Source organism: Pseudomonas syringae group sp. J254-4, from assembly GCF_032586855.1.
Taxonomy (GTDB): domain Bacteria; phylum Pseudomonadota; class Gammaproteobacteria; order Pseudomonadales; family Pseudomonadaceae; genus Aquipseudomonas; species Aquipseudomonas amygdali.
This window is the reverse complement of record NZ_JAWHOO010000031.1, coordinates 1-48427: the sequence shown is the minus strand read 5'-3', so window position 1 is coordinate 48427 and position 48427 is coordinate 1. Positions and strand designations below refer to the sequence as shown.

The 48427-nt window shown below is 59.0% G+C and carries 43 protein-coding genes and 2 pseudogenes; 20 read left to right on the top strand and 25 right to left on the bottom strand.

The window, feature by feature from the left end; all coding sequences use genetic code 11:
• Positions 1 to 225: 225 nt before the first annotated feature.
• The 7 genes from RYB09_RS25265 to RYB09_RS25235 form a co-directional block, all read right to left on the bottom strand.
• A complete protein-coding gene (locus tag RYB09_RS25265; RefSeq protein ID WP_316890711.1) occupies positions 226 to 3072 on the bottom strand; it encodes a class I adenylate cyclase in 2847 nt (948 codons plus the stop codon).
• Positions 3073 to 3255: 183 nt separating this feature from the next.
• A complete protein-coding gene (locus RYB09_RS25260) occupies positions 3256 to 3504 on the bottom strand; it encodes a TIGR02647 family protein (protein ID WP_003367562.1) in 249 nt (82 codons plus the stop codon).
• A 216-nt stretch (positions 3505 to 3720) separates the two neighbouring features.
• On the bottom strand, positions 3721 to 3996 hold the full coding sequence (locus RYB09_RS25255) for a hypothetical protein (protein WP_080394867.1): 276 nt from the start codon (positions 3994 to 3996) through the stop codon (positions 3721 to 3723).
• 91 nt (positions 3997 to 4087) lie between these two features.
• Positions 4088 to 5419 carry a glutamate/aspartate:proton symporter GltP gene (gltP, locus tag RYB09_RS25250; protein WP_002555824.1) on the bottom strand — a complete coding sequence of 444 codons (1332 nt, stop codon included), beginning with the start codon at positions 5417 to 5419 and terminating at the stop codon, positions 4088 to 4090.
• 456 nt (positions 5420 to 5875) lie between these two features.
• Positions 5876 to 6781, bottom strand: a complete 906-nt coding sequence (gene rimK / locus RYB09_RS25245) for a 30S ribosomal protein S6--L-glutamate ligase (protein WP_003318100.1) — start codon at positions 6779 to 6781, stop codon at positions 5876 to 5878.
• On the bottom strand, positions 6778 to 7221 hold the full coding sequence (locus RYB09_RS25240; protein ID WP_170947379.1) for an ATP-dependent zinc protease: 444 nt from the start codon (positions 7219 to 7221) through the stop codon (positions 6778 to 6780). Before RYB09_RS25240 ends, rimK begins: the two co-directional genes overlap by 4 nt.
• Before the next feature lie 49 nt (positions 7222 to 7270).
• The gene (locus RYB09_RS25235; RefSeq protein WP_316890708.1) at positions 7271 to 8053 is read right to left on the bottom strand and encodes an EAL domain-containing protein; all 783 of its coding nucleotides are present in this window, start codon (positions 8051 to 8053) and stop codon (positions 7271 to 7273) included.
• Between the two features lie 171 nt (positions 8054 to 8224).
• On the opposite strand from RYB09_RS25235, the gene RYB09_RS25230 reads away from it, so the two are divergent.
• The 3 genes from RYB09_RS25230 (at position 8225) to RYB09_RS25220 (ending at position 11431) form a co-directional block, all read left to right on the top strand.
• On the top strand, positions 8225 to 8632 hold the full coding sequence (locus RYB09_RS25230) for an RNA-binding S4 domain-containing protein (protein WP_103735996.1): 408 nt from the start codon (positions 8225 to 8227) through the stop codon (positions 8630 to 8632).
• A gap of 172 nt (positions 8633 to 8804) precedes the next feature.
• A complete protein-coding gene (gene hslO, locus RYB09_RS25225) occupies positions 8805 to 9707 on the top strand; it encodes an Hsp33 family molecular chaperone HslO (protein ID WP_122259072.1) in 903 nt (300 codons plus the stop codon).
• 179 nt (positions 9708 to 9886) lie between these two features.
• Positions 9887 to 11431: a phosphoenolpyruvate carboxykinase gene (locus tag RYB09_RS25220; RefSeq protein WP_005743163.1), complete on the top strand. Its 1545-nt coding sequence runs from the start codon at positions 9887 to 9889 to the stop codon at positions 11429 to 11431.
• A gap of 153 nt (positions 11432 to 11584) precedes the next feature.
• On the opposite strand, the pseudogene RYB09_RS25215 reads toward RYB09_RS25220, so the two are convergent.
• The 4 genes and pseudogenes from RYB09_RS25215 to RYB09_RS25205 all read right to left on the bottom strand — a co-directional run.
• A pseudogene (locus RYB09_RS25215) lies at positions 11585 to 11779 on the bottom strand (T6SS amidase immunity protein Tai4 family protein); the annotation flags it as partial.
• Between the two features lie 45 nt (positions 11780 to 11824).
• Positions 11825 to 12277, bottom strand: a complete 453-nt coding sequence (locus RYB09_RS25210) for a hypothetical protein (RefSeq protein WP_316890704.1) — start codon at positions 12275 to 12277, stop codon at positions 11825 to 11827.
• Positions 12253 to 12342 (bottom strand): hypothetical protein, encoded by a 90-nt coding sequence (locus RYB09_RS27375; protein WP_410478329.1) that lies wholly within the window; start codon positions 12340 to 12342, stop codon positions 12253 to 12255. Before RYB09_RS27375 ends, RYB09_RS25210 begins: the two co-directional genes overlap by 25 nt.
• A complete protein-coding gene (locus tag RYB09_RS25205) occupies positions 12323 to 13558 on the bottom strand; it encodes a DUF6402 family protein (protein WP_316890702.1) in 1236 nt (411 codons plus the stop codon). Before RYB09_RS25205 ends, RYB09_RS27375 begins: the two co-directional genes overlap by 20 nt.
• Before the next feature lie 539 nt (positions 13559 to 14097).
• Between RYB09_RS25205 and RYB09_RS25200 the strand changes: the two genes are divergently transcribed.
• Positions 14098 to 14598, top strand: coding sequence for a GNAT family N-acetyltransferase (locus RYB09_RS25200; RefSeq protein WP_193601229.1), 501 nt, complete (start codon positions 14098 to 14100; stop codon positions 14596 to 14598).
• 18 nt (positions 14599 to 14616) lie between these two features.
• Here RYB09_RS25200 and RYB09_RS25195 read toward each other — a convergent pair whose 3' ends face one another.
• The 5 genes from RYB09_RS25195 to RYB09_RS25175 all read right to left on the bottom strand — a co-directional run bounded on the left by RYB09_RS25195 (position 14617) and on the right by RYB09_RS25175 (position 18796).
• Complete coding sequence (locus RYB09_RS25195; RefSeq protein ID WP_316890727.1) at positions 14617 to 15189, bottom strand: hypothetical protein; 573 nt, start codon at positions 15187 to 15189, stop codon at positions 14617 to 14619.
• Positions 15190 to 15327: 138 nt separating this feature from the next.
• Positions 15328 to 16035 carry a hypothetical protein gene (locus RYB09_RS25190; protein WP_316890698.1) on the bottom strand — a complete coding sequence of 236 codons (708 nt, stop codon included), beginning with the start codon at positions 16033 to 16035 and terminating at the stop codon, positions 15328 to 15330.
• Positions 16036 to 16163: 128 nt separating this feature from the next.
• Entirely contained in the window at positions 16164 to 16613 is a 450-nt protein-coding gene (locus RYB09_RS25185) for a hypothetical protein (protein WP_122259070.1), read from the bottom strand.
• A gap of 451 nt (positions 16614 to 17064) precedes the next feature.
• Positions 17065 to 17778 (bottom strand): cupin domain-containing protein, encoded by a 714-nt coding sequence (locus RYB09_RS25180; protein WP_316890697.1) that lies wholly within the window; start codon positions 17776 to 17778, stop codon positions 17065 to 17067.
• A gap of 160 nt (positions 17779 to 17938) precedes the next feature.
• On the bottom strand, positions 17939 to 18796 hold the full coding sequence (locus RYB09_RS25175; protein WP_316890695.1) for a GNAT family N-acetyltransferase: 858 nt from the start codon (positions 18794 to 18796) through the stop codon (positions 17939 to 17941).
• Between RYB09_RS25175 and RYB09_RS25170 the strand changes: the two genes are divergently transcribed.
• The 12 genes from RYB09_RS25170 to RYB09_RS25115 all read left to right on the top strand — a co-directional run bounded on the left by RYB09_RS25170 (position 18728) and on the right by RYB09_RS25115 (position 32347).
• On the top strand, positions 18728 to 19159 hold the full coding sequence (locus RYB09_RS25170) for a hypothetical protein (protein ID WP_316890731.1): 432 nt from the start codon (positions 18728 to 18730) through the stop codon (positions 19157 to 19159). The two genes, RYB09_RS25175 and RYB09_RS25170, sit on opposite strands and share 69 nt — an antisense overlap.
• A gap of 171 nt (positions 19160 to 19330) precedes the next feature.
• Positions 19331 to 19999, top strand: a complete 669-nt coding sequence (locus RYB09_RS25165; protein ID WP_058400889.1) for a haloacid dehalogenase type II — start codon at positions 19331 to 19333, stop codon at positions 19997 to 19999.
• 66 nt (positions 20000 to 20065) lie between these two features.
• Complete coding sequence (locus tag RYB09_RS25160) at positions 20066 to 21340, top strand: NAD(P)/FAD-dependent oxidoreductase (protein ID WP_058409787.1); 1275 nt, start codon at positions 20066 to 20068, stop codon at positions 21338 to 21340.
• 90 nt (positions 21341 to 21430) lie between these two features.
• Complete coding sequence (locus RYB09_RS25155) at positions 21431 to 23068, top strand: ABC transporter substrate-binding protein (RefSeq protein ID WP_316890693.1); 1638 nt, start codon at positions 21431 to 21433, stop codon at positions 23066 to 23068.
• Between the two features lie 31 nt (positions 23069 to 23099).
• A complete protein-coding gene (locus tag RYB09_RS25150; RefSeq protein ID WP_002555958.1) occupies positions 23100 to 24056 on the top strand; it encodes an ABC transporter permease in 957 nt (318 codons plus the stop codon).
• The gene (locus tag RYB09_RS25145) at positions 24053 to 24931 is read left to right on the top strand and encodes an ABC transporter permease (protein WP_004659576.1); all 879 of its coding nucleotides are present in this window, start codon (positions 24053 to 24055) and stop codon (positions 24929 to 24931) included. Before RYB09_RS25150 ends, RYB09_RS25145 begins: the two co-directional genes overlap by 4 nt.
• Before the next feature lies 1 nt (position 24932).
• A complete protein-coding gene (locus RYB09_RS25140; protein WP_316890691.1) occupies positions 24933 to 26774 on the top strand; it encodes an ABC transporter ATP-binding protein in 1842 nt (613 codons plus the stop codon).
• A complete protein-coding gene (locus tag RYB09_RS25135; RefSeq protein WP_058400885.1) occupies positions 26771 to 27082 on the top strand; it encodes a (2Fe-2S)-binding protein in 312 nt (103 codons plus the stop codon). The genes RYB09_RS25140 and RYB09_RS25135 overlap by 4 nt, the downstream gene beginning before the upstream one ends.
• Positions 27061 to 28470 carry an NAD(P)/FAD-dependent oxidoreductase gene (locus RYB09_RS25130; protein ID WP_058400884.1) on the top strand — a complete coding sequence of 470 codons (1410 nt, stop codon included), beginning with the start codon at positions 27061 to 27063 and terminating at the stop codon, positions 28468 to 28470. The genes RYB09_RS25135 and RYB09_RS25130 overlap by 22 nt, the downstream gene beginning before the upstream one ends.
• The gene (locus RYB09_RS25125; protein ID WP_058400883.1) at positions 28467 to 29621 is read left to right on the top strand and encodes an NAD(P)/FAD-dependent oxidoreductase; all 1155 of its coding nucleotides are present in this window, start codon (positions 28467 to 28469) and stop codon (positions 29619 to 29621) included. Before RYB09_RS25130 ends, RYB09_RS25125 begins: the two co-directional genes overlap by 4 nt.
• Positions 29618 to 30775: an acetylornithine deacetylase gene (gene argE / locus RYB09_RS25120; protein ID WP_219170729.1), complete on the top strand. Its 1158-nt coding sequence runs from the start codon at positions 29618 to 29620 to the stop codon at positions 30773 to 30775. The genes RYB09_RS25125 and argE overlap by 4 nt, the downstream gene beginning before the upstream one ends.
• A 114-nt stretch (positions 30776 to 30889) precedes the next feature.
• Positions 30890 to 32347, top strand: a complete 1458-nt coding sequence (locus tag RYB09_RS25115) for an NAD-dependent succinate-semialdehyde dehydrogenase (RefSeq protein WP_316890686.1) — start codon at positions 30890 to 30892, stop codon at positions 32345 to 32347.
• A gap of 50 nt (positions 32348 to 32397) precedes the next feature.
• Here RYB09_RS25115 and RYB09_RS25110 read toward each other — a convergent pair whose 3' ends face one another.
• Entirely contained in the window at positions 32398 to 33327 is a 930-nt protein-coding gene (locus RYB09_RS25110) for a glyoxylate/hydroxypyruvate reductase A (RefSeq protein WP_316890684.1), read from the bottom strand.
• Between the two features lie 284 nt (positions 33328 to 33611).
• Between RYB09_RS25110 and gabT the strand changes: the two genes are divergently transcribed.
• The 4 genes from gabT (at position 33612) to RYB09_RS25090 (ending at position 38045) form a co-directional block, all read left to right on the top strand.
• Entirely contained in the window at positions 33612 to 34916 is a 1305-nt protein-coding gene (gabT, locus tag RYB09_RS25105; protein ID WP_316890682.1) for a 4-aminobutyrate--2-oxoglutarate transaminase, read from the top strand.
• Positions 34917 to 34997: 81 nt separating this feature from the next.
• A complete protein-coding gene (locus tag RYB09_RS25100) occupies positions 34998 to 35654 on the top strand; it encodes an HAD family hydrolase (RefSeq protein WP_058400879.1) in 657 nt (218 codons plus the stop codon).
• Positions 35655 to 35701: 47 nt separating this feature from the next.
• Positions 35702 to 36190, top strand: coding sequence for an Lrp/AsnC family transcriptional regulator (locus RYB09_RS25095; protein ID WP_002555947.1), 489 nt, complete (start codon positions 35702 to 35704; stop codon positions 36188 to 36190).
• A 358-nt stretch (positions 36191 to 36548) separates the two neighbouring features.
• Positions 36549 to 38045, top strand: coding sequence for a methyl-accepting chemotaxis protein (locus tag RYB09_RS25090; protein WP_058401820.1), 1497 nt, complete (start codon positions 36549 to 36551; stop codon positions 38043 to 38045).
• Positions 38046 to 38073: 28 nt separating this feature from the next.
• Here RYB09_RS25090 and RYB09_RS25085 read toward each other — a convergent pair whose 3' ends face one another.
• From RYB09_RS25085 to RYB09_RS25050, 8 genes and pseudogenes are all read right to left on the bottom strand, one after another.
• Positions 38074 to 39657 (bottom strand): ABC transporter ATP-binding protein, encoded by a 1584-nt coding sequence (locus RYB09_RS25085; RefSeq protein ID WP_044324527.1) that lies wholly within the window; start codon positions 39655 to 39657, stop codon positions 38074 to 38076.
• A 1-nt stretch (position 39658) separates the two neighbouring features.
• The gene (locus tag RYB09_RS25080) at positions 39659 to 40681 is read right to left on the bottom strand and encodes an ABC transporter permease (protein WP_004663151.1); all 1023 of its coding nucleotides are present in this window, start codon (positions 40679 to 40681) and stop codon (positions 39659 to 39661) included.
• Positions 40681 to 41748: a microcin C ABC transporter permease YejB gene (locus RYB09_RS25075; protein WP_003367615.1), complete on the bottom strand. Its 1068-nt coding sequence runs from the start codon at positions 41746 to 41748 to the stop codon at positions 40681 to 40683. The genes RYB09_RS25080 and RYB09_RS25075 overlap by 1 nt, the downstream gene beginning before the upstream one ends.
• 1 nt (position 41749) lies before the next feature.
• The gene (locus RYB09_RS25070) at positions 41750 to 43633 is read right to left on the bottom strand and encodes an extracellular solute-binding protein (protein WP_219170723.1); all 1884 of its coding nucleotides are present in this window, start codon (positions 43631 to 43633) and stop codon (positions 41750 to 41752) included.
• A gap of 144 nt (positions 43634 to 43777) precedes the next feature.
• The gene (locus RYB09_RS25065; RefSeq protein WP_193600995.1) at positions 43778 to 46603 is read right to left on the bottom strand and encodes a TonB-dependent receptor; all 2826 of its coding nucleotides are present in this window, start codon (positions 46601 to 46603) and stop codon (positions 43778 to 43780) included.
• Between the two features lie 100 nt (positions 46604 to 46703).
• Positions 46704 to 47105 carry an ExbD/TolR family protein gene (locus RYB09_RS25060; protein ID WP_002555939.1) on the bottom strand — a complete coding sequence of 134 codons (402 nt, stop codon included), beginning with the start codon at positions 47103 to 47105 and terminating at the stop codon, positions 46704 to 46706.
• The gene (locus RYB09_RS25055) at positions 47105 to 47791 is read right to left on the bottom strand and encodes a MotA/TolQ/ExbB proton channel family protein (protein ID WP_003435083.1); all 687 of its coding nucleotides are present in this window, start codon (positions 47789 to 47791) and stop codon (positions 47105 to 47107) included. The genes RYB09_RS25060 and RYB09_RS25055 overlap by 1 nt, the downstream gene beginning before the upstream one ends.
• 74 nt (positions 47792 to 47865) lie before the next feature.
• Positions 47866 to 48363, bottom strand: a pseudogene (locus tag RYB09_RS25050) (energy transducer TonB); the annotation flags it as partial.
• Positions 48364 to 48427 lie beyond the last annotated feature (64 nt).

The window sequence follows — 48427 nt, the reverse complement described above, 5'->3', positions numbered from 1 at the left end:
GCGCACCAGAGAACACCTATCGTGCCAATGCTCCGCGTTGGCATGCATTTCGTGACGCTCTGCGTCACAAATTTGCGTCGCGCCGCACATTCAAGAGCGGACGCAGAGCGTCCAGAACGGCATTCCCACGCTGGAGCGTGCGGAACGAGAGGCGGCCCGCAGAACACCTATCGTGCCAATGCTCCGCGTTGGAACGTTAGGCGCGCGGGGCAGAACAAGCGTACGTCAGGCCTGGTCCATCGCCTCGTTCAACAGCTTTTCCAGCTCGGCCTTGTGATGCAGGAAGAGGATGCTTTGTCCATGCCGGTCATCCAGCAGCCCGGACAGGTCCAGGTCGGTGATGTAACAGCGATAGCGCTGGGGTTCCAGGCGTTTGCCGAGAATTTGCCGGGCAACGGCGGCATACAACTGGTCGCCATATTCCAGCTCGGAAAACTCGCAGTTGTCGCAGTACAGCGTGGCGCTCAGCTGTCCGGGCGAGGTTTCTTCGATGATTGCCTGCACGTCATAAAACGCCTTGTCCGCCGCAGTCGGTGCCAGCCGATGTTCAACACGCCGGGCAAGCCCAGGGCCGGAAGGCAGCACTTGGTAATACAGGGTTTCCAGCGAAACCGGCTCGGACGGGTCGTCCAGCGGCAATGACGCGCCTCGGCGATAAACCAGCGATTGAAGAAAACGCTGCAGTGGCGTCAGCAGGCTTTGTTCGTCGTGATACGGCAGGCGCTGGTGCCAGAGCGAATTGTGTTCGTCCAGCACATACACGTCGGCATCCGGCTCGTTGATTCGGTAGAACACCTGAATACATTCAGGCTGGCCAAGTGGCAGGATCAGGGCCAGATCGTGGCCGTCGAGTGCCTGAGGGTCCAGATGCAAAGGGCTGTACAACGGCAGCTCTTCACCCAGGTACTTGAACAGGCCTGGCAGGCTGTTGACCACTACATGACCGACCTGTCCGGGTTTGATCTCCAACACGTGATACTGCTGCTGCACCTGAATCAGATAACGGTGGTTCAACTGCCTGGCGAGTAACAACCGGGCCGTGCTGATCAACTCTTCAACCCGCTGGGCGATGGCAGGCGCCCGGTTATGACAGAAGCAGCGCACGCGAATCTGCGGCTGTTTACCGCTCTGCGGCAGGCTGCCGAGCAGTTCACTCATGCAGTCAAGCAGGGCATGCGGGCCGTCATAGCGGCTGACCAGCGTTTCGTTCCAGGTATTGAGGGTGATCTGGTCCAGCGTCAGCACCAGATTCTCCCGGACGCCCGCGTAACTGAGCGAGTCGGTGCGCTCGGTGGTCATCAGAATATTAAGGTCGCGGTGATGCCTGAGCGGGTCGACACCGACATTGACCAGCAACAGTATCTCGCTGGGTGTACTGGGCATGAGCAGCTCGTCGTCGCTGACCTCGGGCAGCGGCAGTTCAATACTCTGCTGCAAGGCACCCAGCAGGTTGAACAACTCGAACTCGCTCAAGTCACTGGCGCCTGGATGCAGCGCCACGCGGGTCGTGGTGTCGATCACGTTGTTGCGGTGGCACCAGGTCAGCAGCTCAAGCAATTCCCGGCTGCGCTTGATCGGCGAAAAGTTCGGCCACTCGTGAATACCCAGGTTGCCGTTGTACAGGGCCCACTGATGCTTGCCTGGCTCGCGCTTGTCAGGAGAATGCACCAGCGTCAGCGTGTCTTCTGCAAGGTCCGGGGCGATGCCCGGATTGATGAACTCGACCTTGCCCGCCTTGCGCTCGAAAGCCGCATACAAACGCCGACCGAGTATGGTCAGGTCACGAGCATTGAGCGCATCGGCGGTGCTTTGCGTTCTGGCGAACCGCGTCTGAAAGCGATAGCTGTAATTGAGCTCGTTAACCAGCGCACGACGCTCGCTGGCCACCTGGCGGACTTTCCACTGGCTGCGGCTGTCGAGCAGCGCCAGTTGTCGTTCATCCCAGCCCCACTCACAGGTCAGGCGCTCCAGCAGCAGGCGTTGCCAACCGGTGTTGCGCTGACGGCTCGATCCGGTGAGCTTTTTGTTGACCTTCAGGTACAGGCTGCGCCGCACCAGTTCCAGCCGCTCTTGCTCGTTGCGTGCCTGTAGATGCTCTTCGATACGCCGGTACACAACCACGTACGGGTCCAGCTCATCCAGGTCCAGCTGGTTGGCAAACACCGCTTGCTTGAAACGCAGGCTCAGGCACTGCACGCGAGGATGCTCGCTGGAATAGACCTCGATCAACAGCAGCTTGAGCACAGACTTGTAGGGCGACTCGATGCCTTTGAACAACTGCCACAATCCGGCACCGATGAACTCGGCCGGAGGAATGTGCGACATCGGACCGAGATCGAGCACCTCGCTGGCGCGGATGAAGCGTTTGCTCAGCAGAGTATGGGTGTAATCCTCATAGTTCTGCTCTTCATAGACCGGCACCAGCCACCACATCGGGGTGCGGCCTGCGAGCCAGATCGCCGTGCGATAAAACTCGTCGAGCAACAGGTAATGCTGGGTAGTGCCGCAGTCGTCAGAGCTGAGCTGCGAATCACGGTCCCCGCGCTTGAAGCGCTGCGGGTCGATCAGGAAAAAGTGTGCTTCTGCCCCCATAGTGGCGGCCCAGGCTTCAAGGGCCTGGCATTTCTTGCGCAGTTCGGCGATGGCCTCTGGCTCCAGCTCACTGTCGTGGCAGACCCATACGTCCATGTCGCTTTGTTCAGCCTGAGCCAGCGTGCCCAGGCTGCCCATCAGAAACAGGCCGTGAATCGGCTGGGGAGCGTTACCACGCCGGACCTTGTACGAGAAGGAGCGCGTCAGGCGTTGCGCTTCAGCCAGCGCCAGCGTGTCCGGTTCGTACTGCGAGACGCCGGCAGGTGTGGCACCGGAAACGTAACCGGGCAGCAGAGGGTGGTTGACGTGAAAGAACAGCGGCAGCAGCGTCAGAACGCTTTGCTGACGCGTCGACATGCCTTCGAGGGCACGCGCGTATCGCCCGTCATTGAGAGACAGGAAACGGTTGCGCAGCTGGCTGAGAACCTTGCGGTCGATGCCCTCATCCAGGTCGGGGCGAATTTCAGGATTACGCGTCATCGCAACTCAAGGCATCTGGCCTGTGCAGGCGTGGAATTACTGAGCAAAGATGGCGGAGAAGGTTTGCAGCCGAGAGAAGAGGATTCAGTCGGGTTGTTATTCTGACGCCAGAATCCTGTATCGACCGGCGTTCAGATAAGTGAAGGGCCTGCCACGCTTTTTTGTGCGCAGGCCCTGCGACCGTCAGGCAGCTTGTTTGGAAACGTTGAGGATGGTCAACAGTGATTGGGCATGTTGAGCGGCCTCAAGCCCGAGGCTGGTCAGATAACCGCCATCGACCTGGGTCGTCAGTCCTTTATCGAAGAGTCTTTGTGCTGCTGCGACGGCCGTGGGCGCCGCTACATGGTGGACTTTGAGGCCTTCCTGGGTGTTTCCCAGATTGAACAGTGCAAGGATTTCCAGTTCGGCAACCAACTCAGGGGTATACGACATAGGTACTCCAGACTTTTTGTAGTAGTACGACCTCACCGGCTGGTGGGTGTGCTCTGGAATCGACGTGTCCGATCTGCGCTCGTCGGTTCTGGATGACCGTTAAAGCCGGTTTGGCGTGTGGCCCCGGAGGATCAAGCGGCAGCGGGGCATTTGCAGTGTAGTCAGCGCCTGAAGTGTTTGCAGCATATATCTTGCTGGCATGCTCGGACCGCAGGATTACTTTTCCGGCGGCAGATCGGGCAGGGCGCGCAGCGCTGCTTCATACCATTGCGTGTCGAACGGACGGTCCTGCTCCAGCAAGGCATCGATCTCGATGGCCAGCACGTGGGCCATCATCTCCAGAATATCCTCACGCTCATAGTTCACCAGGGTCAGCATGTTGAAGACCGCTCTGGCTGCAGGCGGTTTACCAGCTTCGATCTGGTTTTCGATGGCTTCGATCAGGGTCGAGGCAGCAAAGTCTTCTTCGTCATTATCGATGTCGTCGGTCATGGTCACTCCTCAGGTAAGGCAGGCAGTCTAACCGGCGACCTGAAAACAACAAACCCCGGAGGTCCGGGGTTTGTCAGTACATTGGCGAAGATCAGTCAGCCGTCGGCTGGCCCATCGGTACAGGCTCTTTGCTGCGCCAGTGCGGCAGGGAGTTCCAGTAGCGCTCGCCCTTTTCATCGTCGTACATGCCTTCCCAGCGCGAGATGACCAGCACTGCCAGGGCATTGCCGATCACGTTCAAGGCGGTGCGCGCCATGTCCATGATCCGGTCGACACCGGCGATGAATGCCAGACCTTCCAGCGGGATACCTGCGCTGCCCAGCGTTGCCAGCAGCACCACGAAGGAAACACCCGGCACACCCGCGATACCTTTGGACGTGACCATCAGCGTCAGTACCAGCATCAGTTGCGCGCCAATCGACAGGTCAATGCCATACAGCTGGGCAATGAATATCGCCGCAATGCTCTGATAAAGCGTCGAGCCGTCGAGGTTGAACGAGTAACCCGTCGGCACCACGAAGCTGCAGATCGCTTTCGGCGCACCATAGGCTTCCATCTTCTGGATCACGCGTGGCAGTACGGTTTCGGAGCTGGCGGTGGAGTAGGACAGAATCAGCTCGTCCTTGAAGATGCGCATCAGCCTGATCACCGAGAAGCCGAATGCCCGAGCGATCAGTCCCAGCACCACGAAGGCAAAGAAAGCGATGGCCACGTACACCAGAATCACCAGCTTGGCGAGCGGCAACAAGGAGGCGAAACCGAAGTTGGCGACGGTCACCGCAATCAGCGCGAACACGCCGATCGGCGCGTAGTTCATGATCATGTGTGTGACCTTGAACATGGTTTCCGAGACGCCCTGAAACAGTTTCACCAGCGGCTCACGGACCTCGGCCTGCAGGCTGGAAAGCCCGAGACCGAACAGCACTGAGAAGAAGATGATCGGCAGCATCTCGCCACGCGCCATGGCAGCAAAGATGTTGGACGGGATCAGGTTAAGAATGGTCGCGATAAACGCGTGATCATGCTGAACTTCGGCGGTGGTCTGCTGGTATTTGGAGATATCCACCGTACCCAGCGTGCTCATGTCGATGCCAGTGCCCGGATGGAACACATTCGCCAGCACCAGACCCACCAGAATGGCGATGGTGGTCACCACTTCGAAATAGAGGATGGTCTTCAGACCGATACGCCCCAGTTTCTTGGCGTCGCCCACACCCGCGATGCCTACAATCAGCGATGCGACAACGATAGGAATAACGATCATCTTGATCAGACGAATGAAGATATCGCCCGCAGGCTGCAGGAGATTGGTGATCCACCAGGCCTTCTCGGCGCTGAAATGGTTGAGCAGCGCACCCACCGCGATACCCAGTACCAGTCCGATCAGAATCTGCCAGGCCAGACTCAGCTTTGCCTTCTTCATATTATTACCCTTGTTCAAAGTGGCTTGGGCAAGTCCAAGACCGATGCGCCGAGCGTGCTTTGCAAAGCAGTTTCAGGGCAGGGGATCCCTTTGGAAATGTCCCGAGAAGGTCACCGCAGACGAGCATCCCGGCTCTGTAGCAGGCGAAAAAAGTCGCAACTATTCCCATGGCACGCGCATACGTCTAATGCCGTAAACGACTACCTCATGCTCAATCGGCATACAAATAAGCAGAAATGTGTTGATTTATGTCGCGAGGCGAGAGGGCTATTCGGCGCGAAGGTGGCTAAAACGTCGTCTTCGGCCTGATGGAGAGAAGCGGGTTTGCAGAAAGAACATAGCGCTGCTGAATCGATTACTCGGCGCATTTAACAGATGTACGGTAGTGCAGTGCTCAGGCCAGCTTATCCGCAGACAAGCTCGTGGCCTGAGCGATTGAGTCGAGTCGCCGCCCTGTCAGCCTTTTCCTTTGGTGCGGGTCATGTGCGGGCCGCTGTTTTTCTCCAGATACTCGATAATCATCCCGGCCACATCCTTGCTGGTGGTGACTTCAATGCCTTCCAGGCCAGGTGACGAGTTGACCTCCATCACCAACGGGCCGTGATTGGAGCGCAGAATATCCACACCCGCCACACTCAAGCCCATGACCTTGGCTGCACGCAATGCTGTCATGCGTTCTTCCGGGGTGATCTTGATCAGGCTGGCGCTGCCGCCACGGTGCAGGTTGGAGCGAAACTCGCCCGGTTTGGCCTGACGCTTCATCGAGGCGATGACCTTGTCACCGACAACGAAGCAGCGAATATCAGCACCGCCCGCTTCCTTGATGTACTCCTGCACCATGATGTCCTGCTTGAGGCCCATGAAGGCTTCAATCACCGATTCGGCTGCCGTGGCGGTTTCGCACAGCACCACGCCGATGCCCTGAGTGCCTTCCAGCACCTTGATGACCAGCGGCGCGCCGTTGACCATCTGGATAAGGTCGGGAATATCGTCAGGCGAGTGGGCAAAGCCTGTAACCGGCAAGCCGATGCCCCGGCGTGACAACAATTGCAGCGAGCGCAACTTGTCGCGCGAGCGGGCAATGGCGACCGATTCATTGAGCGGAAACACACCCATCATTTCAAACTGACGCAACACCGCACAGCCATAGAAAGTCACCGAAGCACCGATGCGCGGAATCACCGCATCGAAGCCCTCCAGAGGTTTGCCGCGGTAGTGGATCTGCGGCTTGTGGCTGGCGATGTTCATATAGGCGCGCAGGGTGTCGATCACCACCATCTCATGGCCACGCTCAATGCCAGCTTCGACCAGACGACGGGTGGAATACAGACGCGGATTACGCGAAAGCACAGCGATCTTCATGCAACACCTGAGGAAGTAGAGGCCGGGAACACCGGCTTGTCTTGTACGTAAGTTATGCCCGGATTGACCACCAGTTGGCCGTCGATCAGCGCTTTGGAACCCAGCAGCAGTCGATAACGCATCGACTTGCGGCAAGCCAGTGTGAATTCCACTGGCCAGATACGATCACCCAGGGCCAGCGTGGTGCGAATGACGTAACGCACCTGCGCGTGGCCGTTGGAGCTTTTAATGGTTTTCATGGCAACCAGTTGCGCCTCGCAGCGGCGATGGCGCAACTGAACCACAGTGCCCAGATGCGCGTTGAAGCGCACCCATTTCTGGCCATCGCGCTCAAAAGGTTCGATTTCGGTGGCATGCAGGCTTGACGTGCTCGCACCGGTATCGATTTTTGCCCGCAGGCCCGCCACCCCCAGGTCGGGAAGCGCCACCCACTCGCGCAGGCCGATGACTGTCAGATGGTCGAATGTCTTCAATGCGATTCCGTATTTCTCAAGACTTCTGCCAGGCGTCAGGTGCTATCTGCGCCAGGGCTTTGAATGCAGGTTTGGCGAACAGATAGCCCTGCATCAGGAAAATGCCGCAATCGGTGAGAAAGTCCCGCTCCTCAACCTGCTCTATACCTTCGGCAATGAGCTTAATCCCCAAGTCCGAACACATTGTGACAACACCACGAACAATAGCCTGACGCGCGCGATCACGATGAATGTCGCGAATCAGGTTCATGTCGAGTTTTATCAGGTCTGGCTGAAAGTCCGCGAGCAGCGTCAGCCCGGAATACCCGGCACCGAAATCATCGATAGCGGTCATAAAGCCGAACTCGCGATATTCGCGCAGAATGTTGCTCAAATGACCATTGTTGTTCACATGCTCGCTTTCGATGGTTTCGAAAATCAAGCGCTCGATAGGGAAGTTGTGTTGCCTGGCGGCCTCCAGCGTACTGCGGATGCACAGCTCGGGACGATACACGGCGTTGGGCAAGAAGTTGATCGATAAACGCTCGGTCATGCCCAGTTTCGCGGCACCAGCAATGGCGGTGGTCCGACAGGCCTGATCGAATCGATAGCGATTCTGGTCTGTGACCTGACTCAGGACTGACATCGCGCCCTCGCCATTGGGCCCGCGAACCAGCGCCTCATGGGCGAAAATCGACTGGTCGTGATGGTTCACGATCGGCTGATAGGCGTAGTCAAACGAGAAATCCAGCTCTGGACTGCCAGTGCATCCAGCACACCCTTTTCTAGGGGCGGTCAACGAAGTTGGAAAATCTGTCACGTCGCGCTCCATATAGGTGTGGGGCAATAAAAAGATGAATAGCTGTTTTTGACAAGCACATATCGGTTACTTCATGTTCATGGGGGCACAGAAAAAGGGGGCGAGCATGTGCCGTCGCTTTGTTTATCTGGCCTGGTAAAGTTCAGACTGTCACATTGATGAGGAATTCAAATGGCGCAAAAGCCAGAAGAAGACGATAAGGTCCGCCTGGATAAATGGCTCTGGGCCGCGCGCTTTTTCAAAACACGTGCGCTGGCCAAAGCGGCTATCGAAAGCGGCAAGGTGCACTGTCGCGGCGAACGTTGCAAGCCCGGCAAGGAGCCGCGTATCGGTGACGAGTTTCAGATTCGCATGGGCTTCGACGACCGCACGGTGGTGGTCGAGGCATTATCCATCGTTCGGCGTGGCGCGCCGGAGGCTCAAACGCTGTATCACGAGACGCCCGATAGCATCGCCAGACGCGAGAACGCGGCGGCTCAGCGCAAGGCCGGCAACCTGGGAGTAACCACCGACGGAAAGCCGACCAAGAAGCAACGCCGGGAGCTTTTCGGTTTCCGCGCCAGCCAGAGCAACGACTGAAACACTGCACCGGGCAGCTCCGGCGATCAGCCCGAAGGGCCAACCCGCTTGGAAGCGCACCGGATAGCTCCTAAAATGCCGGTCAATCCGCATGGCCGCGGCGCTTTCGAGTGCCGGACGGTGCTTGCTCAGCCGCGTGCCATCCAATGTCATTACTTCAGATACCTTCCCTATGCATGATTTACCGGACACCGATTTCACCCAGCGCTTCATCTTCGACGAAAGCGACGTTCGCGGAGAACTGGTCGCTCTGGAGCGCAGTTACGCCGAAGTGCTCGCCAAGCATCCCTATCCGGAGCCGGTCGCGCAGTTGCTCGGCGAACTGATGGCGGCGGCTGCGCTGCTCGTCGGCACCCTCAAATTCGACGGCCTGTTGATCCTGCAGGCTCGCTCCAGCGGCGCAGTGCCATTGCTGATGGTCGAGTGCTCCAGCGAACGTGAGCTACGTGGCATCGCTCGATACGACGAATCGCTGATCAACCCCGGCGCGGGCCTTCAGGACATGATGCCTGACGGATCGCTGGCGCTGACCGTCGACCCGCGCCAAGGCCAGCGTTATCAGGGCATCGTGGCGCTGGATGGGGTCGACTTGTCGGAAAGCCTCTCCAACTACTTCGTGATGTCCGAGCAGCTGGGTTCGCGTTTCTGGCTCAAGGCTGACAGTCATCGTGCGCGTGGATTGCTGCTGCAACAATTGCCTGCCGCGCAGATCACCGACGCTGAAGAGCGTGATGCCAACTGGGAGCATGTCATCACCCTGGCCAACACTCTCACGGCCGAAGAAATGCTGAGTCTGGATAACCAGACCATCCTGCATCGCCTGTTCCACGAAGACCCGGTTCGCCTGTTCGATATTCAACCGATCTGCTTCCGTTGCAGCTGCTCTCGCGAACGATCTGCAAATGCGCTGGTCAGTCTCGGGCTGGAGGACGCGCAGCAATTGGTGATCGAGCACAACGGCACGATCGAGATCGACTGCCAGTTCTGCAACGAGCGCTACCTGTTCGATGCCACTGACGTTGCACAGCTGTTTGCTGGCGGCGGTGTCGATTCGCCGTCTGACACGCGCCATTGATCAGCGCGTAAAGCCCCTCAGAATACGGTATGGGCCCTTGTAATGCTGTTCTGACAGGAGGGTCCTACCATTTCTGGGCATTTCTGGCATAATCCGGCCCACTTTTACGCTGTAGTAGTGGTTGTTTTTTTACTACAAAACCGTTTGGAGCACTCGGCTACAGGCCGACGGGGAACCTCATGACGCAAATCAACAACGCTGTGCACACCGATCTGAGCACCGACGAACTGGTCAAGGAAGCCCTTGCCCGTAACGAAGGCGTACTTTCCGACACTGGCGCACTGGTTGTGGAGACAGGCCATCGTACTGGCCGTTCGCCGGTCGATCGTTTCATCGTTGAAGAGCCGAGCACCCAGGACGCAATCGCCTGGGGCCCGATCAACCGCAAGTTCCCGGCCGAGAAATTCGACGCCTTGTGGAACCGCGTCGGTGCGTACCTCGCCGAGCGCGAGCGCTTCGTTTCCCACGTTCATGTAGGCTCCGATCCTGCGCACTACCTGCCCGTCAAGATGACCACCGAGACTGCGTGGCACAATCTGTTCGGCCGTTGCCTGTTCATCAACCCTGAACAGTACAACCCGGCTGGCAAGGACGAGTGGGAAATCCAGAACGCGCCATGGTTCGTTTGCGACCCTGAGCGTGACGGCACCAACTCCGACGGCACCGTGATCATCAACTTCGCCGCTCGCAAGGTACTGATCGCAGGCATGCGTTATGCCGGCGAAATGAAGAAAGCCATGTTCTCGGTGCAGAACTTCCTGCTCCCGGCTTCGGACGTTCTGCCGATGCACTGCGCAGCCAACATGGGCGAAGAGGGCGATGTAACCCTGTTCTTCGGCCTGTCCGGCACCGGCAAGACCACCCTGTCCGCCGACGAAAGCCGTTACCTGATCGGTGACGACGAACACGGCTGGGGCGAAGGCGTAGTGTTCAACATCGAAGGCGGTTGCTATGCCAAGTGCATCGACCTGTCCGAGAAGAACGAGCCGGTCATCTGGAAAGCCATCCAGCACGGCGCGGTACTGGAAAACGTCGTACTCGACCCGGTTACCAAAAAAGCCGATTACGCCGACAGCAGCCTGACCCAGAACAGCCGTGCGGCCTACCCGCGCGAACTGATCGAAAAACGCGCACCGAAAAACCTCGGTGGCGAGCCGAACGCCGTTATCTTCCTGACCTGCGACCTGACCGGCGTACTGCCGCCTGTGTCGATCCTCAGCGAAGAACAGGCCGCCTACCACTTCTTGTCGGGTTACACCGCACTGGTCGGCTCGACTGAAATGGGTTCGGGTTCGGGCATCAAGTCCACCTTCTCCACCTGCTTCGGCGCACCGTTCTTCCCGCGTCCGGCTGGCGAATACGCAGAACTGCTGATCAAGCGCATCCGTGGCTTCAAATCCAAGGTCTACCTGGTCAACACCGGCTGGACCGGCGGCGGCTACGGCGTCGGCAAGCGCTTCAACATCCCGACCACCCGCGGCGTGATCGCAGCCATCCAGAGCGGCGCACTAATCGGTGCCGAAACCGAGCACCTGGACACCATCAACCTCGATGTACCGAAATCGGTACCCGGCGTAGACACCGGCCTGCTCAACCCACGCAACACCTGGGCTGACAAGGCTGCCTACGACGAAGCCGCCAAGGCCCTGGCTGGTCTGTTCGTGGAGAACTTCAAGAAGTTCGACGTGAGCGACGCCATCAAGGCTGCGGGTCCGAAGTTGTAAGAAGCTTTAATTAGCCTCTTTAAAAAACCGCCTTCATCAGGCGGTTTTTTTTGGTCCTGGAATTGAGTACTTGATGTAGGCCCTTTCAGATTGCGAACCGACGATTGAATCGCGTCCGCACAATCTGCGTGGAAATGTCAGCGTTGGCATCTGTCATTTATTATCTTGCCTATGTGCGTGGCCCGGTTTTATTACAATATTCTTTACCAGAACATTGAATTTTTTACTGTGGTAGAGATCAAGGCACTTTAATAAATCAAACTTTACGCCCTTTACTTCAGAGCCAGCCAGAGGGCTTGTATAGTCTCTGGCTAAATACTTATCAATGAGCGCTTCCACTGCATCAGGGCTTTTCTAAAATCCGTAATAAGCCCATTCGTATGAAGACCAAAATTACAGGGGAAGCCTTGCGCGAATCCATTCCAAGCGTGTAGGAGGCATAGTGATTGCGTGGTCTTTTTGCTCCCTGTCGTCTTGATAGGTGATACTGTTATCAGAAACCTTAAGCGGCTCATGTCCGGGCTGGCCGTCCCAAAAGACCCTATAGTACCTTCTGGCTAATAGCTCGCCTTGATCGTCGGAAATAGTCAACCGGACCCTCTCCATGCCATCGCCATTAAAAAGGCTATTGTTTACCCCGACTCCGCAAATGCTTATCACAAACGTCTTATTGTCAAAGTTCTTTGTGCCTCCGTTTAATTCTTTAGTGTGGTTGTAGCTTTGGCAGTCAGTGCTGTCTAGCACGTTGAATGCAGCGGAGTAAATAACCAAAGCAGTCAGCATGAAAATAAAGAAGAAAAAAGACCTGAGGTACATTTTTCTTACATGGGTTCTGGGGGTTTGCATAATGTATCCAGCTTTATGATAATAGGCTTTTTTAGTTTGTGTATTTCAGGTCTGCTGTAAATCATAAAATCGCCACCTCGACCATGCTTTTTCTCTCCACTCACTATAAGAGCTATTGTACACAGGCCAGTAAACATCTTTCTCCATAAATTTTCTGACAACACCTGTTCTCTTATCTACTGGCTTGTCAATCTGCCCGCCAGGCAAATAGTTCCAATTGACTTTAGTTTCAGTTATAGGGGCACTACCCATATTAGTATGAATTCTCTTACCGTCAACAAGATCACTGACAACAGCAGAATAGGAAAGAATCATGTCATTTTTGTTCCAGTGCCCCAGATATTGACTATTGCCATCATTTTTGTCGCTAAAGGAATAGTTATCTTTCAGGTAGGTATATACACTAGTGATGGTCGCCGTAGCTTCAGCGCAAAAAGTTTTGGTTCTGGCTTTATCGTCATATCTGTAGAATTTTTCCACAGCAACTTCAACCATGCCAATAGCAGCATAGATATTAAAATTTCCTAGCGTGGCAGTGAGATCAGTTAAACTCAGGCCGTCAAGAGTGTTACTTGTTGATATAGCCTGAAATTGAATTTGCCAGTCAATATGAAACTGCCTGATATCCCTTATCCAAGGAGACGTATCAAAGGAAAGATTTGCTGCCGAACTAGAATCATCGAATTTATTTTTTACATGCTTGAGGATTTTTTGTTTAGCACCTGCAATTGCTTTTTCAGAGTAAATTTTTTCCTCAACCAATTCATTAAATTTTTCTGCTACGCTTCCATACTTCAAAGCCCATTTTAATGTCGCTGTTGTGTCATCAATGGGTTGAACTGAATTGGGTTGGTCATTGTAGATATGCTTAGGGTTAGCGAACCACCGTCTGGCGATTTTGGCAGCTGTCGGCCAACCTATTTTGTCCATAGCCAAAGGAACATCCTGAAGATCGAACTTTGGAAGCTTTTCCTTATCTTCCGCATCGCTCTCTAACGTATAGGGCTTTGAGGGTTTGGTTTCCCCGGAGGATGGTTTATTACTTTTAACTTCAGTAAGCGATCTCTTACCTTCCGCTTCTGTTTTTTGCGCTATGAGTTGCTCTTTACTGCGCTCTGTGGGCTTTAAGACTACTTGACCGGGCGCGCAACGATCATAGGAGATTTCTTGCGAAGTATTGATGGGGACAGCACCTTCTAGTCCATCATTTTCTTTCCATACTTTGCCACGAAAAATAGACCGTTTCATCGTGTAGTAAGGTATTTTCTTTACTTCAGCCATAAACCCTTTCCTTGGTAAAACAATCAAATCCCAAATCCGCTCAGCACCTCTTGCGCAGCGGCAGGACTGCCGGAGCAAAGCAATGCAGGTCTGCATTGTTTAGCCTGTGTACCCAAACCGTCAATTTCGCTGCACACCGGAGTATCAATTCTCTCTCCATGTGACTCGATTAACATTGTGAGCCCGCACGTCCGCGACGTTTGACCGCGTGATGGATGGCCTAGCCTGTGCCGTTCATGCGTCGCAAATTCTGCCCATATGGCTATTGCTTCGGCCACAGCGCATTAGGCCAGTGATCAGCTCAATCGCAGCGGTCGGGAGTTGTCCACCCCGAGTGGTGGAGGGGCAGGACTGATCGCCTGATTCAACGGCAACCGCCGTAACCGCGAGGTCGCCGGAGCCATGTTGTAATTAAACATCTTCGAGTCCGTCCCTCATGCGGACCCCGTAAATGCTCATGAAGACGCTCCGACTTGTCGGGGCGTTTGCTTGTCTGGAATACTGATTTCCATTTGTGACGATGGACAAGGAGGTGGTTTGTGACAGCGACCGGAATTCAGGTACGTCGTTTTGTGCCGAACGATGAGCAAGGTGTGTCGGCATTGATCCTGCCCATCCAGCGTGAAGAATTCGGCATCCCCATCACCGCCGAGGATCAGCCTGATCTGAAGGCGATTCCAGAGTTTTACCAGACCGGCACCGGCGATTTCTGGGTCGCGGTGCAAGGTGATCACGTCGTCGGCAGTATCGCGCTCAAGGACATCGGCTCAGGGCAGGCAGCGCTGCGCAAGATGTTCGTTGCCGCGCCGTTTCGCGGCAAAGAGTTCTCGATTGCAGCCAGGCTGCTGGACCGTTTGATCGAAGAGTCGACTCGCAAAGGCGTGACCGAAGTGTTTCTGGGTACAACCGACAAATTTCTCGCCGCACATCGATTTTATGAAAAGCACGGTTTCCAGGAGATCGCAAAAGAGGATCTGCCTGCGAGCTTTCCGCTGATTGCGGTGGACAGCAAGTTCTACGTGCTGGGTCTGAACCCTTAGTAACGCTGTGGCCGCAGCTCAGCCCAACGGATTAAACCCGCTCGCCGCACTGCAATAGCGTTGGCGAGTGGCGGATTCAGCGAGACGCTTGCACTGCTCCTTGAAATACACCTTGGCACCCTTGCGACACTCCCGATATTCGATTGAGCCTCTACGCCAGTTACGGCACACGCTGGTGCCGTCGATTTGAGCATCTGTAACGATCCATTCAGCGTGATAGGTGCGCTTCCTGTCCCACTGCCACACAACGGCCGACTCAACGAATTGCGCCGCTGCGAGCCTTGGCTGCGGCCTTTGCTGTTGTGCCTTGTAGTGGCTCATGTAGCTCGCAGACACCATGCCCTGTGCGCTTGAATTTTGAAATGTCTCTTGGCCTCTGCCGAATCGACAGGTAGCGACCGTTTCGCCGATGAGATTATCCGGTCCCATGCACTCAGACAGCGTTTGGGGGCGGCCCGGCGTCTCGTGTAGTGGTAGCGGAACAACGGCCGGAGCGTCGGCAACGACGAAAGCAGAAGATAGCGCAGGCGCGGCATCGATTGTTTTCGGCAAATGCTTGTAATGAAACAGGCCGTAAGCGCACAGCCCCATCAGTAAAAGCACCATCAATAGATAGTGCTGGAGCGTCGGAGCACTCCTTGACTTGCGGCGCTGAGCGCGCGCAATTGTGTCTTCCTCGTCGACACTCAAGTTCTCGTAAGCGTTACGGCGATTCTTCATGTCTTGCAATCAAGCCTCCTGAATACCTGACTGGCTTTTCCGCGCGTTGAAAATGTCCATGGCCGAGCTGTCGTCCGATGTGATGAGCGCGGCGTAATTGGCGGGGTATTGTGCTTTTTCTATGGGTGGCAGCTGGTCGTAGTGGGCGAGAAGCATGACCAGTGTTTGAGTGCTTTTGCCGGTTTCGTTGTATTCGTCGGTATACCTTTGGCATATGGCCCTTTTCCATACTTGCTCTTGAGAGTAGTTTTCGGAGTACGCGGCATTTCTTTCGTTTATTGTGAAGTCGCCACCCTCGTCATAAATAATCAACCTCAGTTGATCCTGAGATAAACCTGCGAATGGGTTTTTTCCTGCCCCGTTGTTGAACGAAGTCGCTTGCATGGCTCTTTCGAGCAATGCAGGGTCGTCCGTATCCGGAATCTCTGCGTCGTGCAGTTTTCTATTGGCGTAATAGCTGTTGCCTGCAACTTTATCACTAATGTTTTTTGCCAAGCCCCCCAGGTTTTTGAAGTCAAGACTGCTGTCGCGGGCTTGGGCTCGTGCTGCGCTGCTACTTAATTGAGTGGACAATGTCGAGAAGGTGGCGCCGTCAGGGGTAGGCCCAGAATCAAGTTCTTTAAGGCTGGAGTTTAAAGGCGTGGCGGAGGTGCTTTTCTCGACAGTCGTTAGTGCGGTTTTATGGGTGAGGTGTTTGAGGGATATTGTATCAATCATGCTGCGTCCTCGCGGCAGAGGCCAATCCGTGGCTTTATATTCACTCTTTGTATCGGCCCCGCCAGACACCGCTTTAGTTTTCCGCTGAAAAGCGTGCGTATCAAAATGCGACACGCACGCTCCGGGGCTTATTTCATGGTAAATTCAGCAGCCCACGCGTAGGTGGAAAGATTGGTAGCACGAGACGTCGCCGTGCAGACAGCACCGCCTTCAGAATTTGCAGTCCTGTTCCATTTCGGCACCTTGGCCCCGCCTGCACCGGGAAGCTTTATGAAGGTGGTCGAGAATACGCAAACCTTGGAACCCATGACGTAGCGAACACTGGCGTAGCTAGTATCCGGTGATAGAGTGCTTTGCATCGAGTAAGTATCTGAACCTCCCGGGTGCACTGCAGAGTTAATCGGTGATTTAGCATTCAGCCGGGCAGAGATCTCATTACGCGTAACGGGTTTATACTCCGCCACCTCGGAGCCCAGATTTTTAAATGTAACAGTAACTGCTGGTCCCGCTTGCACCGTAACACTGGTGCACAGTGTTGCAAAAGCAAGGGAGGCCAATAAGGTCTTATTGTTTTTCATAGGGAATAGTCCTTGAGTTAAATGAGTAATTTCATATTGATTTTGAATAAGGTAAACGCGAGACGAAACGGGGCAGCGGTCGTTCGTGCCCATATGGATCGTTCAGCTTATGGAGTGTCGCGGAGGGATAGGCAGGGCGTGCGCATAATGAATGCGTCGATCAGATAAAATGCCTCCAGTTAATTTAATAGATAAACGTTAAAGCGACGCATGAGGCGTATCGCTATCTTACTGTGCCCGTCAGGAGCAAATTTTTACTTGCTGACATTTGTTGTGTTTTTTTAACACAGGCGACAAGTAAGGCAAGTAGGAAACTTCTGATTCTTCGTGCATTGGCGAAAGAAATTTTTTATTCTTGTCTTTTAGCGCTGCATTGGATTAACTGCGCTGGCGAGAGCTAAGCATGTAAGTATGCTGCGCCCTACAAGGCTGAAGGGCGCAACAACTTTCTTCACGTCACCGCATAAAACTTGCGCACATACCCCGTGCTGGTCCATTTGCAGGGCGCGCCCTGGGCGACGAATACGGTATCGCCGGTATTCACAGTCAGGCTCGAGCCGTTTTCCAGGCTCAACACTACGCTGCCTTCGATCAGGTTCATCAGCTCATGGATTTTGTGCGGACGCGAGATGCGCTCATAGGGTGTGGAGTCCCAGACGCCGATGCGCAAAGTGCTGGCGGTGTCTTCGAACAGGTTGTTGCTGCGGCATTGTGGCAGCGCGCTGATCATGATCGCCGGGTCTGGCGGTGAGGACGGTGTGAGCATGGCGAGGCGGTCCAGGGCGGTGACACCGGGTTTGTCGGGGCCGCTGGCCTGGGTGGAGGCGCAGAACGCCCAGAGGCTTTCCGGTTGCGCTTCGATACGTACTTGCGTGCCACGACCGATCACGGCACTTTCGCCGGTGCTGATGGTGATGCTGCCGGTGCCAGAGGTCAGCGTGACGCTGCCGCGATGCATCACCAGCATTTCGGTGTAGGGGTAGGCCTCCACCGAGAGCGCCGTACCCAATTCAACGATGCCAGCCGCAATACCCTGTTCATCGACAAATGCTGTGCGGCGGCCACTGTCGAACGGGTCATGCGCATCAATGGGGCCGGTGGTGAATTCGGTATCTACCGGGCTGAGGTCAGCGCGGGCCAATAGCAGGACTGTGGGGTGGGGCATTGGGTTGGGCTCCTGAAGTTGAAGAGTGGCTGATCGTTCCCACGCTCTGCGTGGTAATGCCTTTCGTGACGCTCTGCGTCACATGCTCAAGACCGGACGCAGAGCGTCCAGAACTGCATGCCAACGCAGAGCATTGGCACGATGATGTTCTTCCGGGCGATCAGCCGATCGCCTGGGTAATCAGCGCAAACTGGCGCACGCCCTGGCGGGCTTGCGGAACTGCGCCCATGCTCATGCAGGTCACGCTGTCGACACGCTTGAGGCCGGCTTCGTCCAGCCACTCGGCCAGGCCGCAGTCGGTCGGGATGTCGATGCGTACAAAGGCGTAAGGCACTTTGGCCAGCAGTTGCTCGATCATGTGCCTGGCCTGTTCCACCGTCTGGGCGACGACAGGGCCGATGCACAGGCCACGGCCGAAAGGACGCAACAGGGCAAAAGCCTGCAACTGGCCATCGCGTTCGATGCCGACTGCGTGCTCAAGGTTATTCAGCACATCGCCCAGCGTTGCCGAACGGTCCATGCCCGAACCGGCGTTGGCCAGTTCCAGCACGCGAGCGTGGTCAGCCTCGCTCAGCGCACGACTGCTTTCCTGTGCTTTCAATGCGGTTGTGTCAGGCAGTTGTGCCTGCCCCTGACGCTGCTGAACCTCACCAAAGCTGACGAAGCCCATTTTTTCGTACAGCGGTGCGCCAGCAAGTGTTGCATTGAGGATGGCGGTGCGCGGCGGCACGCTGCCGACAGCAAGCTCCATCAATTTGCGGCCAATACCCTTGCCTTGATAGTCGTCGCTGACAATCACCAGACCGATAGTGGAAAACTCGCCCTGATGGCAGGCGAAGGCACTGCCGATCAAGCGACCGTTGTGTACTGCAACAAAGCCTTGGGCGACACGTTGCAGCATGGCCCAGTCTTCCAGTCGATGCGGCCACTTCAGGGCAATGGATAACTCATGAGCGTTGCCGACGTCGGCTGCGGTCATGGGGCGAAATTCAAAGTCGAGGCGTTGCTGAGCGAGCATGACGTGTCTCCGTCCAGAAGGATGCACCGGCAAAATAAAGGCTGCGGCAAGCTTGCTGTATCCCACCTGATGCGGGCGCTGACAAGAGGTCTGCAAGCATTCGGCAGATTCCACAAACCGCCGTTCGCCAGACCACAGTTACTGCTTAAATCGGGCGCGCACCCGGCAGCAAATGCTTGTGGTTTTTCTTCGGCTTCAGGCTCTTTATATAGCCGCCGGAATTCGCTGCTCGCAGATCACTGGCGCGGCGCAGTTTCTGCGGTGCAAACCCGCGTGTTTGAGCCCGAGCGCCCTGAAAAGGGTCAAAAAAGTGCCAAAAACCGGGGGCTGCCCAAGGCTGGAGCGCCCCGCAAAGTCTGCTGAGCGCGCACCTCAAAACGGTGGTTTCTATCAAGCAGCCATCACTTTTAACGCCATATGCTGATTTCACGGTGTTGTAATGAGGTTGTGCTGCAGCGTGCATCACCGCCCCTGGACATCAGGCCGGATTGCTCGTCATGCCATGACCTCAACGAACTTTCAGGACCGCACACAATGAGCTTTCTTCGACCAAAATTCATTACGTTCGACTGCTACGGCACCTTGACCAATTTCCACATGGGCACCATGACGCGCGAGCTCTTTGCCGACCGCGTTCCGGCTGAACAGATGGATCAGTTCGTCAAGGATTTTTCGGCGTATCGTCTGGATCAGGTCATGGGGGACTGGATGCCGTACGACGAAATTCTCAAGGTTGCACTGGCTCGCACCTGCAAGCGCTGGAACGTTGAATACCGCGAAGAAGGCCAGCTGTATTACGACGCCGTGCCGACCTGGGGCCCACATGCTGATGTGCCCGCCGGGCTGTCGAAAATCGCCGACAAGATCCCGCTGGTGATTTACTCCAACGCCAGCGACAGCCAGATCATGTCCAACGTCGACAAACTCGGCGCACCGTTTCACAAGGTGTTCACCGCTGACCAGGCCAAGGTCTACAAGCCACGTCTGGCAGCCTTCGAATTCATGCTCGATAACCTGGGTTGCGGCCCGGAAGACATCTTGCATGTGTCTTCAAGCTTCCGTTACGACCTGTTTTCCGCACACGACATGAAAATCAAGAACAAGGCATTTGTGGCGCGTGGTCATGAACAGCCAGCCCACAGCTCTTATGAATACCACCAGATCCCGGACATCGGCGGGCTTGCCGGGCTGGTCGGCCTCTAAACCGGACAACTCGCGCAACACCGGCATTTTTCAAGGTGCTCTTCTATGAGTGACAAGGGGAACAGAATGCGCAGTGAGTCTTACTGGCTCGATACGGCTCCAGACTTTACCGGCGCGCAGGACGGCGCAGTGGAGGGGCAGGCTGACGTTGTGGTGGTCGGTGGCGGTTTCACCGGTCTTGCGGCGGCGCGTGCATTGGCCTTGAAAGGTGCCAGCGTGGTGGTTCTGGAAGCTGGCCGGGTGATCGGCGAAGCGTCGGGCCGCAACGGCGGACAGTGCAATACCGGCGTGGCTCAGGACTACGCGTCATTGAGCGCGACCCTGGGGGCCGATCAGGCGCGCGAGTATTACAAGGCTTATGAAAGTGCGGTGCAGAGCGTCGTCACCGTGGTCGAGCAGGAAAACATCGCCTGCGACATCAAGCGTAACGGCAAGCTCAAGCTGGCGGCCAAGCCAGGGCATTACGAAGGACTGGCGCGCACCTGCGAGCTGATTCGTCGTGAGGTCGATGCCGACGTTGAGTTGCTGTCTGCTGAGGACGTGCGCAGCGAAATCGATTCAAACGAATTTCACGGTGGCCTGCTGCAGCGCAACGGTGTGCAGATGCACGTCGGCCGTTTCGGCCTGGGCCTGGCCGATGCGGCTGTGCGCCACGGCGCAAAGGTGTATCAGGGTGCCACGGTGAAGGACTGGAAAGCCAACCGTGGCGGCTTCGTGGTCAACACCTCGAAAGGCTCTATTCAGGCCGGGCAGGTGTTACTGGCGACCGGTGCCTGCCAGCACGGCGGGTTGGGCTGGTATCGCCGACGCATCGTGCCGGTCGGCAGTTTCGTCATCGTTACCGAAGTATTGCCACAGGCGCTGATTGACCAGCTGTTTCCCAACCAGCGCGCTTACGTGACCAGCCGTTTGATCGGCAACTATTTCCGTCTTACCCCGGATAACCGCCTGCTGTTCGGCGGGCGGGCACGCTTCGCCATGTCCAACAGCAGTTCCGATGCCAAGAGCGGCAAGGTGCTGCAAGCGGCGATGGTGCAGATGTTCCCGCAACTGGCGCACGTCAAGATCGACTACTGCTGGGGCGGGCTGGTGGACATGACGTCCGACCGTCTGCCGCGTGCAGGCGAACACAACGGCGTCTTCTACTCGATGGGTTATAGCGGCCATGGTGTGCAGATGTCGGTGCATATGGGGCGGGTGATGGCTGAGGTCATGGAAGGCAAGGCGTTGGCCAATCCCTGGAAAGACCTGAACTGGCCAGCCATTCCCGGCCACTTCGGCAAGCCGTGGTTTCTGCCGCTGGTAGGTGCGTATTACCGCTATCAGGACAGCCGCCACTGAGTTTTTGTTTAACCGTCGTGTGTGCTTGAAGGACGCTCCGGCCAACCGTGAGCAACTCGGAATTTCCCCTTTTCGACAGGTAGAACTGATATGGCTGACAAAAAAACCGACTCCCAGCTGATCACAGGCGAAGACAGCCTGCGTGTTTTCGAAGGTCTCAATCGTGGTCTGTCGCGGCGCGATGCGTTGCGTATGCTGGGTGTTGCAGGTGTGGTTGCGGCGGGCTCGACCAGCCTGTTCGGTGCGGCGGGCAAGGTTTTTGCCGATGACGCCGATGCGCCTGTCAAAGGCAAGCCAGGCGGGCGCATTCGTGTAGCGGGCATGTCCAGCTCCACCGCTGACACACTTGATCCGGCCAAAGGCGCGCTGTCTACCGACTACGTTCGCCATTTCATGTTCTACAACGGTCTGACCCGTTTCGACAGCCATCTGGTTCCGCACATGGAACTGGCCGAGAAGATCGAGAGCGACAACGCCACGGTCTGGACCGTAACCCTGCGCCAGGGCGTGACCTTCCACAACGGCAAGGCATTGACCGCTGGCGACGTGGTGTTCTCCCTGTCGCGCCACAAGGACCCGGCCACCGGCTCGAAAGTGCTGCCGCTGATGGCGCAGTTTTCCGAGATCAAGGCCACTGGCCCGCTGGAAGTACAGATCACCCTCAGCTCGCCAAACGCAGAGTTGCCTTCGATTCTCGCGGTTTCGCACCTGTTGATCGTGCCCGAAGGCACGACAGATTTCAGCAAGGGCATCGGTACCGGCCCGTTCACCGTCAAAGAGTTCAACCCTGGCGTGCGTTCGGTCAGTGCGCGCAACCCTAACTACTGGAAACCAGGCCTGCCGTACCTGGACGAGATCGAATTCATTGCCATTGCCGACGAGCCGTCACGCGTCAACGCGCTGCTGTCCGGCGACGTGCACATGATCAACGAGGTCAACCCGCGCTCCACCACACGCATCGCGGCCAGTGCCAAGCACCGCGTTGTGGATGCGCCGTCCGGCAACTACACCGACCTGATCATTCGCCAGGACCAGATGCCCGGCAAGAGCCCGGAATTCACCGAGGCCATGAAGTACCTGCTGGACCGTGAGCAGGTCAAATCGGCCGTGTTCCGTGGCTATGCCCGCGTCGGTAACGACCACCCGATTGCACCCGGCTCGCGCTACTTCAACGCTGACCTGCCGCAACGCGCCTATGACCCGGAAAAGGCCAAATTCCTGCTCAAGAAAGCCGGCATGGAAAAAATCACCATGGCCGTAGCGGCATCGCCTGCTGCGACCGGTTCGGTGGACATCGCCGTGCTGCTGCAACAGTCGGCCAAACAGGCCGGGCTGACGCTCAACGTCAACCGCCTGCCGAGCGATGGCTACTGGTCCAACCACTGGATGAAGCACCCGCTGAGCTTCGGCAACATCAACCCGCGACCGAACGCCGACGTGATCTTCTCGCAGTTCTTCCAGTCCTCGGCACCGTGGAACGAATCCGGCTGGAAAAACGATCAGTTCGACCAATTGCTGCTGCTGGCCCGCGGGGAAACCGACGACGCCAAGCGCGCCAAAATGTACGGCGACATGCAGACTCTGGTGAGCCAGAACTGCGGCATCGGCATCCCCGTGTTCATCAGCAACATCGACGGCGTGGACAAGCGTATCCAGGGCTACTCCAGCAACCCGCTGGGCGGCTTCATGGGCTACATGTTCAGCGAGCAGGTGTGGCTGGACGCATAAATGCAACGCTGAACCGAGCAGGAGGATGCAGATGAATAGCAACACACTCTGGTTGATCGTGCAGCGCTTCGGCGCGGCGATCGTGACGTTGTTGATCGTTTCCATCGTGGTCTTCGCCATTACGGCGGTGTTGCCTGGAGACGCGGCACAACAGGCCCTTGGGCAATTCGCGACGCCTGAACAGGTCGCCGCATTGCGTACAAAACTGGGCCTGGATCAGCCAGGTGTGGTGCGTTACCTGCATTGGTTGACCAACCTGCTCGGTGGCAACTTCGGTGAGTCGGTGTCCAACGCAATGCCGGTGTCCGAGCTGATTGCCGGGCGCTTTCCGAAAACCCTGATGCTGTCGGCAACTACCGCGCTGGTCTCGGTACCACTAGCGCTGGCACTGGGCATTGGCGCAGCGATGTACCGCGGCAGCCGCCTTGATGGGGCGCTGAGTTTCATCACGCTGACCCTGGTGGCGGTGCCCGAATTTCTGGTGGCCACCCTGGCGGTGCTGATTTTCGCCGTTAATCTGGGCTGGCTGTCGGCGTTGTCGTATGGCGGTGACGTCAGCTCGCCGTGGCAGTTCATGCGTACTTACGCGCTGCCGGTGATGACCCTGTGTTGCGTGATCGTGGCGCAAATGGCGCGCATGACCCGCGCTGCGGTCATCGACCAACTGGACAGCCCGTATGTGGAAATGGCCCGCCTCAAGGGTGTCAGCCCGGTGCGTATCGTGCTGCGCCACGCCTTGCCCAACGCTATCGGGCCGATCGTCAACGCGGTGGCGCTGAGCCTTTCCTACCTGCTGGGCGGCGTGGTCATCGTTGAAACCATCTTCAACTACCCCGGCATCGCCAGCCTGATGGTCGATGCTGTAACCAACCGTGACATGGCGTTGGTTCAGGGCTGCACCATGCTGTTCTGCTCCGCTTACCTGGGTCTGGTGCTGATGGCCGACCTGTGTGCAATTCTTTCCAATCCGAGGCTGAGAACCCAATGACTCAATTCATTGCGAAATCGACGCCTGAAGCGCCGGCACCGGTGCTGCGCAAAAAAGCGTCCCGCCCCACCTCATGGCTTGGCTTGCTGGGCGCAACGGTGTGCTTTATCTGGCTGATGGTTGCGCTGTTCGGCCCTTGGCTAGCGCCACATGCTGTCGGCGAAGTGGTTTCCGACAACATGTTTGAAAACATGAGCGCGCTTTATCCATTCGGTACTGATTACCTGGGCCGCGACATGCTCAGCCGGGTGCTGGTCGGCGCGCGCTTTACAGTGGGCCTGGCGCTGATCTCGGCGGTACTGGCGAGCGGCATCGGCACGCTTTGCGCCCTGTTGTCAGTGGTCGCGCCAAAATGGCTGGACGAAATCATCAGCCGCCTGATGGACGCGTTCATCTCGATCCCCAGCAAAATGCTGGCGCTGATCATGGTGTCGGCGTTCGGCTCGTCCGAAGTGTTGCTCATCTGCACGGCGGTATTGAGCTACACGCCAGGCGCGTTTCGTATCGCCCGCAGCCTGGCGGTGAACATCGAGGCGCTGGAGTACGTGCAAGTGGCGCGCACACGCGGCGAGGGCCGTATCTACATTGCCTGCCGGGAAATCCTGCCGAACATGCTCAACCCGGTCATGACCGACCTGGGGCTGCGTTTTGGTTTTATCGTGTTACTGCTCAGCGGCATGAGCTTTCTGGGGCTTGGCGTGCAGCCGCCCGATGCCGACCTTGGCTCGCTGGTACGCGAGAACATCGGCGGCCTCAGCCAGGGCGCTCCGGCCATCGTGATCCCGGCGCTGGCCATCGGCACGCTGACCATCGGTGTCAACCTGTTCATCGACCGGCTGGCCTCACGGCGTGGTCGCCGCTCGGGAGGGCATTGAGATGAGCCAGTTGATTCGTGTGCAAGACCTGCGCGTGGTTGCCGATGGCGATCAGGGCGAGCTGGAGATCGTCAAAGGCGTCAGCTTCTCGCTGGAAAAAGGCGAAGTGCTGGCGTTGATTGGCGAGTCCGGCTCGGGCAAGACGACTATTGCGCTGGCCCTGTTGGGGTATGCCAGACGCGGCTGCAAACTGGCTGGCGGTGTGGTTCAGGTGGGCGAGCACGACATGCTCAGCCTGCCCGAAAGCCAGTTGCAGGGCCTGCGCGGCAACCGTGTTTCCTACATTGCGCAAAGTGCCGCGGCGGCTTTCAACCCGGCAAAAAAACTTATTGATCAGGTTATCGAAGGCGCGCTGATTCATGGTCTGGGCAGCCGTGCAGACCTGCAAGCCAAGGCCGTAGAGCTGTTCCGCGACCTGGCCTTGCCCAACCCGGAAAGCATCGGCCAGCGCTATCCGCATCAGGTTTCGGGCGGTCAGTTGCAACGAGTGATGGCGGCCATGGCGCTGATCAGCGACCCGTTGCTGGTGATCCTCGACGAGCCGACCACGGCGCTGGACGTCACCACGCAGATCGACGTGCTGCGCGCCTTCAAGCGGGTGGTGCGCGAGCGCGGTGCGACGGCAGTCTATGTCTCCCACGACCTTGCCGTCGTGGCGCAGATGGCTGATCAGATCGTGGTGCTCAATGGCGGGCGGATTATCGAGCAGAGCAGCACTGAAGCGCTGCTCAAAGGCCCGGAAGACGCCTACACCCGCAGCCTGCTGGCAGCGGCGCGGCCCGACAAAGTGCTGAAACCGGCCAGCGAAGTGGTCAAGGACAGCACGCTGTTGACCATCAAGGGCCTGACGGCGGGCTATGGCAAAAAGAACCTGCAAGGCATGCCGATGATTCGCGTGCTGGAAGACATCGACCTGACCATTCGCCGTGGTCAGGCCATTGGCGTGATCGGCGAGTCCGGTTCGGGCAAGTCGACCCTGGCCCGTGTGGTCGCCGGTCTTCTGGACCCGGCGCACGGCAGCCTGACATTCGACGGTGCCGAATTGTCCGGTACCCTCGCGGGACGCACCGAAGAGCAGTTTCGGCGCATCCAGATGGTGTTCCAGAACGCCGACACCGCGCTCAACCCGATGCACAGCATCAGCGCAATTCTGGCGCGCCCGTTGAAGATGTATTTCGGCCTGAAGGGCAAAGCCCTGCATGATCGCATTGACGAACTGATGGACCTGGTGCGCCTGCCTCGCGAGCTGGCCGAGCGGCGTCCCAACGAACTGTCGGGTGGCCAGAAACAACGCGTCAACCTGGCCCGTGCGCTGGCGGCCAAGCCGGACCTGATCCTCTGTGATGAAGTGACCTCGGCGCTGGATACCGTGGTGGGCGCGTGCATCCTTGAACTGCTCGGCGAACTGCGCCGCAAGCTGGGCGTTTCCTACCTGTTCATCAGCCATGACATTTCCACCGTCCGCGCGCTGTGCGACGACATTGTGGTGATGTACAGCGGCCACAAGGTCGAAGAGGGCAGCCGCGAAGCGTTCAGCCGTGTGCCGTTCCATCCGTACACCGACCTGCTGGTGCACTCAGTGCCGGAACTGCGTCAGGGCTGGCTGGAAACCTGTGGTGTGACCAGCGGCAAGCTGCCACCCATCAGCGCCCCGGCCAACAACCCCGAACTGTGTACCTTCCTCAACCGTTGCCCGGCCCGTGTCGAAGGCCTGTGCAACAAGACTGCCCCGAGCCGTCGCAAGATCGCAGGCGGCAGCGAGATCCTCTGCCATCGCGACAGCGACGAACTGCAGGCCGTACAAGAAAACCTTAATCCTGTGACCGTGGGAGCCTACGCATGAGTGGCCGTTTTGTGAGACTGGGCGAACGTGATCGCCCGGTTGTGAGCCTGATGGTCGATGGCGCACCCATAGAAGCATTGCAGGGCGACACCTTGATGGTGGCGTTGCTGACCCGCAAAGCCACGCTGCGCCAGTCCGAGTTCGACCCCGGACGCCGTGCCGGGTTTTGCCTGATGGGTGCCTGTCAGGATTGCTGGGTCTGGACCCGCAGCGGCGAGCGCCTGCGCGCCTGCTCCAATGAAGTCCGCGACGGACTCGATATCGTCACCACCCAACCGGAGGCGAAATGGCCACTTCTTCACGGTTAGACGTTCAGAACCCTGCCAGCCCGAGAGTCGTCATCATTGGCGCTGGCCCGGCGGGCACCCGTTGCGCCGAAACCTTGCTGGCGGCGGGCATCAAGCCGATTCTGATCGACGAAAACCGGCGCGACGGCGGGCAGATCTATCGCCGTCAGCCAGAAGGCTTTAAGCGCGATTATTCAGCGTTGTATGGCACCGAAGCCGCCAAGGCGCGTGACCTGCACGAAAGCTTTGATCGCCTGCGCGCGCAAATCGACTATCGCCCCGACACGCTGGCCTGGAACCTCACGCACGGCGAGCTGTGCTGTGCCAGCCAGGGCGTGCATACCGTGGTGGAATACGACGCACTGATCCTGTGTGCCGGTGCCACCGACCGGCTGATGCCGATCAAGGGCTGGCAACTGGCGGGCACCTACAGCCTGGGCGGCTCGCAGATCGCGCTCAAGTCGCAGTCGGTGTCCATCGGCAGTCGTGTGGTGTTCATGGGCAGCGGCCCGTTGCTTTACCTGGTTGCCAGCCAGTACGTCAAAGCCGGTGCCGACGTGGCTGCTGTGCTCGACACTTCGCCGTTCAGCAAGCGCATCGGCGCGATGCCCAAATTGCTCGCGCGCCCAGGCTTGCTGTTCAACGGCATGAAGCTGCTGGCCCAGTTGTACAGCGCCAAAGTGCCGGTGCACCTGGGCGTGCAGCCTGAGGAAATTATCGGCAGCGAGCAGGACGGCGTCACCGGCGTGCGGGTGAAGCTCGCCAACGGCAACTCGCTGTCCGTCGACTGCGATGCGTTGGCGCTGGGTTATCACCTGCGTCCGGAAACCCAACTGGCTGACTTGGCCGGCTGCCAGCTGCGTTTCGACGATGCGTCCGGGCAGTGGGTGCTGGCGGTCGACGAAGACGGTCGCACCTCAGTGAACGGCGTTTATGCAGCAGGCGACGGCGCAAAAATTCGCGGTGCCGATGCTGCCGAGCAGGCAGGGCGGTTGGCGGCGATGGCGCTGCTGGACGATCTTGGCCGGCCTGTGGATAACTCGCGCCGCGAAGAAGTACGCAAGAATCTGCTGGTCATGGACCGCTTCCGTGTCGGGCTGACCGAAGCGTTTCCCTGGCCTGCTGCCCAGGCAGCTGCGTTGCCCGATGAAGCGATTGTCTGCCGCTGCGAGATGATCAGCGCAGGCGAGTTGCGCGGCGTGGTGCGTGAAAAGGGCGCATGCGAAGTCAACCGCGCCAAGGCATTCAGTCGCGTCGGCATGGGCCGTTGCCAAGGGCGTTATTGCTCTCAGGCCGGTGCCGAAGTAATCGCTGCCCAGGCCGGTGTGCCAGTCGAGCAGGTCGGTCGTCAGCGCGGGCAGGCACCGGTCAAACCGCTGTCGATGCTGGTGGACGAGGTGACCTCATGAAACAACCGAAAGTGGATGTACTGATTGTCGGTGGCGGCTTCATGGGCTCGGCGTCGGCGTTTTTTCTGCGTCAGCGCGGCAAGTCGGTGACGCTGCTGGAGCGCGACGTGATCGGCCAGTACGCCAGCGGCGTCAACTTCGGCAACGTGCGCCGTCAAGGCCGGCACCTTGGTCAGCTGGAACTGGCCAACCGTTCCAGAGCACTGTGGCAGCGGTTGCCGGAGCTGATCGGTGAAGACCTGGAGTTTCTGCCCAGCGGTCACATGCGCGTCTGCTATCGCGAGGATGAAATCGCTGAACTGGAAGCTTATGCCGCGGCTCCGGAAGCCCGTGAGCTGGACCTGAAAATCTACAGCGGCAAGGCACTGCACGAGCGTTTCGGGTTTCTCGGGCCGGACGTAAAGGGCGGCTCCTACGCGCCGCACGATGGCCACGCCAACCCGCGTCTGGCCGCACCGGCTTTTGCGCGCGCAGCGATTCGTGCCGGGGCGCGCATCGAAGAGCGTACCGAAGTGGCGCATGTGGAAAAGGTCGGTCACGAATTCGAAGTCACCACCACTGACGGACGCATTTTTACTGCCGATCAATTATTGATCACCGCAGGTGCCTGGGGGCAAAAACTCTCCGCGCAGTTTGGCGAGCCCGTACCGCTGGAAACCAATGGCCCGCAGATGGCCGTGACCGAACCGGTGCCTTATGCGCTGCCGACCGTCATCGGCGTGTTCACCAAAATCCCTCACGAAGTGATCTACTTTCGGCAGATCGCACGTGGCAACATCGTCATCGGCGGTGGCTTTCGCAGCAAGCCGGACATGGTCAACCGCCGCGCCTATGTCGAGCCGCGCAGCATCATCAATCAGGTGCAGCAGATGCGTCGGCTGTTGCCCGGCGTCGGCAACCTGAACATCATCCGCGTGTGGAGCGGCATTGAAGGCTACACGCCGGACTCGCTGCCGGTGATGGGCCGCAGCGGCAAGGTCGACGGCCTGTTCTATGCGTTCGCCTTCTGCGGTCACGGCTTCCAGCTCGGTCCGGGCGTGGGCGACGTGATGGCTGAACTGATCAGCACCGGCACGACCAGCACCTCGATCAGCCCGTTCGACATTCGCCGTTTTGAAATCGTTACCGAACAAGCGAGTAAAGCCTCATGAGCCCCCGCGCCCTGGAAATTCTCAAACGCCTGATCGCCTTCGACACCGTGTCGTCGGAGCCGAACATGGCACTGATCGAATACGTCCGTGAACTGCTGGCCAGCAAAGGCATCGAGTCGTTGATCGTCAAGGACGAGACCGGCAAGAAGGCCAACCTGTTCGCCAGCACCGGCCCGCGTGATGTGCCGGGCGTGCTGCTTTCCGGGCACACCGACGTGGTTCCTGCTGCGGGCCAGGCGTGGACGATGCCGCCATTTCAGGCGACCCTGCGCGACGGGCGCATCTACGGTCGTGGCACCTGCGACATGAAGGGTTTCATTGCCCTGGCCATCGACGCGATGCTCGATGCCGCGGACATGACCTTGATGCGCCCGCTGCAACTGGCGCTGTCCCACGATGAGGAAATCGGCTGTGTCGGCGTGCGGCGGCTGCTGGATGTGTTGCATCTGGCACCCGTGCGCCCGTTTCTGTGTGTGGTAGGCGAACCGACGCTGATGCAGTTTGCCGTCGGGCACAAGGGCAAGGCGTCCTATCGCACCTTCTGCCGGGGCCAGGAGGCGCATTCGTCGCTGGCGCCTAGGGCGGTCAACGCGATTCATCTGGCCAGCGATTTCATCGCCGAACTGCGCAACAGCCAGAAACGGATCGAGCAACAAGGCGCGCGTGACGAGGGTTACGACATCCCTTACAGCACCGTGCACATCGGCCGTATCGATGGCGGCAAGGCGCTGAACATTGTGCCCAACCTGTGCACCATGGAATTCGAATACCGCAACCTGCCGGGCGACAATCCCGACGTGCTGCTGGAGCAACTGCGCGAGCGCGCCGAAGTGCTGGTACGCGAAGCGAAACAATTGTCGGGCGTGGCCGCTATCGAAATCGAAGTGATGAACGAATACCCGGCGCTTGAGACACACCCCAGCGTTGAAGCAGTGCGCATGCTGCATGCATTTGCCGAACCGGGCACACAGCACATCAAGGTCTCCTATGGCACTGAAGGCGGCCTGTTCGCCGGGCGGCTCAACGTGCCGGTGGTGGTGTGCGGGCCTGGCTCCATCGAGCAGGCACACAAGCCGGACGAGTTTATCGAGGAGAGCCAGATGAACGCGGGCGAGCGCTTTTTGCAAAGCCTGCTGGGTTCGTTGAAGCAGTAGAGGCTGCCGTCCGAGGGCAAATTTCAGCATCGGACGCTGCCGTTATCCTGCTTTCAGCATCCTGGACTGCGGCGCCTGCCTAGACTGGCAGGTATCCCGAAACAGGACTCGACCATGCTCAAGAATCAGTTGAAAGACCCCAGCCTGCTGGTAGACCGCGCCTACGTCGATGGGCAATGGATCAGCGCTGACGATGGTGCAACGCTGACCATCAGCGACCCGGCGACCGGCGAAACGATCGCGCAGGTTCCGGCCCTGAATGGCCCTGAAACCCGTCGCGCCATCGAAGCTGCGAATCGTGCCTGGCCCGCCTGGCGCGCACGTCCCGCTGCCGAGCGCGCGGCCCTGCTGGAGCGCTGGCATCAGGCGATGCTCGACAACGTCGAAGACCTGGCGCTGATCATGACCCTTGAGCAGGGCAAGCCGCTGAACGAATCTCGCGGCGAGATCCGCTATGGCGCGAGCTTCGTCAAATGGTTCGCTGAAGAGGCGCGCCGCTGCTACGGCGAAACCATCCCCGCGCCCAGCGCAGACCGTCGTTTGATGACCCTCAAGCAGCCGGTGGGTGTGTGCGCCGCAATCACCCCGTGGAATTTTCCCAACGCCATGATCACCCGCAAGTGCGCGCCGGCCTTGGCTGCCGGGTGCCCGATCATCGTCAAACCTTCGGACCTTACGCCTTTGTCGGCGCTGGCGCTGGCGGTACTGGCCGAGCGTGTGGGTATTCCTGCCGGTGTGTTCAACGTCATTACCGGCATGCCCGCAGGCATTGGCGAAGAACTGACCGGCAATCCGGTGGTGCGCAAAATTTCCTTTACCGGCTCGACCCCGGTCGGCCGTTTGCTGATGCGCCAGAGCGCCGAACACATCAAGCGCCTGAGCCTTGAACTGGGCGGCAACGCGCCCTTCATCGTGTTTGACGACGCGGACCTGGAACAGGCGGTGACGGGCATCATGCTCAGCAAATTCCGCAACGCCGGGCAGACCTGCGTGTGCGCCAACCGGATTCTGGTACAAGACGGCATCTACGACCGTTTTGCTGCACGGCTGGTAGAGGAAGTGAGCAAACTCAAGGTCGGCAACGGCCTGGAAGAGGGCGTGACCATTGGCCCGCTGATCAACCCGGCGGCGGTCAGCAAGGTTACCCGGCACATCGATGATGCACTAAGCCAGGGCGCGAAGTTGCTGCATGGCGGCCGTCCCGATGGCACCAGCCAATTCGTCCAGCCAACGGTATTGGGCGAAACCCATGCGGGCATGCTGCTGGCCAACGAAGAAACCTTCGGGCCTGTTGCGCCACTGATGCGCTTCACCGACGAAGCCGAAGCGCTGGCACTGGCCAACGCCACGCCTTATGGCCTTGGCGCGTACTACTTCACCCAGGACCTGCGTCGCTCATGGCGTTTCGGCGAGGCGCTGGAGTTCGGCATGGTCGGCCTCAACACCGGCATCATCTCCATGGAAGTCGCCCCGTTCGGTGGTGTCAAACAATCCGGCCTTGGCCGCGAAGGCTCCAGCTACGGCCTGGATGAATACCTGGAAGTGAAGGCGTTTCATGTGGGGGGGTTGTAGCGTTCAGAACGGCGTACCAACGCGGAGCGTCGGCACGATAATCCAACGCATCAGTAACCCTGGCCGCGATCCACCTGCCCCTGCATCGCTTCACCACGCTCAAAGCGGCGAATGTTATCGAGCAGGCCAGGGAAGGCGCTTTCCGGTTGGGTCATGGCCGCGACATGCGGTGTCAGCATGATCTTCGGGTGTTGCCAGAACGGATGATCAGCCGGTGCAGGTTCCTGTTGCAGCACATCCAGCACCGCAGCGCTCAATTGGCCGCTGTCCAGCGCGTCAAGCAGGTCCGCTTCCTCCAGATGCCCGCCACGGCCCATGTTGATCAGCGCGGCACCTGGGGGCAGGCGCTCGAAAAGCTGGCGATTGAGGATGCCTTCGGTTTGCCCGGTCAGCGGCAAGACACACAGCAGAATGTCGCACTGACCAAGAAACACGCCCAGCTGCTCTTCACCCGCATAACACGTCACGCCTTCTACCTGATGCTCGCTGCGCGCCCAGCCCGACAGCTCGAAACCGAATGGTTTGAGGCTCGACAGAATATGCTGCGCCTGCAAGCCCAGTCCCATCACTCCCACGCGACGCTTGTGCGCCGGAACCAGCGGATGCGCCTTCCAGACGCCCTCGACCTGCTGCTGCCGATAACGCAGCATTTCCCGGTGCAGGCACAGCACCGCAAAAGATGCGTACTGACACATCCCTTGACTGATGCCGGGGTCCAGCAGACGAACCACCGGCAAGGACTCGGGAATACGGCTCAGGTCCAGTTGATCGACGCCCGCAGACAAGGCGAACAGCACCTTCAGGTTGGGCAGCAATTCCTGTAGATCGTCAGGTGCCAGCCAGGCGCCCAGATAGTGGATATCGGCCGGGTCGCCGATATCCGGCCACACCCGCCATTCAATGTCCGGCGCATGCTCGGCAAACAGGACACGCCAGCGTTCGGCGCGTGCGGGATCGGCTTTGTAGAGCAGGGCGGGCATGGGCATTTCCTGAGTGTGAAAGTGGAGCCCCATCATGCCGCAAGTCGAAAGCAGGATCTGTCGAAACAGCCTTTTGCAGAGCACCGGCATGACTGAAAAGCAGCGTTGCCCGGCAGATTGCGTGGTGCTCGCAAGGCATGAAGGAATCTGCCGTTTGCGAGGCGAAAAACAGTCGATCTGGACATCTGAGAGGGCAAGTTCGGCGTAGATCATTTCGCTGAACGCTTAACCTGAACAGCATCGCAGCCACCCCGCCGGCTGCCAGGCCCACGACAGGTAAAACCATGAACAGCAAAGTCGACGAAACACCTCATCTGCTCCGCCAGCGCGATCAGTTCGTGCCGCGTGGCATTGTCACGGCCCACCCGCTGGTCATCGACCGCGCGCAGGGTTCTGAACTGTGGGACGTCGATGGCAAGCGCTATCTGGATTTTGTCGGCGGTATCGGCGTACTGAACATCGGCCATAACCACCCCAACGTGGTCAAGGCGATACAGGCGCAACTGACCAAGGTTACCCACGCCTGCTTCCAGGTGGCGTCCTATCAGCCCTATGTTGATCTGGCCAAACGCCTGAGCCATCTCATAGCGGGCCAGAGCGGCATCGATCACAAGGCCGTGTTCTTCACCTCAGGTGCCGAAGCGGTCGAAAACGCGGTGAAAATCGCCCGCGCTCACACCAATCGCCCGGCAGTTATCTCGTTCCGCGGCGGTTTTCATGGCCGTACGCTGCTTGGCACTACGCTGACCGGCATGAGCCAGCCGTACAAACAGAATTTCGGCCCGATGGCCCCCGAAGTGTTCCACACCCCGTACCCGAACGAGTATCGCGGTGTGACCACCGAAGTGGCCCTGGCTGCGCTGCATGAACTGCTGGCAACTCAGGTCGCGCCGGATCGTGTGGCGGCCATTCTGATCGAGCCAGTCCAGGGCGACGGCGGTTTCCTGACCGCGCCGGTCGAATTCCTCAAAGCCCTGCGTGCCCTCACCGAACAGCACGGCATCGTGCTGATCCTCGATGAAATCCAGACCGGGTTTGGTCGTACCGGCAAATGGTTCGGTTTCGAGCATTCGGGTATCCAGCCTGATCTGGTGACGGTTGCCAAGAGCCTCGCGGGCGGCATGCCGCTGTCAGGCGTGGTCGGTCGTGCCGAGATCATGGATGCACCGCTTCCGGGCGGTCTGGGTGGCACTTACGGTGGTAATGCGCTGTCCTGCGCCGCCGCACTGGCGGTGATCGACACATACGAGCAGGACAATCTGCTCGCGCGTGGCGAGCAGCTGGGCGAACACTTGCGTGCCGGTCTGCTCAAGCTCAAAGACCGTTACACCTGCATCGGCGACGTGCGCGGCACCGGTTTCATGCTCGCCATGGAACTGGTCAAGAACGACGCCGCACGTAGCCCGGACGCTGATCTCAATCAGAAGATCATTGATCAGGCACGCATTGGCGGTCTGCTGGTGATCAAGTGCGGTGTGTACCGCAACGTGTTGCGTTTCCTCGCACCGCTGGTCACCACAGAACAGCAGATCGATGAAGCACTGACCATTCTCGATGCCGCCTTGGCACGAGTATTGAAGTCCAGCTGAGCGTAGGCGTGGTCGCGGTTGTCGCGAGACGCTGCGACCACCAGCGCTGGGGATCATTGTTGAATGGAGACGTTGCCTGCCATGGGGCTTATTGATTACCGCGCACTGCTGATCGATTGTGATGAGGTTCTGGTGGACCGTGATTCGGGTGTCTGGGCGGCGTTGCAGCCGTTGCTGGAAAACGGTCTGAACACACCGGATAAAGACTCGGTGCTGACTGAATTCAATGATGTTGTGCGCACGCTCTATCCGCGCTTCGACGAACTGGGTTTCAGCGGCCTGCTGTGCTTTGCGCACCGGCAACTGGCCGAGCGCCTTGGCATCAAGGCCAGTTGGGAAGAGGGCATGACCTTCGCCCGTTCCGTACCGAACTGGACGCTGTTCGAGGATGCTCCCGGCGCGATGCTCTACCTGCGCAAGTTCTATCGGCTGCTGGTTTACGCCGACCGGGACCTGCAGGATCGCGGCATCCTGTGCGAACGGCTGGGGCTTGAGCCTGACAGCCTGCTGTCCCTGAACACTCACCCGCTGGACGATCCGGACTGGCTTGCCGGGATGGATCTGGAGCCGCGTGAAACGCTTCTTGTGTCTCGCCCGCCTGCCTCGGCGCTAGGCACTGGTGGGCTGTGTCTGATCCGCCGTAGCCGTGAGCAACACTGTCAGCCATGCACTGCCGACCTGTGCATCAACAGCATGGCCGATCTGGTCGCTCAGCATCAGCTGTCTTTACGGCGCTGATTTTGCTAGAAGGTAGGCACCGTGAATGGCAATACAAGAGGTAGGTAATGGAAGGCTTGGTCAAACTGGATCGGATTGATATCAATATCCTGGTAGAACTCCAGAAAGACGGGCGCATGACCAACGTCAGCCTGGCCGACGCCGTCGGGCTTTCCGCGAGCCCTTGCCTGCAGCGCGTCAAACGTCTTGAGTCGGCAGGTTACATTTCCAGTTACAAGGCGCACCTTAATCTGGCAAAAATCACCGAATCTGTAACTGTATTCACGGAAATCTCCCTCAGCGACCACAAACGTGAAGACTTCGCCAAATTCGAAGCCAACATCCGCCACGTTGACGAAGTCCTGGAGTGCCACCTGATCAGCGGCGGCTACGACTACCTGGTGCGCTTCATGACCCGCAGCATTCAGCACTATCAGGAAGTGATCGAAGAACTGCTGGACAAGAACATCGGCATCTCCAAGTACTTCAGCTACATCGTCATCAAATCCCCGGTCATGAAAGACGGCGTGCCACTGCGCAAACTGTTGCGCCACTGAATCTCTAGCCCGGAGAGGACGCAGAGCGTCCAGAACGGCATACCCACGCGGAGCATGGGCACGATAGTGTTTGCCCGGCCACCGCGTGGGCCGCCCGTTCCGCGATCCCCCAGACACTTATCGTTCCGCACGCTCCAGCGTGGGAACGCCCTTCGTGACGCTCTGCGTCACAAATCTGCGTAGCGCCGCTTGCTCAAGCCAGAGAGATCGTCGCGCCTCAACACTGACCGAATAATATATTTCTGAAATTCTGGCATAGGGCCACCATCCAGATGGCACGTTGGCCGGGGTTTTGCTCGTGCATATCCGAAAACCGACGGGGCCCCCTGTCGCCATGGATTTCAAAAGGATGTGTTCGATGCCCGTAGCCCCTCGTTTCCTGGACCATTACCGCAAGGCCGACCGGATCATGCTGGGCCTGATCTGGCTATTGTTCCTCTACGCGCTCGGGTTGGCGTTCTGGTTTGATACGTTCACCCAGGCAGTGGTGGTGGGTGGCGGCACCGCGGTGGTGCTGACCGGGCTGTATCGCGCCATCGGCGGCACCCGATTGATGCGCTGCTGTGTGGGTGTAGGCCTGATGGTCATGGCCGCGCTGCATATCAATCAGGCGCACGGGCTGATCGAAATACATTTCGGCATCTTCGTGTTTCTAGCTGTACTGACCTTCTACCGCGACTGGCTGCCGATTCTGGTCGCCGCCGTCACCATCGCCATCCACCATGTCGGCTTCCACGCTCTGCAGCATGCAGGCTTCCCGGTTTACGTCATGCACCACGGCGGCGGCTGGAGCATGGTGATGGTGCATGCGGTGTACGTCGTTGTAGAAAGCGCGATTCTGGTCTATCTGGCCGTGCAGAATCAGGCCGAGGCGGTCGAGAATCAGGACATGCTCGATCGAATGCTGGCCACCACCAACCAGTTTTCGCCCAATAGCCAGGCCAGCGAGCGTTCGGCCAAACGCGTGCCGCTGGCGCAACGTTTCGAGCAGTTTCTGGAGCAGATCACCAGCCTTGTCGACGGCGTGGTGCGCGACACACGCGGGCTCGGCGAGCTGGGTCATGACCTTGCCAAAGCCAGCGGTACGCTGGAAACCGGGGCGCAGCATCAACTCAGCGAGATCGCCCGCATGACCGGCGCGATGCAGCGCATGGGTGATGCCATGAACGATATTTCCAGCCATGTTGCGCACGCCGTGCAGCGGGCCGGTGACGCCAGCGATCAGGTCGCCCACGGGCGCGACAGTGTCGACCGTGCGCAGAGCGAAATCACCCAGCTTGCCGCACGCATCACGACCACCGATGAAACCGTACAGGCCCTGGCCAACCAGTCAGAACAGATCGGCAAAGTGCTGGACGTGATCGGCAGCATTGCCGAGCAGACCAACCTGCTGGCCCTCAATGCTGCAATCGAAGCCGCCCGCGCCGGTGAGCAGGGCCGAGGCTTTGCGGTGGTGGCGGACGAGGTGCGCAACCTCGCGCAGCGCACAGCGTCGTCGACCAAGGAAATCCAGACCATCATCGAAGACCTGCAAAAGGGCAGCCGTCAGGCCGCTACGGCCATGAACGACAGCCTGCAAGGCGTAGGGCGTTGTGTGGAAAACAGCCAGCGGGCGTCGGAATCCCTGCGTGCAGTCGGCGAAGGTATCGGTCATATCACCCAGCTTAACGGCCTCATTGCCACGACCACTGAACAGCAGTCCACCGTCAGCCGGGAAATCGCCGATCAATTACGTTCGGTGCAGACCATCGCCGAGCACACCGCCGCCAATATCGGTGTGCTGGCGACCAGCAGCCAGAGCCTGTCGCCGCTGGCCATACGCCTGGAGGCGCTGGGCCAGAGTTTCCACAACTAGCTTTCGTACCTGGCTTTCAAATTCAGGCTCAGGCAAACACCAGCCCCGAAGAACGCAGCAGTTCCTGAGTGTAGGCCTGCTGCGGCGCGGCGAAGATCTCGCGGGACGGACCTTGTTCGACCACCTTGCCGTCCTTGATCACAATCAGGTCATGCGCCAGTGCATGGACAACCGCCAGGTCATGGCTGATGAACAGGTACGTCAGGCCATGACGGATTTGCAGGTCACGCAGCAGGGCGACGATCTGTTTCTGCACGGTGCGGTCGAGCGCTGACGTAGGCTCGTCGAGCAGGATCAGATCCGGCTCAAGCACCAACGCCCGGGCGATGGAAATGCGCTGGCGTTGCCCACCGGAAAATTCGTGCGGGTAACGATGCCGAGTTGCCGGGTCGAGCCCGACTTCCTGCAACACCCGGATCACCGTCTGCTCACGCTCTTTCGGCGTGCCGATATTGTGCGTCACCAACCCCTCGGCAATGATCTGCTCCACGGTCATGCGCGGGCTGAGACTGCCGAACGGGTCCTGAAACACCACCTGCAACTGACGACGCAACGGGCGCATCAGGTGCTGGCTGTGCAGGCTCAGCTCCTTGGTGCCAAAACGGATGCTGCCCTCTGAATCGACAAGACGCAAAATCGCCTGGCCCAAGGTCGATTTGCCCGAGCCGGACTCGCCGACAATCCCGAGCGTCTTGCCCTTGAGCAGCTCGAAACTCACCCCATCCACTGCCTTCACATACTGCGGTTCGCGCTTGAACCAGGCTTTGCCCAGAGGGAACCAGACTTTCAGATCCTGCACCGACAGCAGCGTGTTGCTGTGCGTGGACGGCACCGGCTCGCCGTCTGGTTCGGCGTTGATCAGCAAGCGACTGTAAGGATGCTGCGGATTGTCGAACAGGGCCTGGCAATCGGCCTGCTCGACGATTTCGCCCTCACGCATCACGCAGACCCGCTGGGCGATGCGCCGCACCAGATTGAGGTCGTGACTGATCAGCAACAACGACATGTTGAGCCGCTGCTGAAGGGACTTGAGCAACTCCAGAATCTTCACCTGCACGGTCACATCCAGTGCGGTGGTCGGTTCGTCGGCGATCAGCAGATCCGGCTCGTTGGCCAGCGCCATGGCGATCATGATGCGCTGCCGCTGCCCACCCGACAGTTGATGCGGATATGCCTTGAGGCGTGACAGCGGGTCACGAATGCCGACCAGTTCCAGCAGCTCCAGGGTGCGACTCAGCGCGGCCTTGCCTTTCAGGCCCTTGTGAGTGACGAGAATTTCGCCGATCTGCTTTTCGACCGTGTGCAGCGGGTTCAGAGAGCTCATGGGCTCCTGAAAAATCATCGCCACACGGTTGCCACGCAGGCTGCGCAATTGCTTGTCGCTGGCAGTAACCAAGTCGAGCCCGTCATAGCGAATCGAGCCCTGGGTGCTGACGGTTTTGGCCGGCAACAGACGCAGAATCGAGTGCGCAGTGACCGACTTGCCAGAGCCGGATTCGCCGACCAGCGCCAGGCACTCGCCACGGCGGATGTCGAGGCTGACGCCATGCACCACTTCATGGCCGTTGAAGGCGACCCGCAGGTCGCGAATTTCAATCAGGTTGTCTTGCATGTCAGCTCCGAGGATCAAACGCGTCGCGGCAGGCTTCGCCGATGAACACCAACAGAGAAAGGATCAGGGCCAGCGCGACGAAAGCGGTCAGCCCCAGCCACGGCGCTTGCAGGTTGCGCTTGGCCTCGCCGATCAGTTCGCCCAGCGAAGCGCTGCCAGCGGGCATGCCGAAGCCGAGAAAGTCCAGCGCGGTCAGAGTAGCGATGGCACCGGTGATGATGAACGGCAGGTACGTCAGGGTGCTGGTCATCGCGTTGGGCAGGATGTGCCGCCACATCAGCGCGGCATCGGTCAGGCCCAGTGCGCGGGCGGCTTTGACGTATTCAAGATTACGCCCGCGCAAAAACTCGGCACGCACCACGTCCACCAGCGACAGCCAGGAGAACAGCGCCATGATGCCCAGCAACCACCAGAAACTCGGTGACACAAAGCCGGACAGAATGATCAGCAGGTACAGCACCGGCAACCCCGACCATATTTCCTGAATGCGCTGGCCGATCAGGTCGGTCATGCCGCCGTAGTAACCTTGAATCGCCCCGGCACAGACGCCGATCACCGTGCTGATCGCGGTCAGCAGCAGCGCGAACAGAATGGAAATCCGCGCGCCGAACAGCACACGCGCCAGTACGTCACGGGCCTGCTCGTCAGTGCCCAGCCAGTTGGTGCCGTCGGGCGGGCTGGGCGAGGGCGCGTCCAGGTCATAGTTGATGGTGTCGTAGCTGAACGGGATCGGTGCGAACAGCATCCAGCCGTCTTTTGCCGCGATCAGCTTGCGCACGTAGTCGCTTGAATAGTCCGGTTCGAAGGGCAGTTCGCCGCCGAAATCGGTTTCCATGTAGGTGCGCAACACCGGGTAATACATCTGCCCGTCGTAGCTGACCAGCAGCGGCTTGTCGTTGGCGATCAGTTCGCCGCACAGGCACACCAGCATCAGGCCGATGAAGATCCACAGCGACCACCAACCGCGACGGTTGGCCTTGAACAGGTCGAAGCGACGCCGGGTCTGGGGAGAGAACTCGAACATCAGGCGCTCCTCGCGGAAAAGTCGATGCGTGGGTCGACCAGCGTGTAACACAGGTCACCGATCAGTTTGATCAGCAGGCCGAACAGCGTGAACAGAAACAGCGTGCCGAACACGATGGGGTAGTCCCGCGAGACCGCCGCCTCGTAACTCATGCGCCCCAGGCCATCGAGGCCGAAGATGGTTTCGATCAGCAGCGAGCCGGCGAAAAACACTTCGATCAAGGCCTGCGGAATACCCGCGATGACCAGCAGCATGGCGTTGCGAAACACATGGCCGTACAGCACGCGATGCTCGGTCAGGCCCTTGGCACGCGCCGTGACCACGTATTGACGGCTAATTTCGTTGAGGAAGCTGTTCTTGGTGAGGATGGTCAGCGTGGCGAAGCCGCCGATCACCAGCGAGCTGACCGGCAACACCAGGTGCCACAGATAGTCCTTCACCTTGCCCCAGGTGCTCAGGCTGTCGAAGTTGTCCGAGAACAGCCCTTGCGCCGGAAACCAGCTCAGGTAACTGCCTCCGGCAAACACCACGATCAGCAGAATGGCGAACAGAAACGCGGGCGTGGCGTAGCCGATGATTACCAGCGTGCTGCTCCAGACATCGAACGCGCTGCCATGCCGCACCGCTTTGCGAATGCCCAGCGGGATGGAAATCAGGTAGGTGATCAGCGTCGCCCAAAGCCCGAGTGACAGCGATACCGGAAGCTTCTGGGCAATCAGTTCGGTGACCGGCGCACCGCGGAAGAAGCTGGTGCCGAAGTCGAGCTGTGCATAATTCTTGAGCATCAGCCAGAGTCGTTCGTGCATCGGTTTGTCGAAACCGTAATGTTCCTTGATCTGCTCGATCAGCGCCGGGTCCAGCCCGCGCGTGCTGCGGCTGGCGGTACCGCTTGCGGCTACTTCACCACCGCCGCCACCAACACCATTGGGGCTGAAACCCTGAATGCGCGCGATGGCCTGCTCGACCGGTCCGCCGGGGGCGGCCTGCACGATCAGGAAGTTGACGATCAAAATGGCCAGCAGCGTGGGAATGATCAGCAGCAGGCGTCGAATCACATAAGCCAGCATCTCAATACTCCTTGGCAGCGGCGGGCTTGCCGGTCAGTGCGGCGGCCTGAGCGTTGGTCAGCGGGGTCGGGCTGATCTGCCACCAGGTTTCCAGACCAACGTCATAGGTCGGTGCCACATCCGGCATGCCGAAACGGTTGGCGAACACCAGTGGCGTGCCCTTGGAGTAGTAGTTGGGAATCATGTAGTAGCCCCATTGCAGGACCCGGTCCAGCGCCCGCGCGTAGAGCACCATATCGTTACGCGTATTGGCGCTCACCAGCCCGTCGATCAGCGTGTCCACCGCAGGATTGCGCAGCACCATGGCGTTGGAGCTGCCCACTTCGGTGGCGCTTTGCGAGCCGTACAGGTTGTACAGCTCACGGCCAGGAGAAATGATCGGATTACCGTTTTTCGGCAGGCTGACCACGATCATGTCGTAGTCCCGCGCATTGAGCCGGTTGATGTACTGCGCCGAATCGATGCGCAGGAAATCCAGGGTGATGCCGATCTGCGCCAGCGTGCGCTTGAAGGGCAGAATCAGGCGATCGAAACCACCCTGACCATCGAGAAAGCTGAACACCATCGGCTCGCCAGCGGCGTTCACCAGCTTGTTGTCCTTCGGGTGCCAGCCCGCCTCAGCGAGCAGCTTGAGGGCCTGCAACTGTTTGTCACGGATGTAACCGCTGCCGTCGGTTTTCGGCGGCTGATACACCGTGGTGAACACCTCGTCCGGCACCTGACCGCGCAAGGGTTCGAGAATCTTCAGCTCGGCCGGGGTCGGCAGCTCGGTGGCGGCCATGTCGCTTTTCGGGAAATAGCTTTGTTCGCGCACGTAGAAATTGCGCATGACTCGACGATTGATCCAGTCGAAATCCCACAGCAACGACAGCGCCTCGCGCACGCGGCGGTCCTTGAACATGGGTTTGTCCAGATTGAACACAAAGCCCTGCGCGGCGACCGGACGTTGCGGTGCGAGGATGCGCTTTTGCAGGCGCCCGTCGTCAATCGCCGGGCCGCTGTAGCCGACCACGAAGCCTGAAGAGGAGAACTCGCGGTTGTAGTCGAACATCCCGGCTTGCAGCAGTTGGCGGGCGATTTCGATGTCGCCGTAGTAGTTCACGGTGAGCGTGTCGAAGTTGTACAGGCCACGGCTGACCGGCAGGTCCTTGCCCCACCAGTCCTTGACCCGTTCAAAGACCACGCTGCGTCCGGCATCGACCTTGGCGACCCGGTAGGGCCCGTTGCCCAGCGGCGGCTCGAACCCGCCGCCATTGGCGAAGTCGCGGGTCTTCCACCAGTGCTCGGGCAGAATGTGCAGGCTGGCAATATCCAGCGCCAGCATGCGGTTGAGGTTGTTCTTGAAGTCGAAGCGAATCTGTAGCGGCCCCTCGATGGTCACCTGTTTGACGTCGGCGAACATGGGGCGATAGCTGAAGCTGGCCTTGGTGGTCATCAGCTCGAAGGTGTAGCGCACGTCCTCTGCGGTGACGGGCTTGCCGTCCTCGAAGCGCGCCTTGGGGTTGAGGAAAAAACGAATCCACAGACCGTCCGGGTCCATCTCCATCTTTTCCGCGATCAGGCCATACACCGTGTACGGCTCATCCAGCGAGCGATAGGCCAGTGGCGAGTACACCCAGCTGTCGACCTCGCGCACATTGATGCCCTGATCGACGTAGGGATTGAGGTAATTGAACTGTCCGATTTCTTCCGCTGAGCGGCTTAGTGAACCGCCTTTGGGGGCGTTCGGGTTGACGTAGTCAAAGTGCTGGAAGCCAGCCGGGTATTTCGGTGCCTCGCCATAGACGGTCAAGGCGTGAGTCGGGGCGGCCTGAGCGACCTGCCAGCAACTGCACAGCGCAACACCCAGAATCAGGCGCCGCAGAAAACGGGTATGACGCAACATGATGGGGCTTTCCTCGTACGCACTGAATGACGATGAGTCGCGAAAAAGCCCCCGGCCGGGGAAGGTGGATGAAACCTGGGCCGGAGGGGGCGAGCTCGCAATCTGACGTGGCCCAAGGAGCGTGTATGGGCCACGTCGTCACACTCAGAAGTGGTAAGTCGCGCGTGCGAACAGGGTGCGGCCCAGCGGGTCGGCGTAACGAGGGTCGTAGCCGGACTGGAAGTTGTAGGCCTGGTTGGTGAACGGCGGGTTGCGGTCAAACATGTTGCGCACCCCGGCGTCGATATCCAGCACCTTGTCGAAGGTATGACCCACCGACATGTCCCACAAAGCATACGATGCGACCCGCGCATTGGTGGTGCGGTCGTAGTCGTTGTAGCCGCTGGTGAAGCGGTTGGTGATGGAAGCGCGGGTATCGCCCAGTGCCCAGGTGCCGGTCAGCACGTGTTTCCAGCGCGAAATCACGCCGTCGCCCTGGAAGTCGCCGACCTTGTCGGTGTACGGGCCGTCGATGATGTTCTGGAAGTCATAACGGGTGACGTAGGTGCCGGTCATGCCCAGACCGAACTGGCCGTAAGGTGTGTTCGGAAAGCGATAGTCGAGCGTTACGTCGACGCCGCTGGTCTTGACGATACCCAGGTTGGCGTTGCCGGTCACGATGTTGGCAATCGAACCATCAGCAGCGCGCACGTAGCGGTCGGCGTAGGTGTTCGGATCATCAAACACAGTCGACTCGGGGAACGCCTGGATCTGGTTGGAAATGTGAATCCACCAGAAATCCAGGCCCATCGACAGGTTGTTGACCGGCTGATAGACGAAGCCCAGGGTCATGTTGCGGGCTTTTTCCGGGGCCAGTTCGGTGTTGCCTCCACCATTGTTGAGGAACTGCTGCTGGCAATCACGACCGGCGTTACCACCCGGCTGAACGACGCCACCGGCACACAGAACCGGGTCGTTGTAATAGCCCTGGGTGAAAGTCGTACTGCGCGGGGCATACAGCTCGTAAAGCGACGGCGCGCGGAAACCTTCGCTGTAGGCACCGCGGACCACCAGTTGCTTGAACGGCTGGTAGCGGAACGAGTATTTCGGGTTGGTGGTGCTGCCGAAGTCGCTGTATTTGTCGTGACGGACGGCGGCGGTCAGTTCAAGGCTGTCCAGCACGGGCACGTTCAGTTCGGCGTATTCCGCCTTGACGCTCCTGTCGCCTTCGACGCTACCGGCGGCATCTGCGCCCAGGCTGCTGATGTCGTTGACGTAGGCTTCGTACTGCTGATGCATTTTCTCTTTGCGGTATTCGCCGCCCAACGCCAGACCCGCAGGGCCTGCACCGAACCAGTCACCGATTTCCCGGCTGATGCGCGCATCGAGCCCGGCCACCCGGCCCACAGCGCTGGAGTACTGGCCGTGATATTCGCTGGCATCGATCAGCGCCTGACCGGCAGTGGTTTGCGGGCCGAACGGGTTAAGGGTGCCATTGGCCAGGCCGTTGAGCATTGCAGCGTCACTGACATACCCGTTGGTGAGCGATGACAGGACTTTGTTCTGGTTGTAAGAAGCACCTACGTTGTAGTCCCAGCCGCCCACCAGGCCGTCGAAGTTCAGCAGAAAACGCTGGCTGGTGTTCTGGTCGCTGGACCCGCGTGGCCCGGCCGCCGTTTCTCGCCAGGCTGTGCTGATCGGTTGGGTCGGGTCGAGAGTAAAGTCGGTCGGTGCCGGAGTGATGCCGTTGCCGGGATAAAAAGGCGACGATGAGTCCAGAGACAGGCCGGTAAGGGGCGCAGGCCCGATATCGGTATGGTTGTTGTTACGAGCCCAGAAGTATTCGAGGCTGACGTTATGATCGTCTGCCAGCTTGCCGGTGGCCTTGCCAAAAAACGAGGTCTTTTCGGTTTGCGGGATCAGGTCGATGTATTCACGGGTGCTGAACCGGCAGATGCCGTTGCTGGCGATCAGGTTAGGGCCGCCGCAGTTTCTGCCCAGCGGGTTCGCAGAGTTGTCACCCTGGAAGTAATTGCCGGGATAGGCCGTACCGGAGGTCTGATTGAGCCCGCGTCCTGGCACGTAATCTCTGGCAAACGAGCGGTCGTTGGCGTCCAGGTTTTGCTGCTTGTTGTAGTTGAAGACACCCATGACGTTGAAGCGGTCTTGCTCCAGATCGCCAAAGCCCCAACTGGCGCTCATGTCCTTGGTGGCACCGCCGCCGCTGGCGGTCGGGGTTTCTCCACCCAGGGTCAGGCTGCCGTCGGTCAGGGATTTTTTGGTGATGAAGTTGATCACACCGCCAATGGCGTCAGTGCCGTATAGCGCCGAGGCGCCGTCACGCAATACTTCCACACGGTCGATGGCGGCAAAAGGGATCATGTTCAGGTCGATGGCGCTGCCGTTGGGCGTGCCCACACCCGACAGTGCGTTATTGGCCAGACGGCGGCCGTTGAGCAGCACCAGCGTCTTGTTGGCGCCGATGCCGCGCATATCGGCAAACGAGGCACCACCTGTTCCGGCGCCGACCGAGCCTGCACTGTTGTTGATCGACTGGCTGCCAGTGATGCGCTGGACCATTTCCTGGGTGGTGGTCACGCCCTGTTTCTTAAGGTCGTCAGCGCGCAGGATGGTAATTGGCACTGCGGTTTCGGCATCGACCCGGCGGATCGCCGAACCGGTCACTTCTACACGTTGCAGCTGGGTCGTGGCAGGCACAACCGCTGCGCTGGTGGACACGGCCGAGCCGCTTGTGTCCGCGTCGACGGCGTCTGCCGCCTGAGCACCGCTCATGCCCATGGCCAATGCACAAAGCAGGGCACGTGGATGACGCCGGACCGCGAGGGCCAGTGGTTTGAGGGTGCAACCGGGAAGATTCATCAGCATGGTTAGTTCCGACTTGGTCCAGACGTTATTGAAATGGCCTTGTGAGCCCTCTGTTCCCGACGCGGTTGTGCCGAGCGGGAGTTCCACTTCTTCTTTTTCCAGCAAGCCGCTCCCCTCCAGAGGCTTTTCAGCCCACGGACAACCGCATTTACGGGGGGTCGGGTCAGACGGCTTCGCGCGGCGAAGCCGTCAAATCACCTGAGGGTCATTTCGCCGTCATGACGGATATCTTCGTAATGCCCGAACGCTCGATGGACGCCATGGCCTTGGCCACCTGGCCATAATTCACGGCGGTATCGGCCTGCAACTGGACGCGGATTTCCGGGTCCTTGGCCTTTTCGTCCTGCAGGCTTTTTTCCAGCAGTTCCGGGGCGATTTCCGATTTGGCGAGGTAGAACTTGCCGTCCTGATCAACGCTGACCACCACCGGGTTTTTCTTCTCGGCAGGGGCGACCGCATCAGTCTTGGGCAGGTTGACCTTGATCGCGTTGGTCATCAGCGGCGTGGTGACGATGAACACCACCAGCAGCACGAGCATCACGTCCACCAGCGGCGTGACGTTCATTTCGCTGAGTACTTCATCGCTGTCCTGAGTGGAGAAAGACATTAGCTGGCCTCCCGAACGGCATGGCCATTCTTGCTGGCGATGGGCTGACGGGTGACCGCGAAGGCGCTGCGCTGGGCGAGGGCGTCGAAGTCGTGGGCGAAGTCATCCATGTCGGCCACAGCGAGCTTGAGGCGGCGCAGGAAGAAGTTGTAGATCAGCACCGCAGGCACCGCGACGGCGATACCCACACCGGTGGCGACCAGCGCATGGCCGATAGGACCGGCGACCGCTTCGAGGCTGGCCGAGCCGGTCACACCGATGCTTTGCAGTGCTTCCATGATCCCCCAGACCGTACCGAACAGGCCGATGAAGGGCGCGGTGCTGCCGATACTGGCGAGAATTGCCTGACCACTTTCCAGTGCGCGACGCTCTTTTTGTATCTGCTGACGCAGGTTGCGCTCCAGACGGTCCGAGCGGTTGATGGTGTGCGCCAGTTGTTGCGTGGTGCGCGGCGACTCGTCGACCGCCATGGCTTCGAAGCCGCTGTTGGCAATACGCGCCAGCGCTCCAGGATATTGTGCAGAGTGCTCGGCGGCGGTCAGCAGGTCCGGCGCGCTCCAGAACGCCTTGGTGAACTGTTTGTTCTGCGATTTCTGACGCACGTACTGCGCCGACTTGATCAGCAACAGTGCCCAACTCAATACGGAAAACAGAATCAATGCCCAGAGCACGGCCGGGACAATCATGGAAGAGAGCGATGCGTTCATGGTTTAAACCTCACCAGCTTTAATAATTGAAGTGTCGGTTGTCAGGTGCCGGATCATTCCGGCAACTTGAAGTCGATGGTCTGCGTCGCGAAGCCTTCTATCGGCGTGTCACCCCGTTTGGCCGGTATGAACTTCCAGTTGCGCACGGCCTCAACGGCTGCTTCGTCCAATACCGGTTTGCCGCTGGATTTGGTCACCTCGACAGCGCCAGCGCGGCCGTTTGGCAGCACCTTGATGCGCAAAATCACGCGACCTTCCCAACTGCGGCGCAAGGCCAGCCCCGGGTATTCCGGCGGCGGGTTGCCCAGACTGGCGAGCCCGGATACGGCAGCGCTTTCCTTGGCTGGCGCCGGTGGCGCGGCAGGTGCCGGAGGTGCAGGCGCAGGTGCTGGCGGCGCAGGCGGGCTGGGCGCGGCAGCAGGCGTTGGCGCAGGTGGCGTCGGCTTTTTCACCGGCTCGACTTTCTTGACCGGCTTGGGCTTCTCGACCTTAGGCTTCTCCACCGGTTTTGGCGGCGGCTCTACCGCGTCCGGGTCCTCGCCCGGTTGTTCCTGTCTCGTATAAACATCTACGAGCCCACGAGACGCTCATGAATCTCGTTTGACGGGATAAGAA

Bases quoted from the DNA above. Each gene is read 5' to 3' on its own strand.
- RYB09_RS25190 (WP_316890698.1), bottom strand. From the start codon at position 16,035: ATGATTGATACAATATCCCTCAAACACCTCACCCATAAAACCGCACTA.
- RYB09_RS25265 (WP_316890711.1), bottom strand. From the start codon at position 3,072: ATGACGCGTAATCCTGAAATTCGCCCCGACCTGGATGAGGGCATCGAC.
- RYB09_RS25260 (WP_003367562.1), bottom strand. From the start codon at position 3,504: ATGTCGTATACCCCTGAGTTGGTTGCCGAACTGGAAATCCTTGCACTG.
- RYB09_RS25230 (WP_103735996.1), top strand. From the start codon at position 8,225: ATGGCGCAAAAGCCAGAAGAAGACGATAAGGTCCGCCTGGATAAATGG.
- gabT (WP_316890682.1), top strand. From the start codon at position 33,612: ATGAACAGCAAAGTCGACGAAACACCTCATCTGCTCCGCCAGCGCGAT.
- RYB09_RS25110 (WP_316890684.1), bottom strand. From the start codon at position 33,327: ATGCCCGCCCTGCTCTACAAAGCCGATCCCGCACGCGCCGAACGCTGG.
- RYB09_RS25205 (WP_316890702.1), bottom strand. From the start codon at position 13,558: ATGGCTGAAGTAAAGAAAATACCTTACTACACGATGAAACGGTCTATT.
- RYB09_RS25150 (WP_002555958.1), top strand. From the start codon at position 23,100: ATGAATAGCAACACACTCTGGTTGATCGTGCAGCGCTTCGGCGCGGCG.
- RYB09_RS25185 (WP_122259070.1), bottom strand. From the start codon at position 16,613: ATGAAAAACAATAAGACCTTATTGGCCTCCCTTGCTTTTGCAACACTG.
- RYB09_RS25090 (WP_058401820.1), top strand. From the start codon at position 36,549: ATGCCCGTAGCCCCTCGTTTCCTGGACCATTACCGCAAGGCCGACCGG.
- argE (WP_219170729.1), top strand. From the start codon at position 29,618: ATGAGCCCCCGCGCCCTGGAAATTCTCAAACGCCTGATCGCCTTCGAC.
- RYB09_RS25195 (WP_316890727.1), bottom strand. From the start codon at position 15,189: ATGGGGCTGTGCGCTTACGGCCTGTTTCATTACAAGCATTTGCCGAAA.
- RYB09_RS25085 (WP_044324527.1), bottom strand. From the start codon at position 39,657: ATGCAAGACAACCTGATTGAAATTCGCGACCTGCGGGTCGCCTTCAAC.
- RYB09_RS25095 (WP_002555947.1), top strand. From the start codon at position 35,702: ATGGAAGGCTTGGTCAAACTGGATCGGATTGATATCAATATCCTGGTA.
- RYB09_RS25060 (WP_002555939.1), bottom strand. From the start codon at position 47,105: ATGTCTTTCTCCACTCAGGACAGCGATGAAGTACTCAGCGAAATGAAC.
- RYB09_RS25140 (WP_316890691.1), top strand. From the start codon at position 24,933: ATGAGCCAGTTGATTCGTGTGCAAGACCTGCGCGTGGTTGCCGATGGC.
- RYB09_RS25220 (WP_005743163.1), top strand. From the start codon at position 9,887: ATGACGCAAATCAACAACGCTGTGCACACCGATCTGAGCACCGACGAA.
- RYB09_RS25115 (WP_316890686.1), top strand. From the start codon at position 30,890: ATGCTCAAGAATCAGTTGAAAGACCCCAGCCTGCTGGTAGACCGCGCC.
- RYB09_RS25145 (WP_004659576.1), top strand. From the start codon at position 24,053: ATGACTCAATTCATTGCGAAATCGACGCCTGAAGCGCCGGCACCGGTG.
- RYB09_RS25125 (WP_058400883.1), top strand. From the start codon at position 28,467: ATGAAACAACCGAAAGTGGATGTACTGATTGTCGGTGGCGGCTTCATG.
- rimK (WP_003318100.1), bottom strand. From the start codon at position 6,781: ATGAAGATCGCTGTGCTTTCGCGTAATCCGCGTCTGTATTCCACCCGT.
- RYB09_RS25210 (WP_316890704.1), bottom strand. From the start codon at position 12,277: ATGCAAACCCCCAGAACCCATGTAAGAAAAATGTACCTCAGGTCTTTT.
- RYB09_RS25180 (WP_316890697.1), bottom strand. From the start codon at position 17,778: ATGCCCCACCCCACAGTCCTGCTATTGGCCCGCGCTGACCTCAGCCCG.
- RYB09_RS25080 (WP_004663151.1), bottom strand. From the start codon at position 40,681: ATGTTCGAGTTCTCTCCCCAGACCCGGCGTCGCTTCGACCTGTTCAAG.
- RYB09_RS25175 (WP_316890695.1), bottom strand. From the start codon at position 18,796: ATGCTCGCTCAGCAACGCCTCGACTTTGAATTTCGCCCCATGACCGCA.
- RYB09_RS25170 (WP_316890731.1), top strand. From the start codon at position 18,728: ATGAGCGTTGCCGACGTCGGCTGCGGTCATGGGGCGAAATTCAAAGTC.
- RYB09_RS25075 (WP_003367615.1), bottom strand. From the start codon at position 41,748: ATGCTGGCTTATGTGATTCGACGCCTGCTGCTGATCATTCCCACGCTG.
- gltP (WP_002555824.1), bottom strand. From the start codon at position 5,419: ATGAAGAAGGCAAAGCTGAGTCTGGCCTGGCAGATTCTGATCGGACTG.
- RYB09_RS25130 (WP_058400884.1), top strand. From the start codon at position 27,061: ATGGCCACTTCTTCACGGTTAGACGTTCAGAACCCTGCCAGCCCGAGA.
- RYB09_RS27375 (WP_410478329.1), bottom strand. From the start codon at position 12,342: ATGATTTACAGCAGACCTGAAATACACAAACTAAAAAAGCCTATTATC.
- RYB09_RS25055 (WP_003435083.1), bottom strand. From the start codon at position 47,791: ATGATTGTCCCGGCCGTGCTCTGGGCATTGATTCTGTTTTCCGTATTG.
- RYB09_RS25160 (WP_058409787.1), top strand. From the start codon at position 20,066: ATGCGCAGTGAGTCTTACTGGCTCGATACGGCTCCAGACTTTACCGGC.
- RYB09_RS25165 (WP_058400889.1), top strand. From the start codon at position 19,331: ATGAGCTTTCTTCGACCAAAATTCATTACGTTCGACTGCTACGGCACC.
- RYB09_RS25100 (WP_058400879.1), top strand. From the start codon at position 34,998: ATGGGGCTTATTGATTACCGCGCACTGCTGATCGATTGTGATGAGGTT.
- RYB09_RS25155 (WP_316890693.1), top strand. From the start codon at position 21,431: ATGGCTGACAAAAAAACCGACTCCCAGCTGATCACAGGCGAAGACAGC.
- RYB09_RS25070 (WP_219170723.1), bottom strand. From the start codon at position 43,633: ATGTTGCGTCATACCCGTTTTCTGCGGCGCCTGATTCTGGGTGTTGCG.
- RYB09_RS25255 (WP_080394867.1), bottom strand. From the start codon at position 3,996: ATGACCGACGACATCGATAATGACGAAGAAGACTTTGCTGCCTCGACC.
- hslO (WP_122259072.1), top strand. From the start codon at position 8,805: ATGCATGATTTACCGGACACCGATTTCACCCAGCGCTTCATCTTCGAC.
- RYB09_RS25135 (WP_058400885.1), top strand. From the start codon at position 26,771: ATGAGTGGCCGTTTTGTGAGACTGGGCGAACGTGATCGCCCGGTTGTG.